The sequence below is a fragment of the Pseudomonas sp. IB20 genome, assembly GCF_009707325.1.
Classification (GTDB): Bacteria; Pseudomonadota; Gammaproteobacteria; order Pseudomonadales; family Pseudomonadaceae; genus Aquipseudomonas.
The window spans coordinates 747,280-803,543 of record NZ_CP046103.1 but is presented as its reverse complement, the minus strand read 5'-3'; the positions used below and the strand labels follow the sequence as shown (position 1 = coordinate 803,543).

55 protein-coding genes, 3 tRNA genes and 5 pseudogenes (1 of these 63 running past the window's edge) are annotated in these 56,264 nt (G+C 59.8%); 37 read left to right on the top strand and 26 right to left on the bottom strand.

The genetic code is table 11. The annotated features are described in order from the left end of the window. The first annotated feature begins 101 nt into the window (after positions 1 to 101). The 3 genes from algW to GJU48_RS03595 all read left to right on the top strand — a co-directional run bounded on the left by algW (position 102) and on the right by GJU48_RS03595 (position 4,193). Positions 102 to 1,256 (top strand): Do family serine endopeptidase AlgW, encoded by a 1,155-nt coding sequence (algW, locus tag GJU48_RS03605; RefSeq protein ID WP_094948918.1) that lies wholly within the window; start codon positions 102 to 104, stop codon positions 1,254 to 1,256. 108 nt (positions 1,257 to 1,364) lie between these two features. Then, complete coding sequence (locus GJU48_RS03600; protein WP_094948917.1) at positions 1,365 to 3,464, top strand: TonB-dependent siderophore receptor; 2,100 nt, start codon at positions 1,365 to 1,367, stop codon at positions 3,462 to 3,464. 12 nt (positions 3,465 to 3,476) lie between these two features. Continuing rightward, positions 3,477 to 4,193, top strand: coding sequence for a DUF4198 domain-containing protein (locus GJU48_RS03595; protein WP_094948916.1), 717 nt, complete (start codon positions 3,477 to 3,479; stop codon positions 4,191 to 4,193). Between the two features lie 308 nt (positions 4,194 to 4,501). Here the strand turns inward: GJU48_RS03595 and hemH are convergent, their stop codons facing one another. Further along, on the bottom strand, positions 4,502 to 5,527 hold the full coding sequence (hemH, locus tag GJU48_RS03590) for a ferrochelatase (protein ID WP_094948915.1): 1,026 nt from the start codon (positions 5,525 to 5,527) through the stop codon (positions 4,502 to 4,504). Between the two features lie 14 nt (positions 5,528 to 5,541). Beyond that, on the bottom strand, positions 5,542 to 6,441 hold the full coding sequence (locus tag GJU48_RS03585) for a TIGR01777 family oxidoreductase (protein ID WP_094948914.1): 900 nt from the start codon (positions 6,439 to 6,441) through the stop codon (positions 5,542 to 5,544). 212 nt (positions 6,442 to 6,653) lie between these two features. On the opposite strand from GJU48_RS03585, the gene GJU48_RS03580 reads away from it, so the two are divergent. From GJU48_RS03580 to GJU48_RS03525, 12 genes are all read left to right on the top strand, one after another. Further along, positions 6,654 to 7,640: an NAD(P)/FAD-dependent oxidoreductase gene (locus tag GJU48_RS03580; RefSeq protein WP_094948913.1), complete on the top strand. Its 987-nt coding sequence runs from the start codon at positions 6,654 to 6,656 to the stop codon at positions 7,638 to 7,640. Further along, positions 7,637 to 7,852 (top strand): TIGR02450 family Trp-rich protein, encoded by a 216-nt coding sequence (locus GJU48_RS03575; RefSeq protein ID WP_094948912.1) that lies wholly within the window; start codon positions 7,637 to 7,639, stop codon positions 7,850 to 7,852. Before GJU48_RS03580 ends, GJU48_RS03575 begins: the two co-directional genes overlap by 4 nt. Before the next feature lie 112 nt (positions 7,853 to 7,964). After that, positions 7,965 to 8,924: a YbgA family protein gene (locus GJU48_RS03570; RefSeq protein WP_094948911.1), complete on the top strand. Its 960-nt coding sequence runs from the start codon at positions 7,965 to 7,967 to the stop codon at positions 8,922 to 8,924. 17 nt (positions 8,925 to 8,941) lie between these two features. Next, a complete protein-coding gene (locus GJU48_RS03565) occupies positions 8,942 to 9,871 on the top strand; it encodes a MerR family transcriptional regulator (RefSeq protein ID WP_094948910.1) in 930 nt (309 codons plus the stop codon). Further along, entirely contained in the window at positions 9,872 to 11,314 is a 1,443-nt protein-coding gene (gene phrB, locus GJU48_RS03560; RefSeq protein ID WP_094948909.1) for a deoxyribodipyrimidine photo-lyase, read from the top strand. Further along, entirely contained in the window at positions 11,307 to 11,729 is a 423-nt protein-coding gene (locus GJU48_RS03555) for a nuclear transport factor 2 family protein (protein WP_094948908.1), read from the top strand. The genes phrB and GJU48_RS03555 overlap by 8 nt, the downstream gene beginning before the upstream one ends. Further along, positions 11,726 to 12,508 carry an SDR family NAD(P)-dependent oxidoreductase gene (locus GJU48_RS03550; RefSeq protein WP_094948907.1) on the top strand — a complete coding sequence of 261 codons (783 nt, stop codon included), beginning with the start codon at positions 11,726 to 11,728 and terminating at the stop codon, positions 12,506 to 12,508. Before GJU48_RS03555 ends, GJU48_RS03550 begins: the two co-directional genes overlap by 4 nt. Continuing rightward, complete coding sequence (locus GJU48_RS03545; RefSeq protein WP_094948906.1) at positions 12,505 to 13,752, top strand: NAD(P)/FAD-dependent oxidoreductase; 1,248 nt, start codon at positions 12,505 to 12,507, stop codon at positions 13,750 to 13,752. The genes GJU48_RS03550 and GJU48_RS03545 overlap by 4 nt, the downstream gene beginning before the upstream one ends. Further along, the gene (locus GJU48_RS03540; RefSeq protein ID WP_094948905.1) at positions 13,749 to 14,558 is read left to right on the top strand and encodes a DUF1365 domain-containing protein; all 810 of its coding nucleotides are present in this window, start codon (positions 13,749 to 13,751) and stop codon (positions 14,556 to 14,558) included. The genes GJU48_RS03545 and GJU48_RS03540 overlap by 4 nt, the downstream gene beginning before the upstream one ends. After that, the gene (locus GJU48_RS03535; protein ID WP_094948904.1) at positions 14,545 to 15,816 is read left to right on the top strand and encodes an SAM-dependent methyltransferase; all 1,272 of its coding nucleotides are present in this window, start codon (positions 14,545 to 14,547) and stop codon (positions 15,814 to 15,816) included. The genes GJU48_RS03540 and GJU48_RS03535 overlap by 14 nt, the downstream gene beginning before the upstream one ends. Then, positions 15,809 to 16,300: a DUF2878 domain-containing protein gene (locus GJU48_RS03530; protein ID WP_094948903.1), complete on the top strand. Its 492-nt coding sequence runs from the start codon at positions 15,809 to 15,811 to the stop codon at positions 16,298 to 16,300. Before GJU48_RS03535 ends, GJU48_RS03530 begins: the two co-directional genes overlap by 8 nt. A 54-nt stretch (positions 16,301 to 16,354) precedes the next feature. Then, positions 16,355 to 16,660: a YkgJ family cysteine cluster protein gene (locus GJU48_RS03525; RefSeq protein WP_016977069.1), complete on the top strand. Its 306-nt coding sequence runs from the start codon at positions 16,355 to 16,357 to the stop codon at positions 16,658 to 16,660. A gap of 142 nt (positions 16,661 to 16,802) precedes the next feature. Here GJU48_RS03525 and GJU48_RS03520 read toward each other — a convergent pair whose 3' ends face one another. The 6 genes from GJU48_RS03520 to hemA all read right to left on the bottom strand — a co-directional run bounded on the left by GJU48_RS03520 (position 16,803) and on the right by hemA (position 22,169). Continuing rightward, positions 16,803 to 17,321 carry an acyloxyacyl hydrolase gene (locus tag GJU48_RS03520; RefSeq protein WP_094948902.1) on the bottom strand — a complete coding sequence of 173 codons (519 nt, stop codon included), beginning with the start codon at positions 17,319 to 17,321 and terminating at the stop codon, positions 16,803 to 16,805. A 112-nt stretch (positions 17,322 to 17,433) separates the two neighbouring features. After that, on the bottom strand, positions 17,434 to 18,228 hold the full coding sequence (gene murI, locus GJU48_RS03515) for a glutamate racemase (protein ID WP_094948901.1): 795 nt from the start codon (positions 18,226 to 18,228) through the stop codon (positions 17,434 to 17,436). Then, on the bottom strand, positions 18,221 to 18,976 hold the full coding sequence (locus GJU48_RS03510) for a molybdopterin-synthase adenylyltransferase MoeB (RefSeq protein WP_094948900.1): 756 nt from the start codon (positions 18,974 to 18,976) through the stop codon (positions 18,221 to 18,223). The genes murI and GJU48_RS03510 overlap by 8 nt, the downstream gene beginning before the upstream one ends. Further along, positions 18,970 to 19,800: a peptide chain release factor N(5)-glutamine methyltransferase gene (gene prmC, locus GJU48_RS03505; protein ID WP_094948899.1), complete on the bottom strand. Its 831-nt coding sequence runs from the start codon at positions 19,798 to 19,800 to the stop codon at positions 18,970 to 18,972. Before prmC ends, GJU48_RS03510 begins: the two co-directional genes overlap by 7 nt. After that, entirely contained in the window at positions 19,801 to 20,883 is a 1,083-nt protein-coding gene (gene prfA, locus GJU48_RS03500; protein ID WP_094948898.1) for a peptide chain release factor 1, read from the bottom strand. After that, complete coding sequence (hemA, locus tag GJU48_RS03495; RefSeq protein ID WP_094948897.1) at positions 20,880 to 22,169, bottom strand: glutamyl-tRNA reductase; 1,290 nt, start codon at positions 22,167 to 22,169, stop codon at positions 20,880 to 20,882. The genes prfA and hemA overlap by 4 nt, the downstream gene beginning before the upstream one ends. A gap of 182 nt (positions 22,170 to 22,351) precedes the next feature. Here hemA and GJU48_RS03490 point away from each other — a divergent pair, with 182 nt between their 5' ends. From GJU48_RS03490 to hrpT, 10 genes are all read left to right on the top strand, one after another. Then, positions 22,352 to 24,076, top strand: a complete 1,725-nt coding sequence (locus GJU48_RS03490; protein ID WP_094948896.1) for a tetratricopeptide repeat protein — start codon at positions 22,352 to 22,354, stop codon at positions 24,074 to 24,076. Positions 24,077 to 24,080: 4 nt separating this feature from the next. Then, positions 24,081 to 24,698 (top strand): lipoprotein insertase outer membrane protein LolB, encoded by a 618-nt coding sequence (gene lolB, locus GJU48_RS03485; RefSeq protein ID WP_094948895.1) that lies wholly within the window; start codon positions 24,081 to 24,083, stop codon positions 24,696 to 24,698. Positions 24,699 to 24,757: 59 nt separating this feature from the next. After that, positions 24,758 to 25,561 (top strand): 4-(cytidine 5'-diphospho)-2-C-methyl-D-erythritol kinase, encoded by an 804-nt coding sequence (gene ispE, locus GJU48_RS03480; protein ID WP_094948979.1) that lies wholly within the window; start codon positions 24,758 to 24,760, stop codon positions 25,559 to 25,561. A 37-nt stretch (positions 25,562 to 25,598) separates the two neighbouring features. Beyond that, a tRNA-Gln gene (locus GJU48_RS03475) sits at positions 25,599 to 25,673 on the top strand. 46 nt (positions 25,674 to 25,719) lie between these two features. Further along, the gene (locus tag GJU48_RS03470; RefSeq protein ID WP_003208392.1) at positions 25,720 to 26,661 is read left to right on the top strand and encodes a ribose-phosphate pyrophosphokinase; all 942 of its coding nucleotides are present in this window, start codon (positions 25,720 to 25,722) and stop codon (positions 26,659 to 26,661) included. 139 nt (positions 26,662 to 26,800) lie between these two features. Next, positions 26,801 to 27,400, top strand: coding sequence for a 50S ribosomal protein L25/general stress protein Ctc (locus GJU48_RS03465; protein ID WP_094948894.1), 600 nt, complete (start codon positions 26,801 to 26,803; stop codon positions 27,398 to 27,400). 168 nt (positions 27,401 to 27,568) lie between these two features. After that, the gene (gene pth, locus GJU48_RS03460; protein WP_010213318.1) at positions 27,569 to 28,153 is read left to right on the top strand and encodes an aminoacyl-tRNA hydrolase; all 585 of its coding nucleotides are present in this window, start codon (positions 27,569 to 27,571) and stop codon (positions 28,151 to 28,153) included. Between the two features lie 21 nt (positions 28,154 to 28,174). After that, the gene (ychF, locus tag GJU48_RS03455) at positions 28,175 to 29,275 is read left to right on the top strand and encodes a redox-regulated ATPase YchF (RefSeq protein WP_094948893.1); all 1,101 of its coding nucleotides are present in this window, start codon (positions 28,175 to 28,177) and stop codon (positions 29,273 to 29,275) included. A gap of 388 nt (positions 29,276 to 29,663) precedes the next feature. Further along, a complete protein-coding gene (gene sctC / locus GJU48_RS03450; RefSeq protein ID WP_094948886.1) occupies positions 29,664 to 31,790 on the top strand; it encodes a type III secretion system outer membrane ring subunit SctC in 2,127 nt (708 codons plus the stop codon). Then, positions 31,787 to 31,990 carry an HrpT family type III secretion system protein gene (gene hrpT / locus GJU48_RS03445; RefSeq protein WP_094948885.1) on the top strand — a complete coding sequence of 68 codons (204 nt, stop codon included), beginning with the start codon at positions 31,787 to 31,789 and terminating at the stop codon, positions 31,988 to 31,990. The genes sctC and hrpT overlap by 4 nt, the downstream gene beginning before the upstream one ends. A 253-nt stretch (positions 31,991 to 32,243) precedes the next feature. On the opposite strand, the gene sctU is transcribed toward hrpT, so the two are convergent. From sctU to GJU48_RS25450, 10 genes and pseudogenes are all read right to left on the bottom strand, one after another. After that, complete coding sequence (sctU, locus tag GJU48_RS03440) at positions 32,244 to 33,341, bottom strand: type III secretion system export apparatus subunit SctU (protein ID WP_094948884.1); 1,098 nt, start codon at positions 33,339 to 33,341, stop codon at positions 32,244 to 32,246. After that, entirely contained in the window at positions 33,338 to 34,126 is a 789-nt protein-coding gene (gene sctT, locus GJU48_RS03435; RefSeq protein ID WP_094948883.1) for a type III secretion system export apparatus subunit SctT, read from the bottom strand. Before sctT ends, sctU begins: the two co-directional genes overlap by 4 nt. Positions 34,127 to 34,136: 10 nt before the next feature. Further along, the gene (gene sctS, locus GJU48_RS03430) at positions 34,137 to 34,400 is read right to left on the bottom strand and encodes a type III secretion system export apparatus subunit SctS (RefSeq protein ID WP_094948882.1); all 264 of its coding nucleotides are present in this window, start codon (positions 34,398 to 34,400) and stop codon (positions 34,137 to 34,139) included. Positions 34,401 to 34,407: 7 nt separating this feature from the next. Further along, positions 34,408 to 35,061, bottom strand: coding sequence for a type III secretion system export apparatus subunit SctR (gene sctR / locus GJU48_RS03425; protein WP_094948881.1), 654 nt, complete (start codon positions 35,059 to 35,061; stop codon positions 34,408 to 34,410). After that, positions 35,058 to 36,071, bottom strand: a complete 1,014-nt coding sequence (locus GJU48_RS03420; protein WP_094948880.1) for a FliM/FliN family flagellar motor switch protein — start codon at positions 36,069 to 36,071, stop codon at positions 35,058 to 35,060. Before GJU48_RS03420 ends, sctR begins: the two co-directional genes overlap by 4 nt. 44 nt (positions 36,072 to 36,115) lie before the next feature. Further along, positions 36,116 to 36,284: pseudogene (locus tag GJU48_RS25045) on the bottom strand (type III secretion system stalk subunit SctO); the annotation flags it as partial. Continuing rightward, entirely contained in the window at positions 36,271 to 37,617 is a 1,347-nt protein-coding gene (locus GJU48_RS03415) for a FliI/YscN family ATPase (protein WP_218193652.1), read from the bottom strand. The gene GJU48_RS03415 and the pseudogene GJU48_RS25045, both read right to left, overlap by 14 nt. Before the next feature lie 8 nt (positions 37,618 to 37,625). Next, a pseudogene (locus GJU48_RS03410) lies at positions 37,626 to 38,229 on the bottom strand (FHA domain-containing protein). A gap of 37 nt (positions 38,230 to 38,266) precedes the next feature. Beyond that, complete coding sequence (gene sctV, locus GJU48_RS03405; protein WP_094948875.1) at positions 38,267 to 40,360, bottom strand: type III secretion system export apparatus subunit SctV; 2,094 nt, start codon at positions 40,358 to 40,360, stop codon at positions 38,267 to 38,269. Then, the gene (locus GJU48_RS25450; protein WP_306109970.1) at positions 40,357 to 40,716 is read right to left on the bottom strand and encodes a TyeA family type III secretion system gatekeeper subunit; all 360 of its coding nucleotides are present in this window, start codon (positions 40,714 to 40,716) and stop codon (positions 40,357 to 40,359) included. The genes sctV and GJU48_RS25450 overlap by 4 nt, the downstream gene beginning before the upstream one ends. A 262-nt stretch (positions 40,717 to 40,978) precedes the next feature. Between GJU48_RS25450 and GJU48_RS03395 the strand changes: the two genes are divergently transcribed. The 8 genes from GJU48_RS03395 (at position 40,979) to pgeF (ending at position 47,208) form a co-directional block, all read left to right on the top strand. Then, the gene (locus GJU48_RS03395; protein ID WP_094948873.1) at positions 40,979 to 41,530 is read left to right on the top strand and encodes an RNA polymerase sigma factor; all 552 of its coding nucleotides are present in this window, start codon (positions 40,979 to 40,981) and stop codon (positions 41,528 to 41,530) included. Between the two features lie 438 nt (positions 41,531 to 41,968). Next, positions 41,969 to 42,045, top strand: a tRNA-Met gene (locus GJU48_RS03390). Positions 42,046 to 42,146: 101 nt separating this feature from the next. Next, positions 42,147 to 42,223 (top strand) — tRNA-Met (locus GJU48_RS03385). A 95-nt stretch (positions 42,224 to 42,318) separates the two neighbouring features. Further along, positions 42,319 to 42,885 carry a GNAT family N-acetyltransferase gene (locus GJU48_RS03380; RefSeq protein ID WP_094948872.1) on the top strand — a complete coding sequence of 189 codons (567 nt, stop codon included), beginning with the start codon at positions 42,319 to 42,321 and terminating at the stop codon, positions 42,883 to 42,885. Continuing rightward, on the top strand, positions 42,882 to 43,715 hold the full coding sequence (locus tag GJU48_RS03375) for an EamA family transporter (RefSeq protein WP_094948871.1): 834 nt from the start codon (positions 42,882 to 42,884) through the stop codon (positions 43,713 to 43,715). Before GJU48_RS03380 ends, GJU48_RS03375 begins: the two co-directional genes overlap by 4 nt. A gap of 101 nt (positions 43,716 to 43,816) precedes the next feature. After that, positions 43,817 to 44,596, top strand: coding sequence for a PhzF family phenazine biosynthesis protein (locus tag GJU48_RS03370; protein ID WP_094948870.1), 780 nt, complete (start codon positions 43,817 to 43,819; stop codon positions 44,594 to 44,596). A gap of 36 nt (positions 44,597 to 44,632) precedes the next feature. After that, positions 44,633 to 46,462, top strand: a complete 1,830-nt coding sequence (gene ggt, locus GJU48_RS03365) for a gamma-glutamyltransferase (RefSeq protein ID WP_094948869.1) — start codon at positions 44,633 to 44,635, stop codon at positions 46,460 to 46,462. A 23-nt stretch (positions 46,463 to 46,485) separates the two neighbouring features. Further along, positions 46,486 to 47,208: a peptidoglycan editing factor PgeF gene (gene pgeF / locus GJU48_RS03360; protein ID WP_094948868.1), complete on the top strand. Its 723-nt coding sequence runs from the start codon at positions 46,486 to 46,488 to the stop codon at positions 47,206 to 47,208. A gap of 54 nt (positions 47,209 to 47,262) precedes the next feature. Here pgeF and ddlA read toward each other — a convergent pair whose 3' ends face one another. From ddlA to GJU48_RS03340, 4 genes are read right to left on the bottom strand one after another with little or no spacing between them, the layout of a single operon-like run. Next, positions 47,263 to 48,357, bottom strand: a complete 1,095-nt coding sequence (ddlA, locus tag GJU48_RS03355) for a D-alanine--D-alanine ligase (RefSeq protein ID WP_094948867.1) — start codon at positions 48,355 to 48,357, stop codon at positions 47,263 to 47,265. 44 nt (positions 48,358 to 48,401) lie between these two features. Continuing rightward, positions 48,402 to 49,037 (bottom strand): LysE family transporter, encoded by a 636-nt coding sequence (locus GJU48_RS03350; protein WP_094948866.1) that lies wholly within the window; start codon positions 49,035 to 49,037, stop codon positions 48,402 to 48,404. A gap of 29 nt (positions 49,038 to 49,066) precedes the next feature. After that, entirely contained in the window at positions 49,067 to 49,285 is a 219-nt protein-coding gene (locus GJU48_RS03345) for a helix-turn-helix domain-containing protein (RefSeq protein ID WP_094948865.1), read from the bottom strand. A 7-nt stretch (positions 49,286 to 49,292) separates the two neighbouring features. Next, positions 49,293 to 49,856 (bottom strand): DUF2975 domain-containing protein, encoded by a 564-nt coding sequence (locus GJU48_RS03340; protein WP_094948864.1) that lies wholly within the window; start codon positions 49,854 to 49,856, stop codon positions 49,293 to 49,295. A 192-nt stretch (positions 49,857 to 50,048) separates the two neighbouring features. Here GJU48_RS03340 and GJU48_RS03335 point away from each other — a divergent pair, with 192 nt between their 5' ends. Next, positions 50,049 to 50,858: an AraC family transcriptional regulator gene (locus GJU48_RS03335; RefSeq protein ID WP_094948863.1), complete on the top strand. Its 810-nt coding sequence runs from the start codon at positions 50,049 to 50,051 to the stop codon at positions 50,856 to 50,858. Positions 50,859 to 50,971: 113 nt separating this feature from the next. On the opposite strand, the gene GJU48_RS03330 is transcribed toward GJU48_RS03335, so the two are convergent. The 4 genes and pseudogenes from GJU48_RS03330 to GJU48_RS03320 form a co-directional block, all read right to left on the bottom strand. After that, positions 50,972 to 51,547, bottom strand: coding sequence for a flavin reductase family protein (locus GJU48_RS03330; protein WP_094948862.1), 576 nt, complete (start codon positions 51,545 to 51,547; stop codon positions 50,972 to 50,974). Positions 51,548 to 51,607: 60 nt separating this feature from the next. Continuing rightward, positions 51,608 to 52,039: pseudogene (locus tag GJU48_RS25590) on the bottom strand (methyl-accepting chemotaxis protein); the annotation flags it as partial. A gap of 108 nt (positions 52,040 to 52,147) precedes the next feature. Next, positions 52,148 to 52,834 (bottom strand): annotated as a pseudogene (locus GJU48_RS25585) (PAS domain-containing protein); the annotation flags it as partial. 194 nt (positions 52,835 to 53,028) lie between these two features. Next, positions 53,029 to 53,361, bottom strand: coding sequence for a DUF2790 domain-containing protein (locus GJU48_RS03320; protein WP_094948860.1), 333 nt, complete (start codon positions 53,359 to 53,361; stop codon positions 53,029 to 53,031). A gap of 226 nt (positions 53,362 to 53,587) precedes the next feature. On the opposite strand from GJU48_RS03320, the gene GJU48_RS03315 reads away from it, so the two are divergent. The 3 genes and pseudogenes from GJU48_RS03315 to GJU48_RS03305 form a co-directional block, all read left to right on the top strand. Beyond that, positions 53,588 to 54,907, top strand: coding sequence for an OprD family porin (locus tag GJU48_RS03315; RefSeq protein ID WP_094948978.1), 1,320 nt, complete (start codon positions 53,588 to 53,590; stop codon positions 54,905 to 54,907). A 360-nt stretch (positions 54,908 to 55,267) separates the two neighbouring features. Further along, the gene (locus tag GJU48_RS03310; protein ID WP_094948859.1) at positions 55,268 to 55,942 is read left to right on the top strand and encodes a heavy metal response regulator transcription factor; all 675 of its coding nucleotides are present in this window, start codon (positions 55,268 to 55,270) and stop codon (positions 55,940 to 55,942) included. Beyond that, positions 55,939 to 56,264, top strand: a pseudogene (locus GJU48_RS03305) (heavy metal sensor histidine kinase) (it continues 1,113 nt past the right edge of the window). Before GJU48_RS03310 ends, GJU48_RS03305 begins: the two are co-directional and overlap by 4 nt.

The window sequence follows — 56,264 nt, the reverse complement described above, 5'->3', positions numbered from 1 at the left end:
AAAGACTCCTAAATATCCCGTTCCGAGGCGCTCGCAGCCTCGTATAATGCGCGACATTATGGGCGCTCTCCCGCCCCCTGCAACCTGTCAGGACTTACTTGATGCTCAAGGCACTGCGTTTTTTTGGATGGCCATTGTTGGCTGGCGTGCTGATCGCGATGATGATTATTCAGCGTTACCCCCAATGGGTGGGCTTACCCAGCCTTGATGTGAACCTGCAACAGGCCCCGCAGACCAACTCGGTGGTGCAAGGCCCGGTGACCTATGCCGACGCCGTGGTCATCGCCGCGCCCGCCGTGGTTAACCTGTACACCACCAAGGTCATCAACAAACCGGCGCATCCGTTATTTGAAGACCCGCAGTTTCGGCGCTATTTCGGCGACAACGGGCCCAAGCAGCGCCGGATGGAATCCAGCCTCGGTTCCGGGGTGATCATGAGCCCGGAAGGCTACATCCTCACCAACAACCATGTGACCACCGGCGCCGACCAGATTGTGGTGGCCCTGCGTGACGGCCGCGAAACCCTGGCCCGCGTGGTCGGCAGCGACCCGGAAACTGACCTTGCGGTGCTGAAGATCGACCTCAAGAACCTGCCCTCGATCACCATTGGCCGCTCCGAAGGGCTGCGCGTCGGTGACGTCGCGCTGGCCATCGGCAATCCGTTCGGCGTCGGCCAGACCGTGACCATGGGCATCATCAGCGCCACCGGGCGTAACCAGTTGGGGCTCAACAGCTACGAAGACTTTATCCAAACTGACGCGGCGATCAACCCGGGCAACTCCGGCGGCGCATTGGTGGATGCCAATGGCAACCTGACCGGCATCAACACGGCGATTTTCTCCAAGTCCGGCGGCTCTCAGGGCATCGGCTTTGCGATCCCGGTGAAGCTGGCGATGGAAGTGATGAAATCGATCATCGAGCACGGCCAGGTGATTCGCGGCTGGCTGGGCATCGAAGTACAGCCGCTGACCAAGGACCTGGCCGCGTCGTCCGGCTTGACCGGGCGCCCAGGCATCGTCGTCGCCGGTATCTTCCGCGACGGCCCGGCGCAGAAAGCCGGCCTGCAATTGGGCGATGTGATCCTGAACATCGACGGCGAACCCGCCGGTGATGGCCGCAAGTCGATGAACCAAGTCGCGCGGATCAAGCCGACCGACAAGGTGTCGATCCTGGTAATGCGCAACGGCAAAGAGATCAAGCTGTCGGCAGAGATCGGTCTGCGCCCACCACCTGCCCCGGTGAAAGAAGAGGAATGACAGCTGCGGGAGCCCGTTCGCGGGCTCCTGTTACCTAATATTTCAAAAGAAATTCATTCTCATCGGTCATGTTATATTGTTTCAATATCGCTATTGGAACGCTCTATCATGCCGTCTCGAAGATTCGCCCCCGTGGCTGGCCTGGCCTTGGGTTTGCTGCTCGACCCCGCCTACGCCGACGACGACACTGTAGAACTGGACACTATCAACGTCACCAGCGACGCCTATGAATCCGCCACCGACCCGGTCACAGGTTATCGCGCCACCCGTTCCGCCAGCGCCACCAAGACGGACACCGCACTGCGCGACATCCCACAATCAATCAGCGTGATTCCCGCCACGGTGCTCAAAGACCTGGGCAGCACCAGCGTGGAACGCGCCCTGGAGTTTGCCGGCGGCGTGTCCAAGCAGAACAACTTCGGCGGCCTGACGCTTTACGAATACAGCGTGCGCGGCTTCACCACATCGGAGTTCTACCAGGACGGTTTCAGCGCCAACCGTGGCTACCCGAGCACGCCGGACGCGGCCAACATCGAGCGCATTGAAGTGCTCAAAGGCCCCGCTGCCAGCCTTTACGGGCGCGGCGACCCCGGCGGCACGGTGAATATCGTCACCAAAAAACCCCAGCCGCAAGCCTTCACCACCGTGCAAACCAGTGCCGGCAGTTGGGACCGCTATCGCACCGCGCTGGATGTGAACACCCCGCTGGACAGCGAAGGCCGCCTACTGTCGCGCGTGAACCTGGCGGTGGAAGACAACCACAGCTTCCGTGATCACGTCGACGCCAAGCGTGTATTCGTCGCGCCGTCGTTCAGCTGGCATTTGGACCCGGACACCAGCCTTCTCGTAGAAAGCGAGTTCGTGCGCCACAGCTCCACCTTCGACCGAGGCATCGTCGCCAACCATGGCATGTCCCGCTCCACCTTCCTCGGCGAGCCCAACGACGGCAATATCCGCAACCACAACAACCGCATCCAGGCCGCGTTGGAGCATCACCTTAATGACGCCTGGAAACTGCGCCTGGCCAGCCACTACAAACAAGGCAGCCTGTGGGGTGACGCCTCGGAAAGTCGTGCGCTGAATGCCGACGGCCATACCGTCAACCGCCGCTACCGCGAACGCTCCACCGGTTGGCACGACAGCATCACCCAGCTGGAACTGCGCGGCCTGTTCGACATTGGCAGCTGGCAGCACGAACTGTTGATCGGCAGCGAATACGAGGACTACCGCAAGAAGGAGCGCGTGTCGGCGATTGCCGGCAGCCTCTACCCCATCGACATCTATAAACCGATCTACGGCCAGACCAAACCCAATGGCGCACGCACCGGCACCAACGCCTTCGAACAGACGAAAAGCCAGGCGCTGAACCTGCAAGACCAGATCGTCTTCACCGACCGCCTGCGCGGCATGCTCGGTGCGCGCTTCGAACACGTCGAGCAAAGCACCGTCGACTTCACCCGCAACCACGCCAAGAGCCGGCAAACCCACGACGCCCTCACCCAACGCGCCGGTTTGCTCTACCAACTCACGCCGCAAGTCGGTGTGTTCGCCAACGCGTCAACCTCGTTCAAACCCAACAACGGCTTGGACGCCGGCGGCAAATCCTTCACGCCGGAAGAAGGCGTGGGGTATGAAGTGGGGATCAAGAGCGAGCTGTTCGACGACCGCCTGAGCACCACCCTCGCCGCCTTCCATATCGAAAAGGAAAATGTCCTGGCCTTGGACCCGGCCACCATCAACAACAGCCGCGCCATAGGCAAGGCGCGCAGCCAGGGCTTTGACCTGCAACTGAGCGGGCAAGTGACTGACGCGGTAAGGGTCATCGGCGCCTTCGCCTACATCGACGCCGAAGTGACCAAGGGCGACAAAGCCATCCCCACCGGCAGCCGGATTCTCGGCGTGGCCAAGCGCAGCGGCAGCCTGCTGGGCGTGTATGAATTCCAGGATGGCGCGCTACGCGGCTCGGACCTCGGCGCGGCGTTCACCTACGTCGGTGATCGCTCCGGCGAAGCCGGCAGCCAGTTCGAACTGCCCGCCTACCACACCGTCGACCTGCTGGCGCATTACAAGGCCAGCGACAACGTCACCGTGGGCCTGAACCTCAACAACCTATTCGACGAAAAGTACTACGAGCGCTCCTACAGCAACTACTGGGTCACGCCCGGCGAGCCGCGCAACTTCACCGTCAGCCTGACCCTCAACCTGTAAAAGGACGCCCCCATGCAAGCCTTCAAATCCTTGGCCGTGATCGGCCTGCTGTTTGCCAGCCAAGTCTCGGCCCACGGCCTGTGGACCGAACAACGGCGCGGCAATATCGAAGTGATCTACGGCCACGGCGCCGAAGACAATGCCTTCAAGGCACAGAAAATCAGCGGTGCCTGGGCGTATGACGCCAGCGGCAAGATGATCCCGGTCACCGTGGAGCGCCTCGCCGACCACGCACGCCTCAAGCCGCTCAAATCGCCCGCCGTTTTAGCCGTGGCGTTGGATAACGGGATGTGGTCGCAGACGCCGGACAAGAAGTGGATCAACCAGGGCCGTAGCCAAGTGCCTGGCGCGATTGAGTCGACCCAAACCTTCAAATACAGCCTGGCGATTTACCAGCCGGGGGCGAAATTGCCGAAGCTGGATCAGATCAAGCTGCTGATCCTGCCGGAAGTTGATCCGCTGACCGTAGGACCGGGCAGGTCACTGCCGGTGCGGGTGCTGCTGGATGGCAAGCCGGCGGCGGGGATCAAGTTGGTGGGCGATTATCGCAATGCGCCGAACACCTTGAGCACCGAGACCGACAAGGATGGCCGAGCCGAGGTGCTGGTGCGTAATGAAGGGTTGAATGTGATTACGGCGCAGGTGGAGCTGCCGCTAAAAGATGCTGATGTGGCAACGCGCGGGTTGTTCACTTCGCTGACGTTCCTCGGTGAACCGCATCACGAATAACACAGTGGGGAGCTGGCTTGCCTGCGATAGCATCACCGCGGACTGTTTGATCGATCGCGGTGCCTGCATCGCGGGCAAGCCCTAATGCCGTTCAGTTAAGCGAACGCAATGCCCAAAGCAGCGAAAATTAAATGTGGGAGCGGGCTTGCCCGCGATGACGTCGGCCCAGCAAACATGGATGTTGACTGACCCACCGCTTTCGCGGGCAAGTCGAATCGTCGCACCGCCGCTCCCACAGGGGATTGCGCTGCTGACACACTGCCTTCGCGAGCAAGCCCGCTCCCACATTTAGTCCTCACTCGGCTGCGCTAGAGTGCCAACGGCGCCCGTTCGCACAAGGTGTTCAGCGCCGCCGCCCACTGCGGGTCATCATTCAAGCACGGCACCAACACCAACTCCTCGCCACCCGCTTCGCGGAACTGCTCCAACCCGCGGTCACCAATCTCTTCCAGCGTCTCAATGCAGTCCGCGACAAACGCCGGGCACATCACCAGCAGCGTTTTCACGCCTTGCTGGGCCAACGCCTCAAGGCGGGCTTCGGTGTAGGGTTCGATCCACTTCGCCCGGCCCAGGCGCGATTGGAACGCCACCGACCACTTGCCCTCCGGCAAGCCCATGCGCGCGGCAAAGTTCCGTGCAACGCTGAAGCATTGGGCGCGATAACAGGTAGCAAGCACCTCAGGCGAGGCGTTCTGGCAGCAGTCGGCATCCTTGAAACAATGCCCGCCGGTAGGGTCGAGCTTTTTCAGATGGCGCTCAGGCAAGCCGTGAAAACTCAGCAGTAAATGATCGTAATCCTGTTCTACGTACGGCCGGGCGCTCGCGACCAGCGCATCGAGGTATTCCGGCTGATCGTAGAAAGGTTGCAGGATCGAGAACTGCACCTTGAGATTTTTCTCACGCACCACGCGCCTGGCTTCTTCAATCACCGTGGTCACGGTGCTGTCGGCAAATTGCGGGTACAACGGCGCCAGGGTGACTTTCTCAATGCCCTGGGCCGCGAGGCGCGTCAACGTCGTTTCAAGCGATGGCTCGCCATAACGCATCGCCAGCTCCACCGGGCCCTGAGTCCATTGCGCGGTCATTTGCTGTTGCAGCCGGCGGCTCAGGACTACAAGCGGCGAGCCCTCGTCCCACCAGATCGACGCGTAGGCATGCGCCGACTGCTCGGGGCGCTTGATCAGGATCAGCGACACCAGCAAACGCCGCACCGGCCACGGCAGGTCGATCACGTAAGGGTCCATCAGGAACTGATTGAGGTAGCTGCGCACATCGGCCACCGAAGTGGACGCCGGTGAACCCAGGTTGACCAGTAACAACGCGTGATCCGTCATGCAACATCCTATGGCTAGAGGCGGCTGGACAAGTCTTCCAGGGCCGCATGCAACTCAGTGAACTGAAAAGTGAAACCGGCAGCCAGCAGCCGTTCGGGAACGGCCCTCTGCCCGCCCAGCAACAACCCGGACAATTCGCCCAGCAAGACCTTCAAGGCCAATGCCGGCATCGGCATGAACGCAGGGCGGTGCAGCACCCGGCCCAAGGTCTTGGCAAACTCGCGGTTACGCACCGGGTGTGGCGCGCAGGCATTATAAGGACCGCTGGCATCCTCCTTGTGCAGAAGAAAATCAATCAGGGCGATTTGATCTTTGATATGCACCCACGGCATCCACTGCCGACCATTGCCGATAGGCCCGCCCAGCGCCAGTTTGAACGGCAGCAGCAGCCGCGACAAAAAGCCGCCCTGCGCCGCCAACACCAGGCCGGTGCGCACCAGCACCACGCGGATGCCCATGGCTTCGGCGCGCAGGGCGGTTTCTTCCCAGGCGATACACAACTGGCTGGGGAAGTCGTCCTGCACCGGGCCGCTGGCCTCGGTCAATTCACGTTCGCCACCGTCGCCGTACCAGCCCACCGCCGAACCTGAAATCAGTACCGCCGGTTTTTGCGCCAGCCCGTCCATCCACGCCAGCAGGGTTTCGGTGAGGCTGATGCGGCTGCTCCACAGTAACGCCTTGCGCTTTTTGGTCCACGGGTGATCGGCGATGGGTGCACCGGCCAGGTTGACCACCGCATCCACGTTGCCGATTACGTCTTGCAAGCGGCCGACACCCAACACCTCAGGGCCGCACCAATTGGCGACGGTGTCCGGTTCGCGGCTCCACACGGTCAGGCGATGCCCTTGGGCAAGCCAACGTTGGCAGAGCTGACGACCGATCAAGCCTGTACCGCCGGTCAGCAAAATGTGCATGGAACACTCCTCATGTAACGTTCGCCGCCGATCACTGGTCTATTTTATAAGCAGGGATCATTTGTAGTACGGCGCGGCTTTTGGTTTAAGCCCACGCTTTAACCATAGGCCACGCCGTAAGAACAGGTACGCCAAAACTTATACCAAAAAACAATATTGTACAGCTATTGGTGTCGGCGTAGTCTGTACCCAACGGTAAAACGAGGCCTCCCATGACTGTTCCCATCGCGATCATCGGCACCGGCATCGCCGGTCTCTCCGCCGCCCGAGCGTTGCAAGACGCGGGGCACGTCGTACAACTCTTCGATAAAAGCCGCGGCAGCGGTGGCCGCATGTCCAGCAAGCGCAGCGACGCTGGCGCACTGGACATGGGCGCGCAGTACTTCACCGCCCGCGACCGGCGCTTCGTCAACGAAGTGCAGCGCTGGCAAAGCCACGGCTGGGCCGAGCAGTGGAAGCCGCAGCTGTACAACTTCAAGTCCGGGCAACTCACGCCCTCCCCCGATGAGCAAATACGTTGGGTCGGCACGCCGCGCATGAGCGCGATCACCCGCGCATTGCTCGACGACTTGCCGGTGGAGTTCGGTTGCCGCATCACCGAAGTGTTCCAAGGCAAACAGCACTGGAACCTGCTCGACGCCGACGGCGGCAATCACGGCCCCTTCAGCCATGTGGTCATCGCCACGCCGGCGCCCCAGGCCACCGCCCTGCTGGCCGCCGCGCCCAAGCTGGCGAGTGCCGCCGCCGGGGTAAAAATGGACCCGACCTGGGCCATCGCCCTGACCTTCGACAAACCCTTGGAGACACCGATGGAAGGCTGCTTCGTGCAAGACAGCCCCCTCGATTGGCTGGCGCGCAACCGCAGCAAACCTGGGCGCGACACCACCCTCGACACTTGGGTACTGCATGCCACCAGCACCTGGAGCAAGGCGCACCTGGACCTGCCCAAGGAAGCCGTGATCGAACACCTGCACGGTGCCTTCGCCGAATTGCTGCACAGCGCCATGCCCGCGCCGTCGTTCAGCCTGGCGCATCGCTGGCTCTACGCCCGACCGTCCAGCGCCCATGAATTCGGGGTGCTGGCCGACGCCGACCTGGGCTTGTATGTATGCGGCGACTGGTGCCTGTCCGGGCGCGTCGAAGGCGCTTGGCTCAGCGGTCAGGAAGCTGCGCGCCGCTTGATCGAGCACCTGCAATGAACCGCATCAATCCCGCTAAATTGCTGCTGTCGAAGTGGACAGCAGCGCGCCCGCGCAATAAGGAAAAACACTTTCTGGTCACCGAACTGTTTCGGGATGAAGAAGGCACCGTGCTCGAAATCGAGCTGCAAGCTGTCATGACCCGCCGTGCGGAACGCCTGACCTGGCAAACCCTGCAGAACGCTGAGGACTGGCGAATCGGCTGGAAATAGCTCAGCCGAAAATACTTATACAAACTATTTGACTTGTACAGCTTCGAATCTATGATGAGATTTCGTTGTACAAGTTTTATAGCGTGTACAGGAATTATGCAGAGGTTCGGCCATGTCCAGCACCGTCAAACCAAAGATTGCCATCAGCGCCTGCTTGCTGGGCGAGAACGTGCGCTTTAACGGCGGACACAAACAATCCCTGCTGTGCAGCCAAACCCTCGCCGACTACTTCGACTTTGTGCCGCTGTGCCCCGAAGTCGCGATCGGCCTGGGCATCCCCCGCGAACCGATTCGCCTGGTAGGCGACCCGGCCCGGCCGCAGGCCGTCGGCACGGTGCGCCGTGAGCTGAATGTCACCCAGCCGCTGGACGATTACGGCCAGCAGATGGCCCAGGAACACACTGACCTGTGTGGTTACATCTTCATGCAGAAATCGCCGTCGTGCGGCCTGGAGCGGGTCAAGGTTTACCGCGACAACGGCACGCCCGTCGACGGCGGCGGGCGTGGCATTTACGCCCAGGCGTTTTGCGCGCGCCACCCCAACCTGCCGGTGGAAGAAGACGGCCGACTGAATGACCCAGTGTTACGGGAAAACTTCCTGACCCGGGTCTTCGTCTACGCCAGCTGGCAGCAACTGCTGGCTGAGGGCCTGACCCGCCACCGCCTGTTGGCCTTTCACTCACGCTACAAATACTTGCTGATGGCCCACAGCCCGGTGCATTACAAAAGCCTCGGCCACCTTCTCGGCAGCATGGGCAAGGCCACTGATCTGGACGCGCTAGCCGCCAACTATTTCAGCGAGCTGATGACCGGCCTGAAAAAGTGCGCCACCCGTGGCACCCATACCAATGTGCTGCAACACATCAGCGGCTACCTCAAGCAGGCCATCAGCGCTGACGACAAGCAGGAAATGCAAACCGTCATCAGCCAATACCGCAGCGGCATCGTGCCGTTGGTGGTGCCGCTGACCCTGCTCAAACACCACTTTCGCCAACACCCTGATCGCTACATTGCGCAGCAGGCCTACCTGCAGCCGCACCCGGAAAACCTCAGCCTGCGTAATGCGATCTGACCCATGAAAAGACCATCATGAAAGCAGCCCCCCAAGACGAACCCGGCGTAGACATCGCCCAAGCCCTCCAAGACGGCTGGCTGCCAATACGCGAAGTGGCGCGCCAGACCGGCGTCAACGCCGTAACGCTGCGCGCCTGGGAACGCCGCTATGGCCTGATCGTGCCGCAGCGCACGCCCAAGGGTCATCGGCTGTTCAGTGCCGAACATGTACAACGCATCCACACCATCCTCACCTGGCTCAACCGCGGTGTACCGGTCAGCCAGGTGAAAAGCCTGATCGACTCAGCCCAAGCCAGCCCCGACACCGTCGAAAACGAATGGCACGCCCTGCGCCAGAACCTGCTGAATGCGATCAGCGAGTTGGCCGAACGCAGGGTCGACGACGCCTTCAACCAAGCCATGGCGTTGTACCCGCCGCGTACCTTATGCGGGCAATTGATGCTGCCGCTGCTCAAGGCGCTGGAGCAACGCTGGCAAGGCCAGTTCGGCGCGCAGATGGAGCGGGTGTTTTTCCTGTCCTGGCTGCGCAGCAAGTTTGGCGCGCGCATCTACCACAACAACCGCCAACTGCAAGGCGCCCCGTTGCTGTTGGTCAACCACTCCGACCTGCCGCTGGAGCCGCACCTGTGGCTCAGCGCCTGGCTGGCCAGCAGCGCCGACTGCCCGGTGGAAGTCTTCGACTGGCCATTGCCGGCGGGCGAACTGGCCCTGGCGGTGGAACACCTGCAACCGCGCGCCGTGCTGCTGTATTCGAGCAAGGCTATCCATGTGCCGGCACTCAGTAAACTTTTGGGCGGTGTCCGCTGCCCAACCTTGATTGCCGGACCAACGGTATGCATCCACCAGGCAGAGTTGGCCGTATTAACCCGTGACACCCCTGAATTGTTCGTGGCCGAAGACCCGTTGTCGGCCCACCAGATACTGATCCAGCGTGGAATTGTTTAAATGCACTTGATCTGGCTGCGCACCGACCTGCGCCTACACGACAACACCGCCCTCGCCGCCGCAAGCCAGCGAGGCCCCGTTGCAGCCGTGTACCTGATCACCCCCGAACAATGGCGGGCCCACGATGACGCGCCGTGCAAAGTCGACTTCTGGCTGCGCAACCTGCGGCACCTGAGCCAGGCGCTCGGCGAGCTGAACATTCCCTTGCTGATCCGCACCACCGCGACCTGGGACCAGGTACCCGGCGTATTGAGTACGCTGTGCCGGGAACTGTCGGTTGAATCGGTGCACGTCAACGAGGAGTACGGCATCCACGAAAGCCGTCGCGACACCGCCGTGGCCCAGGCGCTGGAAGCCGATGGCGTGACGTTCCACCGTTACCTGGACCAACTGTTCTTCCAACCCGGCAGTGTGCTGACCAAGACCGGCACTTATTTCCAGGTGTTCAGCCAGTTCCGCAAGGTTTGCTACAACCGCCTGCACAGCGCCCTCCCACGTCAGGTGGCAACCCCGAACGCCCAGGCGCCCACCGAGCTGAAAAGCGACCCGGTCCCTGAGCAGGTCGAAGGGTTCGCGCCACCCAGCGAAAGCTTGCGCGCCCTCTGGCCGGCCGGTGAAGACGAAGCGCGCCGCCGCCTCGATGCCTTCGCCGATCAACAAATCAGCTACTACAAAGACGAGCGCGACTTCCCGGCCAAACCCGGCACCAGCCAGCTTTCGGCTTACCTCGCCGCCGGTGTAGTTTCGCCGCGCCAGTGCCTGCATGCCGCCTTGCAAGCCAACCAGGGCGAGTTCGAAAGCGGCGACATCGGCGCGATCACCTGGATCAACGAGCTGCTGTGGCGCGAATTCTACAAACACATCCTCGTAGGCTACCCACGGGTGTCCCGCCACCGCGCCTTTCGCCCCGAGACCGAAGCGGTGGCGTGGCGCGATGCGCCCAAAGACCTCGCCGCCTGGCAGGAAGCGCGCACCGGCCTGCCGATCATCGACGCCGCCATGCGCCAGTTGCTCGAAACCGGTTGGATGCACAACCGCCTGCGCATGGTGGTGGCAATGTTTTTGACCAAGAACCTGCTGATCGACTGGCGCGAAGGCGAGCGTTTCTTTATGCGCCACTTGATCGACGGCGACCTGGCGGCCAACAACGGCGGCTGGCAGTGGAGTTCTTCCACCGGCACCGATTCGGCCCCGTACTTCCGGATTTTCAGCCCATTGAGCCAATCGGAGAAATTCGACAGCGAAGGCGTGTTCATCAAGCACTGGCTGCCAGAGCTGGCCGCGCTGAATAAAAAGGAAGTGCACAACCCCGAGGCAGTCGGCGGCCTGTTTGGCGTGGCGGACTATCCGCGTGCGATTGTCGACCTGAAAAAATCCCGCGAACGCGCGTTGGCAGCCTTCCGCAGCCTGCCTTCACGTCAGGAGGTTGCCGAGCATGAGTGACTTCCTGCCCAGGTTCGCCCAGGCCTTTGCGACCCTGGACAAGCACAACCTGCACCGGCTCGACAGCCTGTACAGCAAGGACATCACCTTCACCGACCCGCTGCATGAAGTGCACGGGTTGCCCGCGCTGCGCCGCTACTTCGCCGAGATGTACGGCAATGTCAGCCAGCTACGCTTCGACTTCCACGGTTTCGACCAAGTGGCCGAAGGTGAAGGCTATTTGCGCTGGAAAATGAGCTTCTGCCACCCACGGCTCAACAGCGGCAAGCTGATCCGCGTGGAAGGCTGCTCGCACCTGCTGTGGCGCGACAAGGTCTACCGCCATCGCGATTATTTCGATGCCGGCGCTCTGCTCTACGAACACCTGCCAGTACTCGGCCGCGTAGTCAGTTGGCTGAAAAGGAGAATGGGATGAGCCTTACACCACCCCGCCGTTATTGGCTGACCGGCGCCAGCAGTGGCATCGGTGCTTCGCTGGCCGTGGAGTTGCTCAACAGCGGCGCCCATGTGGCACTCAGCTCGCGAACCAAAGGCCCACTGGAAGCACTCGCCCACCGTTACCCGGGGCAAGTATTGGTGGTAGCCGGCGACCTGACCAACAGCCAGACCGTGCGTGAGATCGGCGAGCATATCGGTGTGGTCTGGGGCTCACTCGACACGGTGATCCTGAATGCCGGCACCTGTGAATACGTGGACGCTCGGCAGTTTGACGCCTCTATCGTCGAGCACGTGGTACGCACCAACCTGCTGGCGAGCAGCTATTGCATCGAAGCGGCGCTGCCGTTGTTGCGCAAAGGGCTCACCCCACACTTGGTCGGTGTGGCCAGCGCCGTAACCTACCTGCCGATGCCACGCGCTGAAGCTTATGGCGCCTCCAAGGCCGGGCTGCGCTACCTGTTTGAATCCCTGCGCATCAGCCTGTCGCCCGAGAACATCGACGTCACGGTGATCAGCCCGGGCTTTGTCGACACGCCGCTGACCGAACGCAATGACTTCCCGATGCCCTTGAGCTGGTCGGCCGACAAGGCCGCGCGGCATATCTTCGCCAAGCTGGACAAGCGCCCGCTGGAGATTGCCTTCCCCGCTATGTTTATCGCCACCTTGTGGCCGTTGTCGAAGCTGCCCAACCGCGCGCAACTGTTCATCGGCAAGCGCATGTTGCGCAGCCCGCCGCCGCAGAAGGACAACCTGTGAAAATCGCCATTATCGGCAGCGGCATCGCCGGGCTGACCAGCGCCTACCTGCTCAGCCGCCGCCACGACATCACCGTGTTCGAAGCCGGCGTGCGCATCGGCGGGCATACCCACACGGTCAACGTGACGGTCGAGAGTAAAAGCTATGCGGTGGACACCGGTTTTATCGTGTTCAACGACTGGACCTACCCCAACTTCATTCGCCTGCTGGGGCAAATTGGCGTGAAGTTCAAACCCACCGAGATGAGCTTTTCGGTGTGCGACCAGAACGAAGGCTTCGAGTACAACGGCAATAACCTCAACAGCCTGTTTGCCCAGCGCAGCAATATCCTGTCGCCGGGGTTCTGGGGCATGTTGCGCGACATTCTGCGCTTCAACCGCCAGGCGCCGCTGGACCTGCAAGAACAGCGCATCAGCGCCGACATGACCCTGGGCGATTACCTCGAAGCCGGGGGTTACGGCCCGCGGTTTATCCGGCATTACATCGTGCCGATGGGCGCGGCGATCTGGTCGATGTCCCTGGCGGACATGCTCGGTTTTCCATTGCAATTTTTTGTAAGGTTCTTCAAGAACCACGGTTTGCTCTCTGTGAACAACCGGCCGCAGTGGTGCGTGATCGAAGGCGGGTCGAGCAGCTACATCGAGCCGCTGACGCGCAGCTTTCGCGAACAGGTGCGCCTCAATTGCCCTGTGCATAACGTCGAGCGCACCGACGACGGCGTAGTTATCCACAGCGCCGCCGGCAGCGAGACATTTGATCGGGTGGTGTTTGCCTGTCACAGCGATCAGGCCCTGGCCTTACTGGCCGACCCAAGCCAGGCCGAACAGGAGATCCTCGGCGCCCTGCCTTACGCCGACAACGACGTGGTGCTGCACACCGACACGCGCCTGCTGCCCGACCGCAAACTCGCCTGGGCCAGCTGGAACTACCGGCTGACCGGCACCGCGCAGACCCAGGCCGCCGTCACTTACGACATGAACATCCTGCAAGGTATCGACAGCGCCACGACCTTTTGCGTGAGCCTTAACCAGACGTCGATGATCAACCCGATGAAGGTCCTCGCGCGCTACACCTACGCACATCCGCAATACAGCCTCGCGGCGGTAGCTGCCCAAGCGCGCTGGGAAGAATTGGCCGGCGCACGCAACACCTTTTATTGCGGCGCCTACTGGGCCAACGGTTTCCATGAAGATGGCGTGGTCAGCGCATTGCGCGTGGCCCAGGCCTTTGGAGAAACCTTGTGAACAGCGCCCTGTACAGCGGCTGGATCGCCCATCGCCGGTTTGCGCCCAAGGCCCACGCCTTTCGCTACCGCATCGGCCTGCTGTACCTGGATTTGAGCGAACAAGACGAAGTGCTCGGGCTCTCGCCCCTGGCCGGCGCAGGCCGCCTGGCACCCTTCGGCTTTCGCCAGCAGGATTACCTGCGTGAATTCACGCGCCACGGCATGAGCTTGAGCGATGCCGTGCGCCAGGAAGTTGGCAAGGCGCTGGGGCGTGAGCCCCAGGGCGTTATCTGCCTACTGACCCAGGCCCGCAGTTGGGGCCTGGCTTTTAACCCGGTGAGTTTCTTCTACTGCTTCGAGGCCGATGGGCAACTGGCCGCGATCCTGTGTGAAGTGACCAACACCCCGTGGCGTGAGCGCTATCACTACGTGCTGCCGGCCCAGGCCCTTGGCGCCGACGAGCATCAGCACTTCGCCGTGGCCAAGGCCTTCCATGTGTCGCCGTTTTTGCCGCGCGACCTGGAATACCGCATGAGCTTCAGCCCGCCCGCCGCCAAGCTCGGCGTGCACATGGCCGACTGGCAGGGCGAGGTGAAAGTCTTTGACGCCACCTTGAGCCTGCACAGAGAAGCGCTCAGCCGCGCCAGCCTGCATCGCTACTTGTGGCGCTTCCCGTGGATGACCGCCAAGACTTGCCTGGCGATCTACTGGCAGGCCATGCGCTTGTTGCTCAAACGCACTCCGATTTTTTCCCATCAGGCCGCCGATGGCGCCTCTCGCACCGCAGTCGGGTATACCAAGGATCGCCGCCATGAAATCCCCTAGCTTATCGGTCAAAACCAGCCGCCTGAATGTCAATGGCATGACCAGCGCATTGCTGCGCAAGGCCGTGCTGCGCCAACTCAGCCAACTGCGCCACGGCCAACTGGTGGTGATCGAGGATGGCGAACGCCAAGTGTTCGGCGCACGCGAAGCGCACCTGCTGGGGGAGATCCAGATCCTCGATTCGGCGGTGTGGGGCCTGGTGGCGGCCAACGGTTCGATCGGCGCCGGCGAGGCGTTTATCCACGGTTATTGGACCAGCCCGGACCTGACCGCGGTAGTGCGGGTGATGGTCAGCAACCTGGAGGTGCTCGATGCCATGGAAGGTGGCCTGGCGCGCCTGGCACGCCCGTTCACCCAAGGCCTGCATTGGCTCAACCGCAATACGCGCAAAGGCTCGCAGAAAAACATCGCCGCCCACTACGACCTGGGCAACGACCTGTTCGAAGAATTCCTCGACCCGACCATGATGTATTCGGCGGCGCAGTTCCTGACGCCCGACGACACCCTGGAACAGGCACAGTTGAACAAACTGGAGCGCATCTGCCAGAAACTCGCGCTCAAGCCTACCGACCACCTGCTGGAAATCGGCACCGGCTGGGGCAGCATGGCGCTGTATGCGGCGCAGCATTACGGCTGCAAGGTCACCACCACCACCTTGTCCAAAGAGCAGTTTGCCTATACCGAAAAACGCATCGAGGCGCTGGGGCTCAAGGACCAAGTGACGTTGTTGCTGCAAGATTACCGCGACCTGAGCGGCCAATACGACAAGCTGGTGTCCATCGAGATGATCGAAGCGGTGGGCCATCGCTTTCTGCCGACCTACTTCAAGCAGTGCGCGCACTTGCTCAAGAGCGACGGCCTGATGCTGCTGCAAGCCATCACGATTCGTGACCAGCGTTTTGAGCAGGCGAAGAACAGCGTCGACTTTATCCAGCGCTACATCTTCCCCGGTGGCGCTCTGCCCTGTATGCAGAACATGCTGCACATCGTCAGCCGCGACACCGACATGAACCTGCTGCACATGGAGGACTTCGGCCTGCATTACGCGAAAACCCTGCGCCTGTGGCACGAGAACTTCCGCCGCGCCCATGGCCGTCTTGCAGAGTTGGGCTACGATGAGTACTTCCTGCGCTTGTGGGAATTCTACTTGTGCTACTGCGAAGGTGGCTTCATGGAACGTACGATTGGTACCGCGCAGCTACTACTGGCCAAGCCGGCGGCAATCAACCCGCCGTTGCTCGGGCGTTTCAATGCTTAAACCGCTGGCCAATGCCGTACTGTTCCAGTGCGGCTGGTTTGCCTGCGTGCTCGGTGGCGACAGCCGCTGGCTGCTGGTGGCCGCCGCCGTACTGGCCATCCACCTGCTGTGGATAAGTTCATGGTCTGCCGAAGGGCAAGTGATCCTCGCCGTGACCTTGCTGGGCACAGTGGTCGACACTTCGTTGCGCACCTTCGGCGTGTTTCATTTCAGCGTTCCGGGGCCGCTGATTCCGTTCTGGCTGATGCTGCTGTGGGCGTTGCTCGCCACCACGCTGCGCCATTGCCTGGCCTGGAGCGCACAGCCCTGGTGGCGCGCCAGCGTATTAGGTGCAGTCGGCGGGCCAGTGTCTTATTACGCCGGCAGCCAATTGGCCGGCGTGAGTTTCGGTTATGGCACAGTGCCGACGATGATCGGCTTGGCGCTGCTGTGGGCGCTGCTGTTCCCCATGCTGCATTGGATCGCCCGGCAACTGGGGCACTGACGTCTGTCAGAGTGTTCACACCTACCCGACGTGCTTGCCTTACACTGCGCGCCTATGACCAACATCCCCCACACTCAAATCACCGAACCCGCCGTGACCTGTTCAACGTGCGCGGCCTGCTGCTGCCAACTGGAAGTCATGCTGATCACCGACACCGGCGTGCCGGAACGCTATATCGATACGGACGACTGGGGCGGCGAAGTGATGCTGCGCCTGGACGACGGTTGGTGCGCGGCGCTGGATCGGGACACGATGATGTGCACGATTTACGAGCGACGACCGCTGATCTGCCGGGAGTTCGAGATGGGCGCGCCAGAGTGCTTGACCGAGCGTGAAGGGATTGCGACGGCGTATCGCTGAACCTGAGGGTGGCGCTAATCAACTGTGGGAGCTGGCTTGCCTGCGATGCATATACCTCGGTCTGTCGGTTACACCGAGTTTCCCGAAGTGATGCTATCGCAGGCAAGCCAGCTCCCACATTAGTCAGCAGGTGCCTGATGGCTTACAACGGGTAGGTGTAGTGCAACGAGTAACTCTCTACCCCGTCGTTATTGCTGCTGATGCCCGCATTGGAATAGTGCGTGGCACGAATGCCCACTTCATGCCCACCGGTAAAGCGCAAACCAAAGCCCAGGCGGTCTTCGAACTGGAAGGCCTGGCCGATATTGTTGTCTTCAACCCGCGTGCGTGAGAACACCGCCACGCCGATCCCCGCTTCGATGTAAGGCTTTACCGACTCACCGGCAAACTCATACACAAACACCGGCGAGAACGACAGGCTGCTGACACTGGCGCGCTTGTCGCCATCCCAATAGGTGTAGGCCCCGCTCCAGTAGCCGGTCAGTCGACCTACGTCGCTCTGCCACCAGCTTTTATCCCAATCCGACGTCAGCCCCAACCGATAGGTCATGGTCGAATCGCCGGTGCTCCCCACACCCAGTTCCAGGCCGGCGGCCTGGGCCGAAACAGAGTGTCCTACCACCACGGCCGCAAACGCAGCCAAACAGAACAAGCGCTTCATAAGAAACAGTCCTTTGAGAACGAGGTTGTATGTTTTTGCACAGACTAACTCGCTATAGAAGCCGACGTAGAGTCAGAAGTTCAGCGTCTTATTGCGTTATTTCACAAAATTTTCACACGTCGAAGCTTCGCACAACTCCAGGATGTTTCCATAGTGTCGGTAGGATACTTCTCAGGTGGTCGACGTGACCGCTGGTCCAGAACTGGGCAGGTTCAGGATTGCCGGTGGCCAACAGGTCGCGCTCGCCCAATAGACGTTTGAGCTGACGCGCCACGGCGGCGCCGGTGTCGATCAGGATGATGCTCGGGGGGAGCATGTGCGCCAGGAGCGGCTTGAGGAAGGGATAGTGGGTGCAGCCGAGAATAATCGTGTCGCAACCGGCGCTGAGCAGCGGTTCGACATAGCCGTGCAACATCTGGCGCAGTTCGGGGCTATTGAGATCGCCGCTTTCAATCAACTCCACCAGGCCCGGGCAGGGCTGGGTGATCACGCGCACATCGGTGGCAAAGCGGTCGAGCAAGGCGGCGAACTTGGCGCTTTGCAGGGTGCCGGTGGTGGCGAGTACACCGACCACGCCGCTGCGGGTGGCGGCGGCGGCGGGTTTGACGGCGGGTTCCATGCCTACGAGCGGCCAGTCGGGATAGTCCTGGCGCAAGTCGGCAACAGCCGCGACGGTCGCCGTATTGCAGGCAATCACAAAGGCCTTGGCGCCTTGCTCGCGGAAAAACTCGGCGACGCGCCGGGAGCGGTCAAGAATGAACGCCGGGGTTTTCTCGCCGTAAGGGATATGCCCGCCATCGGCCACGTACAGCAGCGACTCATGGGGCAATAACTGCTGAATTTCGTCCAGCACGGTCAAGCCGCCGATACCGGAGTCGAACACACCGATGGGCGCGCTCTTAACCATGCTGCGTCCCGCAGACACTGCAGCCAGGATCACGCTTGACCCGCAATTCACGAAAACGCGTGGTCAACGCATCGATCAGCAACAAGCGGCCGACCAATGGCTCACCGAAACCGGCCAGCAGTTTCAGGGCTTCCAGCGCTTGCAGGCTGCCGACCAGGCCCACCAATGGGCCAACGACGCCGGCTTCGCTGCAGGTCAGTTCGGTGTCGCTGCCGTGACCGTATAAACAGTGGTAGCACGGGCTGTCGACGCGGCGCGGGTCGAACACCGACAACTGGCCCTCAAGGCGGATCGCCGCGCCGCTGATCAATGGCTTGGCGGCGGCGACACAGGCGGCATTGACGGCTTCACGGGTGGCGAAGTTGTCGCTGCAGTCGAGCACCACGTCGACCGCTGCCACTGCCACCGCGAGTGAGTCCGCATCCAGGGCCGTGCGATGGGCGAGTAAGGTGACTTCGGGGTTGATCGCGGTCAGACGGCGCATGGCCGAGTCGACCTTGGTCTGCCCGACGCTGTCGGTGTCGTGGATGATCTGGCGTTGCAGGTTGGTGAGGTCGACGGTATCGAAATCGGCCAGGTGCAACTCGCCGACGCCGGCGGCGGCCAGATACAGCGCGACTGGCGCGCCCAGCCCACCGAGGCCGACGATCAACGCACGGCCGTTTTTCAGGCGCAATTGGCCGTCGATGTCGACATGTTGCAACAGAATCTGTCGGCTATAGCGCAACAGTTCCTGATCGCTCAGCACGGGCGACGTCCCAGTGTGATGCGCTCGTGGCCACCGAGGTCGATGCGGCTGTGTACGTCTTCAAAGCCTGCGCCAAGCAACAGGTCACGCACGGCCGCAGCCTGATCGTAGCCGTGCTCGAGCAACAGCCAGCCAGCCGAATTCAAGTGGGCTGGCGAGTCGGCAATGATCAGCCGCAAGTCGTCCAGGCCATCATGCCCCGCCACCAGCGCACTGGCCGGTTCAAAACGCACGTCACCGGCCACCAGATGGGGATCGTTATCGGCGATGTAAGGCGGGTTGCTGATGATCAGGTCGAACGTTTGGCCTTGCAGGGCGCTGAACCAGTGGCTGTTCAACACCGTGGCGTTTTTCAGGTGCAGGCGCTGGCGATTACGTTCGGCCAGGGCCACGGCTTCCAGCACGCGGTCGACCGCCGTGACCTGCCAGGCCGGGCGTTCGCTGGCCAGGGCCAGGGCGATAGCGCCGCTGCCGGTGCCCAGGTCGAGGACCTTGGCCGGCGTGGCAGGCAACAATTCCAAAGCGGCTTCCACCAGCAGCTCGGTTTCCGGACGCGGGATCAGCGTGTGAGGCGCGACCTCCAGGTCCAGTTTCCAGAAGCCTTGCTGACCGAGGATATACGCCACTGGCTCACCGCCACGGCGGCGTTGCAGGTAGTCGGCAAAGGTCAGCGCAGCTTCGCTGCTGACGATTTTTTCCGGCCAGGTGTGCAGGTAGCTGCGCGATTTGCCCAAGGCAGCGGCCAGCAACAGTTCCACATCCAGGCGCGCAGTAGGCGAGTCAGGCAGGTCGGCGGCGCGCAGCAGGCTGGCAATGATGGTCATTTATTCACCTATCGCCGCCAATTGGTCGGCCTGATATTCGGCGAGCAACGGCTCGATTACCGCGTCGACGCCACCGGCGAGAATCTCGTCGAGGGAATAAAGCGTGAGGTTGACCCGATGGTCGGTGACCCGGCCCTGGGCAAAATTGTAGGTGCGGATGCGCTCGGAGCGGTCGCCCGACCCCACCAGCAATTTGCGCTCGCTGGCAATCGCGTTGGCGGCGGCGCTGGTCTGCTGGTCGTTGAGTTTGGCCGACAGCCAGGACATGGCCCGCGCACGGTTCTTGTGCTGGGAACGTTCTTCCTGGCACTCCACCACGATGCCCGACGGCAAGTGCGTAATACGGATCGCCGAGTCAGTCTTGTTGACGTGCTGACCACCGGCGCCCGATGAGCGGTAGGTGTCGACACGCAAGTCCGCCGGGTTGATCTCGATAGCTTCCTGCTCGTCTGGCTCGGGCAATACGGCCACGGTGCATGCCGAGGTGTGGATACGGCCCTGAGATTCAGTCGCCGGCACCCGCTGCACGCGATGCACGCCGGATTCGAACTTGAGCTTGCCGTAGACGTTGTCGCCTTCAACCCGGGCGATGACTTCTTTATAGCCGCCGTGTTCACCGATGTTCTCGGACAAAATCTCGACACGCCAACCGCGACGCTCGGCAAAACGCGAATACATGCGGAACAGGTCGCCGGAGAAGATCGCCGCCTCGTCGCCACCGGTGCCGGCGCGGATTTCGAGAAACACGTTACGCCCATCGTTAGGGTCTTTGGGCAGCAACATGCGTTGCAGGTCGCCTTCCAGCTCAGCCAGTTTTTCCTTGGCTTCGCGGACTTCTTCCACGGCCATTTCGCGCATGTCCGGGTCGCTGTCCTTGAGCAGCGCCTGGGCGCCTTCGAGGTCGGCCTGCACCTTGGTCAGGTGCTTGTAGGTGGCCACAATCGGCTCAACTTCGGCGTATTCCTTGGAATAGGCGCGGAATTTGGTTTGATCGGAGATGACCTCGCCATCGCCGAGCAAGGCGGTCAGTTCTTCGAAACGGTCCTGGAGCACGTCCAGTTTATTGAGCAGTGACGCTTTCATTGCGGTTTTTTATCCGAAGAGCTATCTGACGCGCCCTCACCGAGGGCAAAGAGTTCCTGGGCCATGGCCAGCGCATCGAGGCGGCCTTCGGCGGTAAGCTTTTTCAACTGAACGCTGGGGGCGTGGAGCAACTTGTTGGTCAAGCCACGGGCCAGTTGCATCAGCACTTCTTCGGCGCTGCTGCCGTTGGCCAGCAAACGCTGGGCCTTGATCAACTCTTCGTCACGCAGGCGTTCGCCCTGCTGACGATACGCCTTGAGCACGTCGACCGCCGCCAATTCACGCAGGCGCACCATAAAGTCTTCGGCGCCGACGCTGACCATTTCCTCAGCGGCCTGGGCTGCGCCCTGGCGACTCTTAAGGTTTTCGGCGACCACTTCGTGCAAATCATCGACGCTATAGAGGTAAACGTCGTCCAAATCGCCGACTTCCGGCTCGATATCCCGAGGAACGGCGATATCTACCATGAAAATCGGTTTGTGCTTACGCAGCTTCAGCGCGCTCTCGACCGCGCCCTTGCCGAGGATCGGCAACTGGCTGGCGGTGGAGCTGATGACGATATCACTGCGCACCAGTTCGGCCGGAATATCCGACAGCAACACGGCGTGAGCGCCGAACTGCTCGGCCAGGATGCTCGCGCGCTCCAGGGTACGGTTGGCGACCACAATACGTTTCACGCCCAACTCATGCAGATGACGGGCGACCAAGGTGATGGTTTCACCGGCACCGATCAGCAGCGCCTGGCTGCGCTGCAAGTCGCTGAAAATCTGTTTGGCCAGGCTGACGGCGGCAAACGCGACGGACACCGGGTTTTCACCGATGGCCGTGTCGGTACGCACCTGCTTGGCGGAATTGAACGTGGCCTGGAACAGCCGGCCCAGCAGCGGCCCTACGGTTCCGGCCTCACGCGCGACGGCGTAGGCAGATTTCATCTGGCCGAGGATCTGCGGCTCGCCCAACACCAGCGAGTCGAGCCCTGCGGCGACGCGCATCATGTGACGAACTGCCGCATCCTCTTCGTGCACATACGCACTGGCGCGCAGGTCATCGAGGTCCAAATGGTGGTAATCGGCCAGCCAGCGCAGTACCACATCCGCGCAAAGATGTTCCTGCTCTATATAAAGCTCACTGCGATTGCAGGTCGAAAGGATCGCAGCTTCGCGGCTGTCGGTGAGCCGGCAGAGCTGCTGCAAGGCCTCAACCAACTGCTCTGGCGTAAACGCCACGCGCTCGCGCACGTCTACGGATGCAGTCTTGTGGTTAATACCGAGTGCAAGGAAGGCCATTCAATATCGCTGATGATGTCGGGAAGCCGACAATTGTCCTACTTCGAAAGACCCAGAACAACCACCGTCGTCTATTGTCCTAGTAGCTTATGCCTATAAAGGCGCCAACTGAGACTCGGTTATGCTTGGCCGAAGGCTTGTGTCATGATGATCCGACCGCAGGTTAGTCGTCCTCTTCCTATATGAATAGATCTTCCGCGTTGCTCCTTGCTTTTGTCTTCCTCAGCGGCTGCCAGGCCTTGGCACCCGTGTCGCCGGACGGTACGCCGCCGGTCGAAGACAGCACCCCCGCCCCTGAAAAGCCCAAGGTTTATTCCTCGTTCAATGAAGAAACGATCTACAGCCTGCTGACCGCGGAACTCGCTGGCCAGCGCAATCGTTTCGATATTGCTCTGGATAACTACGTGACCCAGGCCATCAATACCCAGGACCCGGGCATTTCGGAACGCGCGTTTCGCATCGCCGAATACCTGGGCGCCGACCAGGCAGCGCTGGACACCTCGCTGATCTGGGCGAAAAACGCGCCGGACGACTTGGAAGCGCAGCGGGCCGCAGCCATTCAGCTGGCGCGCGCGGGGCGCTATGATGACTCCATGGTTTATATGGAGAGAGTCCTGCAGGGCAAGGGCGACACGCATTTCGACTTCCTCGCGCTGTCGGCCGCCGACACCGATCAGGACACGCGCAATGGCCTGATGAAGAGTTTCGACCGCCTGCTGCAAAAGCACCCAAAGAACAGCCAGTTGATTTTCGGCAAAGCGTTGCTGCTGCAACAGGATGACGAAGCTGACGCCGCATTGAAGCTGTTGGAGCAGAACCCACCGGACGACGGCGAGATCGCGCCGATTTTGCTGCGCGCACGCTTGCTGCAGACCCTTAATCGCGGCAAGGAAGCGATTCCGTTGCTGGAAAAAAGCATCAAGAAGTATCCGGACGATAAGCGCCTGCGCCTGACGTATGCGCGCACGCTGGTTGAGCAGGACCGCATGGAAGACGCCAAAGTGCAGTTCGCCAACCTGGTCCAGCAATACCCGGAAGACGATGAATTGCGCTATTCCCTGGCACTGGTGTGCCTGGAGGCCAAGGCCTGGGACGAGGCCAAGGGTTATCTGGAAGAGCTGATTCAGCGCGAAAGCCATGTGGATTCGGCCCACCTGAACCTCGGTCGTATCGCTGAAGAGCACAACGACCCGCAGGCCGCCCTGCTTGAATACGCCCAGGTCGGCCCCGGCAATGACTACCTGCCTGCCCAATTGCGCCAAGCTGACATCCTGATGAGCAATGGCCGCACCGACGAGGCGGAAAAACGCCTGGCGGCTGCGCGCGCTGCCGAACCGGACTACGCGATTCAGCTGTACCTGATCCAGGCTGAGACCTTGTCAGCCAACAAACAGGGCGAACGCGCCTGGAAACTGCTGCAACAGGCCTTGCTGCAGTACCCCGATGATTTGAACCTGCTGTACACCCGCGCCATGCAGGCGGAAAAACGCAATGACCTGGCGCAGATGGAAAAAGACCTGCGCCTGATCATCAAGCGCGACCCGGACAATGCCATGGCGCTGAACGCCTTGGGCTACACCCTGTCTGACCGTACAACGCGTTACGCCGAAGCCAAGGTGCTGATCGAACAAGCCCACAAGCTCAACCCGGAAGACCCGGCGGTGCTCGACAGCCTGGGCTGGGTGAATTACCGCCTGGGCAACCTGGACGAAGCCGAACGCTTGCTGCGCCAGGCACTGGAACGCTTTCCCGACCAGGAAGTGGCCGCCCACCTGGGTGAAGTGCTCTGGGCCAACGGCAAACAGCGCGAAGCGCGACAAATCTGGGAAAAATTCCTCAAGGAACAACCCGAAAGCCCCATCCTGCGCGGCACCATCAAGCGCCTGACCGGATCCGAGACCCTTTAAGCTTATGTTCTTGCGCCACGTTATTGTTTTCAGCCTCATCGCCTTGCTCGCCGGTTGCGCGGGCATAGGCAGCCGCGAATCCGTTGAAGGCCAGGGCACCCCGGCGCAATGGAAACAGCACAAGGACCAGCTCAGCAGCATCGACGGCTGGCAGATCGAAGGCAAGGTCGGGGTTCGCGCGCCGAAAGATTCCGGCAGCGGCACCTTGTTCTGGCTGCAACGCCAGGACTATTACGACATTCGCTTGTCTGGCCCATTGGGCCGAGGCGCCGCGCGCCTGACCGGCCGACCGGGCCAAGTGAGCCTGGAAGCGGCCAACCAGGGACGCTATGAAGCGGCGTCGCCGGAAGAACTGCTGGAACAGCAGATGGGCTGGAAGCTGCCGGTTTCGCACTTGGTGTGGTGGGTTCGCGGTTTGCCTGCGCCAGGCAGCAAAAGCCGCCTGAGCCTCAATGGCGACAGCCGTTTGGCCACCCTTGAACAGGATGGCTGGCAGGTCGAGTACCTCAGCTACGTACAACAAAGCGGTTATTGGCTGCCCGAACGCATCAAGCTGCACGGCACCGACCTTGATGTCACGCTGGTGATCAAGGACTGGCAACCGCGCAAGCTGGGGCAATAACCGTGTCTTTTTCAGAAACTCGCACGCTGTCTCTGCCCTCCCCCGCCAAACTCAATCTGATGCTGCACATCCTGGGTCGCCGTGAAGACGGCTATCACGAGTTGCAGACACTGTTTCAATTTCTCGACTACGGCGATGAACTGACCTTCGCCGTACGCGATGATGGCGTGATCCAGTTGCACACCGAATTCGAAGGCGTGCCCCACGACAGCAATCTGATTGTGAGGGCCGCAAAAAAACTTCAGGCGCAATCCGGTTGCCCGCTCGGCATCGACATCTGGATCGATAAAATCCTGCCCATGGGTGGCGGCATCGGTGGCGGCAGCTCAAATGCCGCGACCACGCTGCTCGGCCTGAACCATTTGTGGCAGCTGGGTTGGGACCACGATCGCCTGGCCACACTGGGCCTGACACTGGGCGCCGACGTCCCGGTTTTCGTGCGTGGGCATGCAGCTTTTGCCGAGGGCGTGGGCGAGAAACTCACCCCGGAATACCCCGAAGAGCCGTGGTATGTCGTGCTTGTTCCGCAAGTATCTGTAAGTACAGCAGAAATTTTTTCAGATCCACTGTTGACACGTAACTCTCCTCCCATTAAAGTGCGCCCCGTTCCCAAGGGAAACAGTCGAAATGACTGCTTACCGGTTGTAGCAAGGCGTTATCCAGAGGTACGTAACGCTTTGAATTTGTTAGGTAAATTTACCGAAGCAAAATTAACCGGAACTGGAAGTTGTGTGTTTGGGGGCTTCCCAAGCAAAGCTGAAGCTGATAAAGTCTCGGCCCTTCTTACAGAGACCCTTACAGGGTTTGTAGCAAAGGGAAGCAACGTTTCGATGTTGCATCGCAAGCTGCAGAGTCTGCTCTAAAAGGAACCGAGTACTGGGTACTCGTTGCAACAAATACAGGGGCGTCGCCAAGCGGTAAGGCAGCAGGTTTTGATCCTGCCATGCGTTGGTTCGAATCCAGCCGCCCCTGCCATTTTCTAATACTCATCCAGGTTACCCTCAGCCTCTAGGTACTGCGCGTGTCCAAGATGATGGTCTTTACGGGGAACGCCAACCCCGATCTGGCTCGACGTGTCGTACGTCAGCTGCATATCCCTCTCGGTGACATCTCTGTCGGTAAATTCTCCGACGGCGAAATTACAGCCGAGATCAATGAAAATGTCCGCGGTAAAGACGTTTTCATTATTCAGCCGACTTGCGCTCCGACCAACGATAACCTGATGGAACTCGTCGTGATGGCTGATGCCTTCCGCCGCTCCTCAGCGACTCGAATCACAGCTGTAATCCCCTACTTTGGTTATGCCCGTCAGGATCGCCGTCCGCGTTCTGCACGTGTAGCTATCAGCGCGAAAGTCGTGGCTGACATGCTCACCGTGGTAGGCATTGACCGTGTTCTCACGGTTGACCTGCACGCTGACCAAATCCAAGGGTTCTTCGATATTCCGGTAGATAACATCTACGGCTCCCCAGTATTGGTGGATGACATTGAAGACCAGCGCTTTGAAAACCTGATGATCGTGTCCCCGGACATTGGTGGCGTCGTGCGTGCACGGGCTGTTGCCAAATCCCTGGGCGTGGACCTCGGGATCATCGACAAACGCCGTGAAAAAGCTAATCACTCTGAAGTGATGCATATCATCGGTGATGTCGAAGGGCGTACCTGTATTCTGGTTGATGACATGGTCGACACCGCCGGCACCCTGTGCCACGCGGCTAAAGCCTTGAAAGAGCACGGTGCAGCAAAAGTCTTCGCCTACTGCACACACCCTGTGCTGTCGGGCCGAGCGATCGAGAACATCGAGAACTCCATGCTGGACGAACTGGTGGTGACTAACACCATCCCGTTGTCCGCAGCAGCTCAAGCCTGTTCGCGTATCCGTCAACTGGATATCGCACCGGTAGTTGCCGAAGCGGTTCGCCGCATCAGCAACGAAGAATCGATCAGCGCGATGTTCCGTTAAGGGTCAAACCTTACGAAACATCCCACTGACGAAAAGCGCCCCGCCCCAACCTACTGTTGGGGCGGGGCTTTTTTGCCCATATCGCCTTTAGCGCTGGTCGCAAACGCTGGGGCGAATGTGGTTATTTTGGAGATACAACATGAACGAATTTACTTTGAATGCTGAACTGCGTTCCGACCTGGGGAAAGGTGCGAGCCGCCGCCTGCGTCGTCTCGCAAGCCTGGTTCCAGCTGTAGTTTACGGTGGCGAAAAAGCCCCTGAATCCATCAGCATGCTGGCTAAAGAAGTTGCCAAACTGCTCGAAAACGACGCGGCTTACAGCCACATCATCGAGCTGAACGTTGGTGGCTCCAAGCAGAACGTCATCATCAAGGCACTGCAACGTCACCCAGCTAAAGGCCACGTGCTGCACGCTGACTTCGTTCGCGTAGTAGCCGGTCAGAAACTGACCGCTATCGTGCCTGTGCACTTCGTTGGCGAAGCTGCTCCGGTCAAGAAAGGCGGCGAAATCTCGCACGTTGTTGCCGAGATCGAAGTGACCTGCCTGCCGAAAGACCTGCCTGAGTTCATCGAAGTCGACCTGTCGGCTGCTGAAATCGGCGACATCATCCACCTGTCCGACCTCAAAGCCCCTAAAGGCGTTGAGTTTGTCGCACTGGCTCACGGTGATGACAAAGCTGTTGCAAACGTTCACGCTCCACGCGTTGCACCAGAAGCTGAAGAAGGCGCTGCAGAGTAATTCACTCTGTACTGCCGGAGCTTGAGGAAACATCGCGGACCGAAACGTAGCGAGAAAGCGGGCGATAACGCGGCGTTTACTCTTGAGTAAATGATCTTTTGTTGTCCACTTTCGCCGCACGTTGGTCGCGGCGATGTTATCCACAACTCCAAAGGAAGGGCCCCTGTCGTGACTGCCATTAAACTGATCGTTGGCCTGGGAAATCCAGGCGCCGAATACGAACAGACCCGGCATAACGCGGGGGCCCTTTTTGTTGAGCGTATCGCCCACGCCCAAGGTGTAAACCTGGTGGCCGATCGCAAGTATTTTGGCCTGACCGGGCGCTTTTCGCATCAGGGTCAGGATGTTCGTCTGCTGATTCCCACCACCTACATGAACCGCAGCGGCCAGGCTGTCGCGGCGCTTGCGGGCTTCTTCCGGATCAAACCCGAAGAAATCCTGGTGGCCCATGACGAACTGGACCTGCCACCCGGCGTTGCCAAGCTCAAGCTCGGCGGCGGGCATGGCGGGCACAATGGCCTGCGCGACATCATCGCGCAGTTGGGTAATCAGAATAATTTTTACCGCCTGCGGCTCGGCATTGGCCACCCAGGCGTTGCCAGTATGGTTTCAAATTTCGTCCTGGGTCGTGCGCCACGCGCCGAACAGGAAAAACTCGATGCCAGCATCGACTTTGCCCTCGGCGTGCTGCCGGATATCTTCGCCGGTGAATGGAACCGTGCGATGAAAAACCTGCACAGCCAGAAGGCCTGACTCTTACCGAGGGGAAACACCATGGGATTCAATTGCGGCATCGTCGGCCTGCCCAACGTCGGCAAATCCACCCTGTTCAACGCCTTGACCAAGTCCGGTATTGCGGCGGAGAACTTCCCCTTCTGCACCATCGAACCCAACAGCGGCATCGTGGCCATGCCGGACCCGCGCCTGCAGGAACTGGCGGCCATCGTCAATCCCAAGCGCATCCTGCCGACCACCATGGAATTCGTCGACATCGCAGGCCTGGTAGCCGGCGCGTCGAAAGGTGAAGGCCTGGGCAACAAGTTCCTGGCCAACATCCGTGAAACCGATGCCATCGCTCACGTGGTCCGCTGCTTTGAAGACGAGAACGTGATTCACGTCTCCAACAGCGTCGACCCGAAACGCGACATCGAGATCATCGACCTGGAACTGATCTTCGCCGACCTCGACAGCTGCGAAAAGCAGTTGCAGAAAGTCGCGCGTAACGCCAAAGGCGGTGACAAAGATGCAGTGGTTCAGAAAGGCCTGCTGGAGCAGTTGATCGCTCACTTCACCTTAGGCAAGCCCGCGCGCAGCCTGATGAAGAGCATGAACGCTGACGAAAAAGCGGTGATCAAGGGCTTCCACCTGCTGACCACCAAGCCGGTGATGTACATCGCCAACGTCGCTGAAGACGGCTTCGAGAACAACCCATTGCTCGACGTGGTCAGGGCCATCGCCGAGGAAGAAGGCGCGATCGTGGTGCCGGTGTGCAACAAGATCGAAGCGGAAATTGCCGAGCTCGATGACGGCGAAGAGAAAGACATGTTCCTCGAGGCCCTGGGCCTGGAAGAGCCTGGCTTGAACCGCGTGATCCGCGCCGGCTACGAAATGCTGCACCTGCAGACCTACTTCACCGCCGGTGTCGAAGAAGTCCGCGCCTGGACCGTCAAAGTCGGCGCCACCGCGCCACAGGCTGCCGGCGTGATCCACACCGACTTCGAAAAAGGCTTTATCCGCGCCGAAGTCATCGCCTACAACGACTTCATCCAGTACAAGGGTGAAGCCGGTACCAAGGAAGCCGGTAAGTGGCGCTTGGAAGGCAAGGAATACATCGTTAAAGATGGCGACGTGATGCACTTCCGTTTTAACGTGTAAGTAACGCCCGCGGTTTCACCGCAAACAAAAAGCCGATGCATTGCATCGGCTTTTTTGTGGGCGACTGCTTAAGAAAAAACAGTACTTTTTATATCCAAACATCTCATTCTTTAAGACTTTTCTTATTAACCCTACAAGCATATCCGCATTAAAACCTGGGAAAGATAAACCCTAAAACCATCTAACTTTTCCTACACCATCCGCGCAAGTTCCTACTTAAAAATTAGCATATAAAATCTATAATCTCGAACACCCGCTGAAATCCCCTGAGGCACCTCTCAACCAACGTAACACCTGGCGCAGCGTAACTGCACGCCTGATAAAGGCTGGGCGCAAACTCCGGCCCACTTCCCTACGTAAGCTACCGCACTGAAACAGAGAACCAGTCATGTATAGCAAGATCAACAAGCACACCAGCTTGCGTTTAAACTCGCCCGCTGCTCTGGCAAAACGCGCTCACTGGCGTTGTGTGCTCGCGCTGCCCTTGTTGTTGGCGCCGCTGCACAGCACCCTCGCCGCTATCCCCTCCGAATGGAAAAACACGGCCTATGCCTATGAAGCCGAGCATAAGCCCCTACGCGATGTACTGGAGGACTTCGCTCAGACGTTTGGCACCCAACTGCAAGTGGACGGCCTCCTGGACGGGATCGTCAATGGCAAGATACGCGCCAATACTCCCCAGTCAATGCTCGACAGGCTGGCGGTAGAACACCGTTTCCAGTGGTACTTGTACAACAACACCCTCTATATCAGCACCCTCGACCTGCAAGAGTCCGCGCGCCTGGAAGTTTCTGCCGAGACCGTCGCCGACCTTAAGCGAGCGCTGCTCGATATCGGCTTGCTCGATAGCCGTTTCGGCTGGGGTGAACTGCCTGATGATGGAGTTGTGCTGGTCTCTGGCCCCAAGCGCTACATCGAACAGATCAAGCAATTCAGCAGCCAGCGTAAAACACCCGACGAAAAGCAGAGCGTGCTCAGCTACCCGCTGAAATTCGCCAACGCAGGGGATCGCCAGATCGATTATCGCGGCGACAAAATCACCATCCCAGGCGTTACCAGCATGCTGCGTGGGTTATTGGAGCCTCGGTCCGCCTCCTCCCTTTCGACCACGCCACCAAGCCGCTCACAGCCCTCTCCCATCACACCCAACTTTCCCCGGTTGAACAACCCACTATTGGGGCAAATGCTTGGACAGACAGCGAACCAGGGGCAGTTGGAAACCGGCGCGACACTCACCCCGCGAGCGCCGGTGTCTGCCGGCAGAATCCGCGTCGAAGCCGATGTGCGCAACAACGCCGTATTGATCTATGACATTCCGGAACGGCAGGCGATGTACCGCGAGCTGATTGCCCAGCTCGACGTGGCGCGAAAAATGGTGGAGATCGACGCAATCATCCTCGATATAGAGCGCACCCAATTGCGCGAATTCGGGGTCAACTGGGGCAACAGTCACTTCAGTAGCGACACGAGAATATCGCCTGGGAGTTCATCGCAGCTGTCGATCACAAACCGTGATCTTTTCTTTGCCAAGATACGCGCACTGGAGCAACGTGGCCTGGCAACCATGGTGTCCAACCCGTCGGTCCTCACCCTGGAAAACCAGCCGTCAGTGATTGATTTCAACCGCACCCAATACCTGACGGCAGGCACAGAGGTTGCGAGCATCCTGCCCATCACTGTCGGTACCAGCCTACAGGTGGTACCGAGGGTGATTACCACCCGAGGCACCCATCAGGTTCACCTTTTGGTCGATATCGAAGACGGAAACTTCGACGAGTCAAACCCGGATCGCAAAGGCCCGGATGTACGCCGGGGCAATGTCAGTACCCAGGCGGTCATGGCGGAACAGCGCTCGCTGGTGATCGGTGGGTTCCATGTCACCGAAAGCACCGACAAGCGCAACAAGATTCCCCTGTTGGGGGATATACCGCTGTTGGGCAAGGCGTTGTTCTCCTCCACCGAACGCAAGAACAACCGGCGCGAACGCCTGTTTATCCTGACGCCACGCGTGATCGGTGACCAAGCTGACCCTTCACGTTATTTGCCGCAGGACGACCAGGCAGAGCTGCAAGCCGCACTCAAGCCACTGGCCAGGCGTTATGCCGCACACGAGCCGGTCATCAAACGCAGTGACATCACCAGCACCCTGGCGCATCTCGTCAGCGGGGAGGTTCCCCTGGCATTCAAGGCGGCCCCCATGCCGCTGGGCCTGGGCACCTTGTGCAACACCCGCGATCTACTGGCAATGAACACCGAACGCAGCCAGTGGTATGCCGGCCCGCAGTTCAATGTGGCGGTGATAGTGCTGCGTAACCAGTTCAAGCGCACGGTGCGGATCGACGAAAAGGAGTGCAGCAATTCGCAAACCTTGGCCGTCACCGTGTGGCCGCGTGCCTGGCTCAAACCGGGTGAAGAAGCCGAGGTGTTTATCGCCATGCGCCCGGTGGTGAAGGATGAACACATCGGCGTGCCCCGTCCCTCCTTGATCACTCCCGCTCAAAAGGCCAAGCCATGAAACGCCGTTTGTTGTGCCTCACCCTGATCAGCACCGTGCTGCTCATCGCCGGCTGCAGCCCCACCTGCAGAGGCGACTCCTGCTCACGCCCGCAAGCGACCAAGGATAAAATGGTGATCTGGTGGCCACCGCAGATGCGCGTCGAGCCAGGGCCCTCCGGTGAACGGGCGGACTACCAAACGATCTCGCTGGAACGCTGAACCTTCGGTTACTTCTCAACGATCAACACCAGGTGTTCCTGGGCTAACGGGTGAGCAGCATTGCTGCTCACCCGTTCTTGCTTGCGATATACACCTGGCAGCCCTCCGGTGAACGGGCGGACTACCAAACGATCTCGCTGGAACGCTGAACCTTCGGTTACTTCTCAACGATCAACACCAGGTGTTCCTGGGCTAACGGGTGAGCAGCATTGCTGCTCACCCGTTCTTGCTTGCGATATACACCTGGCACCGATCAGCGCTGCTCAAGCTCCGGCAACTCCAGGGTTTCGCGCTTGGCTTCATCATCAAGCTCACGCAATGTGCGATAGATCAGCGCCACCGCCTGCAAGGTTTCGCGAGGGATGCTTGTTCCCAGTTTGTTCGTGTAGAGCGTGCGGGCCAGCCATACACACTGAATCACCGGAACCTCGGCAGCCTTCGCCTGCCGAATCAATTCACGTGCTCCGTCGTCCGTGCCTTTGTTGACCAACATCGGCAACGGCGTCTTACCGGGGCGGTAATACAGGGCGACAGCAAAGTGTGTCGGGTTGACCACCAGCATGTCGGCTTCCTCCAGCTTGGGCAATTTGACCTTCGGTTCCTCCTGGGCCAATTGCTGCGCCAACGCGCGGCGCTGCCCCTTCACATGGGGGTCACCCTCCATATCCTTGTACTCTTTAACCACCTCGACTTGGGTCATGCGCATGCGCTTGGCGAAGAAGTGCTTTTGCATCGTCAGGTCAATGAGCGCCAACACCAGCAATAGCCCCAGGCAGGTATGCAGCAAGTGGCGGAACAGAATGATCAGCGCAAGGATGTAGGTTTGCAGGTCGCTGTTGGCCAAGTTAATCAATGTGCCCAATGAAGGCTTGATGACCACGTACAAAATCACCCCTAACAGCACCGCCTTGGTAATGCTCATCAACAGATTCATGACCGATTGGGCGGAGAACATCTGCTTGAGCTGCTTGAGAGGGTTGAGACGATTGAAATCCAGCTTCAAGGTCTCTGGCGCAAACAGGAACCCGAACTGCATCCAGCTGCTGATCAGCTTCGCGGCAATGGCCATCCCAACCATCAACAGGGCGAACGAGAAAAACATCAACAGCCCTTCAAACAGCACCTCCTCCAGCGCTCGAGTGAAGGGCTGAGCCATGCTCGACATCGGCAACACCATCAGTTGCTGAAAGCGTTGCAAGCTCGTTTCGGCGGTGAACAAAGCAACCTCGCTGATCGCTGTCAGCGCCAGCAACTTGCTGACATCCTGGCTTTGGGAAACCTGGCCTTTTTTGCGTTGATCGCGCAGTTTCTTGGCAGACGCCGGGTGCTTCTTTTCACCGGAGTCACTCATGGCGTCGAGACCTGGAACATCACTCCGAGTGAGTGCTTGAGGTCACCCAGTAGGTTCAAGCGCCCGACGATCAGGTCCTGCAGCAACGCAAAGTACAACAACAGAATACCGATACCCGCCAGGCTTTTGAGCGGTGGTGCCAACGTGCTCACCTGTAATTGCTGACTGTAGACCCCCAGTAGTGCGATACCGAACTCCAGAAATAACAACACGGCAATAAAGGGCGCAACGTAAAGCATCATGTGGGTAAAGGTATCGCCGAGTATGCCAAGGAACGTACTGAAACCATTGACTGCCGGCAGCGGCACCCAGGCCGTGGCCGGCCAGATCAAATAACTGTCCCAGATCACTTGGGTAAGCACGCTCAAACCCAGGACAGCGATCAACAAGTAAATCACCAACTGCTTGAACAGATGCCCGATGGGCGTTGCGTCCGGCCCCAGTGAAGGGTTGAGCTGACCACCCGCCAGGGCGCCACGCTGGTTATCCAACAGCGCGCCGACTGACTCGAACATCCAAAAAGGCATAGCCAACAGGACACCCAGCAAAATGCCCAAGGCGGCCTCCTTGAATATCAGGCCGATGATCATCAGCGCGGAGTAGTCCTGGTCCACCAGTACAGCATGGATACCTGGCGCCGGAATGAATGCCATGACCATCACGATGACGTGCCGAGGCATGCCGCGTATATGTTGGAAGCAGAACGCCGGCACCAGAATGGCACAGGGGTAGATCCTCGCCATGGCCACCAGCAGGCTTGGCAGATAGTCAAGATAAGGCAGCACGTGCAGGCCCTCAGTTCAGCGCCGAGCGGGCGATCATGTCGAACATCAGGTTGATCAGTTGAATCAGCTCCACGCCGATCCAGCGTCCCGTCAATATCAGTGTGATACCCACCGCGACCAGCTTGATGCCAAAGGGCAACGTCTGGTCCTGTATCTGCATCAGGGCTTGAATCAGGGACGTCAGCACGCCGACGACCACCGCTACGATCAGCGGCGGTGCCGACAACACCACCACCAGCAGCATGCCCTGCTTGAAAAGCACGATCGGTTCCATGGGCTACTCAAAGGTATGAAAGGAAAAGACTGTCGAGCAACCGCGACCATCCGGAGACCATCACGAACAGCAGCAATTTGAGCGGCAGGGCAATGGTCGCGGGCGAGACCATTTGCATCCCCAACGCCAAGAGCAGGTTGGACACAATCAAATCGATGACGATGAACGGGATGTAGATCAGGAAGCCGATCTCGAACCCCGCCTGCAACTGCGACAGCACGAAGGAGGGGATTAACAGGATCAGGTCGTCGCGCTGGGTGCTTTGCGCCATTTCCGGTGGCCACAAGCGCACGCTGTTTTCATGCATGTGGGTCAACACATCCGGATCAGTGTTGCGTTTCATAAACGCACGCAGCGGCTCTATGGCCACAAGGCCAGTCGCTTGAACCGTCTGAACATTGCTCATGTCCAGGGGCGCACCCTTGAGGTTCTCGGCGATCTGGTAACCCACGGGGGCCATGATAAACAGGGTAGCGGCCAGCGCTATTCCGTTGATCGCCATGCTCGGAGGCACCTGCTGAACGCCGATGGCGTTGCGGGTGATCATCAGCACAATGACGATCTTCAAGAACGCCGTGCAAATGATCAACAGCATCGGCAGCAACGACAGCGCCGCGAAAAACAGCGCAATTACAATCGGGTCAACGCCCTGGAGTATCATCGGGAGAACACCACGCGAGACAATTTCAAGCCAAGACGTCCATCGACTTCCACCAACTGCCCCTGGCCAATAGGCCGTTCACCGTAATACAGGCCGGCCACGCCCGGGGCATACCCGCTGATGCCCAACACCGCACCGGGAGCAAGATTGCGCAGTTCGCCCAGGGTCAGGTTCAGGACACCACAGCGCACTGTCAGCGCCATACTCAAGTCATCAAAGAGCTCCCGGCCGAAAACATCCTCCACCGGTTGATCAAATTCAGGCCCCGGGACTTCTTCTATTAAAAACTCTTCGTCCATGGACGCTTCCTCTATCGCAATAAGGTTCAGGCATAACGGACCGGACTCATCGTCAATACGCCCTTGCAGCCGTTGACTGCCGATACTCAAATGACCACGGCCCTGTACATCAAAAAAGGCGCGTTCAAGCATCAGCACGTCACCCGCACGTACGCCACGCAATTGCGCAATGGGCAAACTCAAGCGGCCCAACGTCACGGCTATTGCCAGCGGAAACGATGCAGGTAATGGGCTGGCCGTCGACCGCCAAGCGCCAGCCGCACACATCGCCAGCAAGCTTTGCGGGGCCAGCCACAGGTAACCTGCGACCTTGGACGGCCCCAACATCACGGTAAAACGGCAACCAAAGCCCAACTTTTCAGGCGCCGGCAGCACGCGCAGATAACCGAACAACGCCCGCACCTGCGGGCTGAGGTGATGCTGGAACAACTCCCAGAACCAGGACTTCGGGTCGTTGCCAACCTCTGCCAGGGTTACCGGGCATTCGCCCATCAGGCTGAACATCGCATTGGGCTCCGAGAACGCCAGCACACCGAGGGCACTCTCGACACACAAAGGGCTTACCCCTTCAGGCGCGCGACCGGGTTCGAGCACAAATGCCCCCTCTTGATCGCCCACGTGGAACGGCATGCGTAACCCGCGCCCCAGTCGATGCAACGCCGCAACCCTTGCGCCCTCAACCAATGGCGGTGTCAAAGCGGACATGATCATGCGGGGCCCGCGCTTTTGATGTGGATATCGACAGGCTGCCCCAACGCCTTCTTGAGCTTCCTGCACACGCGTTTGCTCAAGGGCCTGCTGCGCCTGCTCAACTTGCAACTGCAACGCCCGTTGCTGCCTTTTAGCCTCACCCAATGCGCGCTCGGCCCTGTCCGCCCGGTGTTTGCGCAGACGCCTCAGGGTTTCCAACTCAGAAAGGAACATAGGCGGTCAGCTCCGTCAGTTGATCCAGGGTCGTCTCCATCGGTGAAGGCTCACGCAAGTCCTGGCGCAAAAAGCCATCCACTGCAGAACGGCTGTCCACCGCCAAGTCAGTCAGCGCATCGCTGCCGGCCTGGTACTCGCCCAGCTTCAGCATCAGCTCGATCTGCTGGTACGCCGACAGTAGGCGGCGCAGCCCCGTGCCCGCCTGGATATGCTCAGGCGTGGCGACGTTGCTCAAAATCCGCGAAAGGCTGGCCAGCACATCAACCGCTGGATAGTGACCGCGCTCTGCCAGCTTGCGGGACAACACAATATGGCCGTCGAGCAACGAGCGAACCTCGTCAGCCACGGGGTCACTCATCGAGTCCTGTTCGATGAGTACCGTGTAGATCGCGGTGATAACGCCGTCGCGGGTCAACCCGGCACGTTCCACCAACCGCGGCAACAAGCTGTATACCGATGGCGGCAAGCCGCCGCGGCCCAGGGGTTCACCGGCCGCCAGGCCGATTTCTCTTTGAGCGCGGGCAAAACGCGTCAAGGAGTCGATCAGCAGCAGCACCCGTTTACCCTTACGCCGATAGCCCTCAGCCAGCGCCGTGGCGGTGAACGCTGCACGGGCGCGCTCCATGCTTGAACGGTCGGACGTCGCACACACCAGCACAGCCTTGGCCCGCAATTGATCGTCCAGTTCATGGTCGAGAAACTCCCGTAGTTCCCGACCACGCTCGCCGATCAAACCAAACACAATCACATCGCACTCCACGTTACGGGCAATCTCCGCCAGCAACGTGGTCTTGCCACAACCTGCACCGGCAAACAGGCCCACACGCTGGCCCTCGCCAAGCGTCAGCAAACCATCGATCGAGCGCACGCCGGTCGCCAGGGCCCGATTGATCCTCGGCCGCTCGGTCGGCAACGGCGCCTCACACAACACCATGCTCGCATCCGGGCCGTCGGTGTCGACGAAGGCGCTTGGGCCAACGCCGGTAATCGGCCGCCCGAAACCATCCAGCACCTGGCCCAACAGCTCATCACTGACCCGTACCCGATGCGACACCCCCAGGCGCTGCACACTGGCACCCACGCGTATCCCTTCAAGGTTGCCCAAGGCACTGAGTACGGCATCCTGCTGATCGAAACCGATGATCTCAGCCAGCATGTATTCGTCGGCAGACTTTTCAACCTGGCACAAGTCACCGATACGCGCGCTGGGCAATCGGCACTGCAACAGCATGCCGTTGACGCGTTGGACGCGCCCGCGCATGGTCACCGGCATCAGGTTGGCCAGCGCCTGCGTCTGGCGCTCCTGCCAGGCATCAAGACGCGCCTGCATTTGCTCGTTCACCAACGCACCTCGTAACGCTGCGCGCCATCGAAAACCACCTTGCTATTGTCGATCTGCACCAGGCGCAAGCCGTCCACTTCATCACCGACGAACACCCGGCTACCCTCGTCCAGCACGACATGGCCATTGGGCCCACCGACGATTTGAACAATCTCGAACGGCAGGGCTCCGTCGCGTACACGTACGCGGCTGATCACTGGCACCGCGCTGTCAAACAGCTCACCAAAACGGCTGAGCATGCGCGACACCAGTTCCACATCGTCCTGGGAAACGTCGCCGTGGTGTTGGAGCGGGTACTTCAGGCCACGGTTGATCGGCCAAGGTGACGCACAGTCGGATAGCTCCGACTGAGAACGGTACGTTCAGTGCCAGGCTCGCGATCTGTGCCAGCACTTGTCCTTCATCGCCGTGCAGCAGCCCGGCCTCGGCCTGCACCGACCAGTTTGAGTCGATCAGTCGTAACCGCGCGTGATGCTCGGCAATGCCCGGATCATTCAGCATCAGGTCAGCGTCAGGGTGAGCACCGATGCTCCACTGCTCACCAAACAGCGGCAATGCAGCGCCCTGGTTCAGACCATTGAGCACCCGTAACTCAAACATTATCGAGCCCTCCCGTGCGTTGAACCTGGCTGACGATTCATGCCGCGGCACCCCGCATCAGCTCATCTTGACCAAGATCGAAGCGCCCTAATACTTTCACCTTGGACGTGCTTCCCAACTCAGCAAAGGACAGCACCGGCACATGGTTGAACTCTTCCAGCAGCAAGGTGCGCAAGGGGCTGCGAAGGTCCTGCGCCACCAACATCACGCTCTTGCTCTTGGCGCGCAAGGTAAAGGCCTGGTTGAGGAGGTTGATCAATGCGGCGCTGCTTTCGTTATCCAGTGCAAAGAACACACCGGTCTGGGTCTGACGCAACGCTTCGCGCAAGATGTTCTCGGTATGAGGCGACAGCAACCAGGCATGCAGGCCATCTTCCTCGCTGTACTGGTGGAAGATCTGCGCCTTGAGGGCAATGCGTGCATAGTCGGCGAGGGCATCGGGTTCACGCTCATGCTGGCCGTACTCGATCAGCGACTCCACAATCAGCCGCACGGCACGCAGCGGAACACCTTCACTGGCCAAGAGTTGCAACACCGCTGAAAACCGCGAGAGCGGCATGATGCGTTGCAGCTCCTGCACCAGTTCCGACTGGTTGTGCTCAAGCCAACCGAGGATCGCCTTGCTTTCCTGAATGCCTAGGAACTGCGGTCCGCTGAGCATCATCGCCTGTCTCATACGGTCGATGATCAGGCTCGTGGCGGTAAAGCGCTCCAGTTGCGGGTCATCAAGCAGAGGGTCATCAGGTGCCAGCCAGAGCCAGTCCTGTTCATCACGTTCGGCCAGCCCTCGTATTGCGTGCTCAGGCTCAACCGTCAGCGCCTTACGCTCGACGGCCAGGTAGGTGACAACCGATGCCTTGACCATCGGTACTTCATGCACGCAGAAACGCATTTCATCGGCGGCCAGTGAATCATCGAGTTCGACTTCGAACGGTGGCAATGTCAGGCCGATATTGGCGACGAGCGAATTTCGTGCCTGGCGGATTCCGTGAATAAGATCCGTAACCTCGGGAGTCCCGCGCAAGGCGGGGGGAAACTGCAACAGGTAAGGCCGCGATGGATCGAACCCGCGCAAGTCCTCTTCCCCGTTCTCTTCGGGCCGGACGGCTTCGGCAGCCTCATCAGCGGGCTTTTCCGCTCGCTGACGTTGGCGCATCAAGTAATAACCCAGGGAGCCGGTTACCGCCGAGAGCAGAATAAAAACCATCGTGGGCATGCCGGGCACTATTGCAAACGCGAGCATCCCTACCGATGCAATCATCCAGCTCTTGGGCTCACTGGTCATTTGCCGGGCGATTTCCGCGCCCATGTTAGTGATACCCCTGCGCCCATCTGGCGCCACGCGGGTGATGATCATGCCGGCAGTCAGGGAGATCAGCAGTGCAGGAATCTGCGCAATCAAGCCATCACCGATGGTCAGTACCGAATACAGTCGTATCGACTCGGCAGCGCTCAAGTCGTGTTGAAACATACCAGTGGTGAAACCACCCAACAGGTTGACCACGACGATAATCAAACCGGCGACGGCGTCGCCCTTGACGAACTTCATGGCCCCGTCCATGGCGCCGAACAACTGGCTCTCGCGGGACAGTTGCTCACGTTTGTCCCGCGCTTGCATACCATCGATCAGGCCGGCACGCAGGTCACTGTCGATGGACATCTGTTTGCCCGGCATCGCATCCAGGCTGAACCGCGCCGCTACCTCGGCGACCCGCTCCGAGCCCTTGGTGATCACCAGGAAGTTGACCAAGGTCAGGATCATAAAGATCACCATCCCCACCGCCAGGTTGCCGCCCACCACGAAATTACCGAACGCCTCTACGATGTCACCAGCGTCCTGTTCCAACAGGATCAGCCGTGTAGTGGCGATCGACAGCGCCAGACGAAACATGGTGGTCAGCAGCAGAATCGAAGGAAACGATGAAAACGCCAAAGGCCCTGGCAAATAAAGCGCCAGCACGATCAACAGGCACGATATGCAAATGTTGACCGCAATCAGGATGTCCACCAGCCAGGTCGGCAGCGGGACGATAAAGATAAACACAATGCCCAGGACCACCACCGCGCCCAGCACTTCGGCACGCTGTGCCACTTTGAGCAAGACGTTGTTGATGGCCGACAGTGCAGTCACGCCAGCGTCCCCAGGTCACCGGCAAACTTCAGGGGGCCGCGCTCGACGCGGTCCAGTTCGCCCATCACCGCCAAAAAGCTGTCCAGGGCCCCCTGGCGTACGCGACTGTCGGGCCACAAGGCCAACGGCAACTCCCGAATCATCGGGTAAAGCGCGTTGAGGAGTACCACTTGCCGAATGGTCAGGCGAACGTGTATAGGCATCAACCGCGAGGCCCGATTGCTGGCAATCACTTCCTGGTCGAAGAACGGAGCAAGCTCATCGACTTTCGCTGAGGTGGGCGGCGAGACAGGCGCAGCGGCGGGTTGATCCAGGCGCTGGGTAGAGGGCGCATCTTGAAGGGATTCGACTTTCATAAGCATGCCAAGAAGGGAAGAGTGTGTCCCTATGTGGCGAGGCCTGCCGATACGGTTCCATCAAAACTCGACTTTCGACACTTTTGAAAAGACCGGCACAAATCATCAGCGCATTTTGCAAATTACTGCGCAAAAACGCTTCATTTCAATATATTTATTTATATAAATCAGAAAGTTGAGAGTTTTTTTCCTTTGGCACAGCCAGTGCAAAAGGGGTTCGCATCGTAAACATTTCGATAGCGTCTACCCTGAGGAAAAAATCATGAATATCCCTATTGAAGCTTTAGCCCACCTCGTTGGCAGCTCGCCTCAATTCATGCTTCACCTGACAGACGATCAACAAAAAAAACTTCGGCGCTTCATCCACAAACGCGTGCTCAACCACGAAGATGCAGACGACATCCTACAACTGACCTACCTGGAAGCTTGGCGCAACAGGGAGCGTTTCAGTGGACAGGCAACCCTCAGCACCTGGATGTGCGGCATTGCGCAGAACCTGGTCCGCAACCATTTTCGGCGCTTGTATGCCAAACCGGTGCATTGCGAATTCGATGAATCGCTGTGGCATGGCCAGGAGGAAAACAACAACCTGGATTGGGAGTTCGAGATCAACCGCCGGCTAGAAAAAACCCTGACGGCCATCGACCACCTGCCGGCAGAAATGCGCAAGACGCTGTACGCCTCGCTGGAAACCGACGGCAGCTACCAGGACACAGCCGACGTATTGGACATCCCTATCGGCACCGTTCGCTCACGCCTGTCACGGGCGCGTGAACACCTCAAGCGCGTCACGCACAACCCGCCGCAACCGTAAGGCGCTCTAAAGGGTAATCGTTGGGCGGCAGGGATATCTGCCCAACCGAATTACACCTGCGCACGCGCGGCAACTAGATCGCCAACTGCCCGACTGCCTCGTCGTCAACGAAAACCTCAGCGTTGAAGATACCCAGCTCTACCTCTCCCCCTGATCCGCAGCACCTCAGCCAACGCCTCGACTGCTGCGATCACCCGCAACCACGCCCGACTTGCCTGCGATGACGGCGGCACATTCAACCTCGTCATCGGCTGACCCACCGCAATCGCAGTCAAGCCCGCTCCCACAGGCGTTTTTTGTGTAGCCCAGAGACGTGAAAATCCCCGAGCCACTCGTCGCCAGACCCGGCATTTTCGGTTAAACAGTTGAAAGCGTAGATAAAAATTCAAAATAAATGCTTGACGCATTCCCGTTCTACGCGAATAATGCGCGCCACTTGGCTACATAGCTCAGTTGGTTAGAGCATAGCATTCATAATGCTAGGGTCCGGGGTTCAAGTCCCTGTGTAGCCACCAAGTACTAAAAACGGCTTACCGAAAGGTAGGCCGTTTTTTTATGCCTGAAGAAAAGCCCTGAGGCATACTCGCCCCCATCCACCGAATAATGCGCGCCACTTGGCTACATAGCTCAGTTGGTTAGAGCATAGCATTCATAATGCTAGGGTCCGGGGTTCAAGTCCCTGTGTAGCCACCAAGTACTAAAAACGGCTTACCGAAAGGTAGGCCGTTTTTTTATGCCTGAAGAAAAGCCCTGAGGCATACTCGCCCCCATCCACAAGGAGGCGATACGTGAACCCCCACTTCCCCACCCACGGCATCACCACCGAACGGCTGTCGCTGCAAGCCGCTCGCCCGTCTCACGCTGGCGCTCTGCAAACGTATCTGCTGCGAAACCGCGTTTACCTTCAACCCTGGGAACCCACGCACGGCGATGACTTCTTCGAACTCGACGCCATCACCCAACGCCTCAAAACCATGGCCGAGAAAACCGCCAGCGGCGAAGCGCTGCATCTGCTGATACTGCACGACGGCACAGTCATCGGCGTCTGCAACTTCACCAACGTCGTGCGCGGTGCATTTGAAGCCTGTCACTTGGGCTACGCGCTCGACGAATCTGCCCAGGGCCAGGGGCTGATGCACGAAGCGCTGAAAGCCGCGATTGCCCATGTGTTCGATGACATGAAACTGCATCGAATCATGGCCAACTACCGGCCTGAAAATGAACGCAGTGCGCGTCTGCTCAAACGGCTAGGGTTTGAGCGTGAGGGTGAGGCGCGGGCCTATCTCAAGATCAATGGCGTGTGGGCGGACCATGTGCTGACGGCGCTGATCAACGGCGCAAGCCACGCCTCATGAGCCTCCACGTATTCGCCATTATCATGCTGGGCGCCGCGCTCCACGCCACCTGGAATGCCGTGGTCAAAGGTGGCGTCGACAAGCTGTTGACCACCTGCCTGATTGCGTCCCTCGCCTCGTTGATCGCGTTGGCGGCCATCCCGTTTCTGGCGCTGCCGGCGCCAGAAAGCTGGCCGTTCATCGGCGCGTCGGTGATTCTCCAAGTGCTGTATTTCGTGCTGGTCGCCTCGACATACCGCATTGCCGACATGAGCCAGACCTACCCGATCATGCGCGGCACCGCGCCGTTGGTGGTGGCGACGGTGAGTGTGTTTGTGTTGGCGGAGCCATTGTCGGCATTTGCCTGGCTCGGCATTGCGGTGATCTCTCTGGGCATCTTGAGCATGGCTGTAGCGCCGTTATCAGGACAGCGAAAAGGCTTGATTCTGGCGCTGATCAACGCGGGGGTGATCGCCAGCTACACCCTTATCGACGGCTTGGGCGTGCGCAAGTCCGGCGCGCCGGTGGCCTATACACTGTGGATCTTCCTGCTGACCGGCATTCCGCTTGCCGCATGGGCTTTAGCGGCCCGGCGCGGCGTGTTCCGTGACTACGTAAGCCGTAACTGGCGCCTGGGCATCGTCGGCGGTGTGGGCACGATAGCGTCTTATGGTCTGGCGCTTTGGGCCATGACCGCTGCCCCCATCGCCACCGTTTCAGCGCTGCGGGAAACGTCGATCCTGTTCGGCGTGGGGATTTCGGCATGGGTGCTGAAAGAGCATCTGACCCGCGCTCGCATTGTTGCCGCATGTGTCATTGCCGCCGGGGCGATGCTGTTGCGCCTGGGCTGAGCAGGCCAGGGGGCGTGCGCTCAAAAAAACTGCGTATCTGTATTTTGACGCCCTCCTGACCCACTGTTAGTGTCCAGCCTCCACAAGACGGAGTGCCCCCGATGAAATTGGACATCTACCAAGTCGACGCTTTCAGCCAACATCCTTTCGGTGGCAACCCGGCAGCCGTCTGCCCGCTGACCGAGTGGCTGCCCGACGCACAACTGCAAGACATCGCCGCGGAAAACAACCTCTCCGAAACCGCCTATTTCGTGCCCCGTGGCGATTTCTATGAGTTGCGCTGGTTCACCCCGCAAGTCGAAGTGGACCTGTGCGGCCATGCCACGTTGGCAGCGGCGTGGGTGCTGATTCATCAACTGGCGGACGCACCTGAAGTGTTGCGCTTTGCCACCCGCAGCGGCGAGCTTCGCGTGACGCGCAATGGTGACGAACTGGCGATGGATTTCCCGGCTAAACAGCCTCAGCGCTGCGAGCCGCCCAGTGGACTGTTGAGCGCATTAGGGATTGAGCACGCCGAGGTGTTTGCCACCGATGACTACATCGTGCTGGTCGACGATGAGGCTCAAATCGCCGCCCTGACGCCAGACTTCGCGCGCCTCAAGGGCCTGCCCAAACGCGGGATCGCGGTGACGGCCAAAAGCACGCAGTTTGATTTTGTTTCGCGCTGGTTCGGCCCGAACGTGGGCGTCGATGAAGACCCGGTCACCGGCTCCGCACACACCTCGCTGGCACCTTTCTGGGCTGAGCGTTTGGGCAAGTCGCAATTGACTGCTGAACAGGGCGGCAAGCGCCGTGGGCAACTGCGTTGCGAGCTCAAGGGCGACCGCGTGATCATCTCGGGCCATGCGGTGCTCTACCTGCAAGGCGTGATTTACCTGTAAAAAGTACCACCCCAAGGACAACAGATCATTCTCAAAATGAACGGAGTTCAGCGCGTGTTTTTGATTTCCCGCCGTCAACTGTCAGTGATAGCCGCAGCCCTCGCCCTGGCCGGCTGTCACACCCCCGTCAATGAACAGCCGCCGGCGCCGGAGTTGGGCTCGGGTTACCGCACCGACCTCACCCCCCGCCACGCCGAGCGCCATATGGCCGCCGCCGCCAACCCACTGGCCGCCGAAGCCGGGCGCGAGATGTTGCGCCAAGGCGGTTCGGCAATTGATGCAGCGATTGCCATGCAGGCCGTACTGACGCTGGTGGAGCCGCAGTCTTCCGGCATTGGCGGCGGCGCGTTCATCATGCTGTGGGATGGCAAAAAAGTGCACGCCTATGACGGCCGCGAAACCGCCCCAGCCGGCGCAACTGAGCGCTTGTTCCTAAAAGCGGACGGCACGCCGATGGCGTTTCCCGAGGCGCAGATTGGCGGGCGGTCGGTCGGCACACCGGGGGTATTGCGTGCGCTGGAAATGGCGCACAAGAAGACCGGGCACCTGCAATGGGCCAAGCTGTTTGAACCGGCGATTCGTTTGTCGGAGCAAGGCTTCGCGATTTCGCCGCGCCTGCACGCGTTGATCGCGGCTGACCGTTACATCGCGCAATCACCCGAGATGGCGGCGTATTTTCTGAATGCCGACGGCACGCCTAAAGCCACCGGCACCCTGTTGAAAAACCCGGCGCTGGCCGCTGTGTTCAAGCGCATCGCCAAGGAAGGACCGGACGCGCTGTATCACGGGCCGATTGCTGATGAGATCGCGCGTAAGGTCCAAGGCAACCGCAATGCGGGCAGCCTGTCACAGGCCGACCTCAAGGCCTACACCGCCAAGGAACGCACGCCGCTGTGCACCGACTACAAGCAGTATCAGGTGTGCGGCATGCCACCGCCGTCGTCGGGTGGGATTGCAATCGCACAGATCCTCGGCACATTGCAGGCAGTGGAAGCCCGCGACCCACGCCAGGCCATAGCGCCGATGAAACCGATTAAAAGCGCATCGCCCGCAGGGCTTGAACCCACACCCGAAGCCGTGCACCTGCTTGCCGAGGCGGGTCGCCTGGCGTTCGCCGACCGTGGGCTGTACGTGGCCGATGCCGACTTCGTGCCGGTGCCGACCGCTGGCCTCGTCGCTCCAGACTACCTGGCCAAGCGCGCTGCGCTGATCGGCGAACGCAGCATGGGCATCGCCAAACCAGGCCAGCCTGTGGGCATTCAGGTGGCCTACGCGCCGGACCGCTCGCCGTTGCGCATCTCCACCTCGCAAGTGGTGGCGGTGGATGACCTGGGCGGCGCCGTGTCGATGACCACCACGGTGGAAGCGGCATTCGGTTCGCATGTGATGGTCCAGGGCTTTTTGCTCAACAACCAGATGACCGACTTCTCGTTCATCCCTGAAGAAAACGGCCAGCCGGTGGCCAACCGCGTCGAGCCCGGCAAACGCCCACGCTCGGCCATGGCACCGACCTTGGTGTTCGACCGCAAGAGCGGCGAGTTGCTGGCCACCGTGGGCTCACCGGGCGGCTCGCAGATCATTGAGTACGTGAGCAAATCCCTGGTGGCGATGCTCGATTGGAAGCTCGACCCGCAAGCGGCCATCAGCCTGCCCAACTTTGGTAGCCGCAACGGTGCGACCGAGCTGGAAGCAGGGTTGTTCAGCCCTGAGTTGAAACAGGCACTGAGGGACAAGGGCCATGCGTTGAGTGAGATCGATATGACCAGCGGCATCCAGGCCATTGTTCGCACACGCGATGCTCAGGGTAAGGTGTCGCTGAGCGGCGGCGCGGATCCTCGGCGTGAAGGCGAAGCGGTCGGCGACTGACTTTATTGAGCGCAGAGAGCCCCTTGCAACAGGCAAACAATCTCGGCGCCCTCCCCGGCGTCGACCACGGGTTTTGTTCGATCGATGATCCATTGCGACCGGATGAGGTGTTCATCTGCAAGCAGGTGCACAGTGCGACGGTGATCGAATGGCAGCCTGATCAGGTGGCCAATACCGTTGAGGCCGATGGCGTGCTCACTCGCGCGCACCCGCCAATCGCAGTGATTACCGCTGATTGCTTGCCCATTCTTATTGCCGCGAAAAGTGGTGAAATGGTTGCCGCCGTGCATGGCGGCTGGAAGGGGTTGCAAAGCGGAATTATCGCCAACGCCGTGCAGCAATTTACCGCCGAGGGCATTGCCGTTGACCAGTTGCAGGTCGCTATCGGGCCGTCGATCAAACCGTGCTGTTACGAGGTGAGCGAAGGGTTTATCACCCAGTTTCAGACGGACCAAGGCCACTTGTGGCGTGACGGACAAGCGCCGTGGCGCTTCGAGCAGCCGGCACCACGGCTGGCGCCGCAGATTGCACCGCCGCATGCGCGGCAGACGGGAAGTGCGTGGTTTGATTTGAGTGGATACGGGGTGATGCTGCTGCAAGCGGCGGGAGTTAAGCGTGAGCAGATCGAAGTCAGTGAGGTGTGCACTTACTGCACATCACCGACCTTCGCCAGCTACCGCAGGAGGACGCATCACCCGGAGGAGGCGAAGACGTTGATCTATTCGTGGATTGCTCGCAAAACCTAAAGAGCCTCTGTCCCCTATGGCTGGCAGGCTACCGCACGGAGCGCGCCACAACAATCAGCGGCTTATCTTCAACCCCTTCCGCCCCGCATGCCGCTCCAGCGCCAGCTCAATCAACCGGCTTACCAGCTCGCTGTAACTCATCCCCGCCGCCTGCCACAGCTTGGGGTACATGCTGATGCGAGTGAAGCCAGGCAGTGAGTTAATTTCGTTAATCAGCACTTCGCCGTCGTCGGTGAGAAACACGTCGACCCGCGCCAGCCCGGCGCAACCCAACACCTCAAACGCTTCGATGGCGAGTTGGCGAATACGCTCGCTGGCCTCAACGCTGATATCGGCCGGCACCACCACTTGGGCGGCCTGGTCGTCGATGTATTTACTGTCGTAGGAATAGAAGCCGTTGCTCACCACGATTTCGCCGCAGCCGCTGGCGATGGGGTTGTCGTTGCCGAGCACGGCACATTCAATTTCGCGGCCTTGAACGGCGGATTCCACCAGCACTTTTTCATCAAAGCCCAGGGCCAGCTCGACGGCGGCGTGGTACTCGGCGGCGTCGGCGACTTTGCTCACGCCCACCGAGGAACCCTGATTGGCGGGTTTGACGAACATCGGCAAACCGAGTTTGTTCGCCGCAGCCTCAAAGGAGGTGCGCGCCGCGTTGCCACGGGTCAGCGTGATGAACGGGGTGACGGCAATGCCGGCATCGCGCAGCAGGCGTTTGCTGATGTCCTTGTCCATGCACACGGCCGAACCCAGTACGTCGGAGCCGACGAAAGGCAGGTCGGCCATGCGCAGCAGGCCTTGCAGGCAGCCGTCTTCACCGAGGGTGCCGTGGACAATAGGGAAAATCACATCGATGTGTTGCAGCAGGCCCTGCCCCGAGGTTTCCACCACTTGCTGGCTGGCCTTGCCCGGCACCACCGCCAGTTCGCGGTTGGACTGGTTGAGGGCGATCAGCGCCGGGTTTTCCTGGTTGATCAGGAAGTTCGAGGTGTCGTTGAGGTGCCAGTGGCCGGCCTTGTCGATGCCGATTAGCACGGGCTCGAAGCGCGAACGGTCCAGCGCATCGACAATATTGCGCGCCGATTGCAGCGAGACTTCGTGCTCGGCCGAACGGCCACCAAAAATAATACCTACCCGCACCTTGCTCATGACTCGGCCTCACTATTGAAAGTAAGGCTTCTTACCATGAGCGGTCAGCGATTCGCTACCAGATGTGCGCCAAACAACAGGTAGCAGCCACCGGCAAACCGGTCGAGCCACTTGCGTGAACGGCTGTAAAGATTGGCCATGCGCTCGCTGGAAAACACCAGGGCTACGCTGGTGTACCAGCTGAACGACAAGGTGGCCATGGTGATGACCGCCAGCGCCAACAACGTTGGCGACGGTGACGGCGGCATGGTCGAGGCGAAGGCCGTGGCAACGAACAGTGCGGCCTTGGGGTTGGACAAGTTGCCCAGCAAACCGAAGCGCCAGGCAGAGAACAGCGAGCGCTGGGGCTCGTCAGGCAATGCGGCTTGATTGATAGGAGCCGAACGCTTGAACAGTTTCAGCCCCAGGTAGATCAGGTAGCAGCCGCCGATGATCTTGAAGGCCAGATAGAGCATGGGCGCAGCGGTGAACAGCGACTTGATGCCCAAGCCGCCTGCCAGCCCCCATATCACCGTGCCCGTGGCCACCCCGGCGGACGCCACCACGCCATGACGACGCGAGCAACTCGCCGCCAGTTGGGCAGTGTTGAAGAAGTTCGGCCCCGGCGTCACCACCGCGACAGCCCAAAGCAGCCCCAGCGACAGCAACGGTGCTGCGTACGGCAAGTCGGAGAACAGCATGGGGCGTCCCTCTTCGTCAGTGGTTAAACCTATTCGGCCGCCGGCTCAGGCGTGTGCACCAACAAGTCGCCAGGCTGGCACTCCAGGTAGGCACATATAGCATCCAACGTGCCCAGCCGTATGCCCTTGACCTTGCCTTGTTTGAGCAACGACAGGTTCTGTTCGGTAATCCCTATGGCGGCCGCCAGGTCTTTGGATTTGACCTTGCGCCGGGCAAGCATAACGTCCAGTTCAATCACAATGGGCATTTCGATCTCAAACAAAAGTACGGTTTTCAGAATCCACTTCACTGGCCTGCCACAGGATACGCGCGATTACCGCGATACAGGCAGCGAGAAACAACGCGACGAAGCTTGGCGCGGTGACACTCAGCGTAATCAATCGCTGGCCGACCGGCTCATTCATCGTGACCCAGACACTGAGCAACGGCTCGCATAAAAAGTCCAGCAGCACCCATATCGCCACTGCTCGCCCAACTTTGCCCAGGTGCTGCGCCGCGGCACTGGAGAAGTACTCACCCCGAGCGTAATTGCGAAACAGTTGGCGCAGATGGTTCAAGCCTGACGCCAACGCCATCAATGGGATGGTGGAAAGCACAATGCCACCCGCCGTCTGCCACCACGGGAACAGCGCAACTTTAGCGGCGTGCGCCTCGATCAGACGGTCAGTCAAGGCAAAGCCAAACCCCAGGCCATCGGCGGAGGAACCCAGCACCGGAAACAGCCACACGGCAGTGTTAAGCACCAGCATAACGACAAGCAGCAAGAGGGTAAGCAGCGACATGCGCTGACTGAGCTGGGCCAGACGTTGGGTATTCATAAACAACCTCGGTGAGTGAGTGAGCGCACAAAATAATAGATTAATTATCGTAAAACAATCATTTTTTAACGCAAAGCAATGCGACCGTTAAAAAAGGCTCATCCAGATCACGCACAATCGTACAAGACCTCGACAGACAACCCGCGCCAGACTGGGTTAACGTGTTTCCACCTCTACTTGTGACCAGTCACCATGGGCCAACCCACTTCTACCCTCGATTGGCTGCACCGCGCCCCGCACGCCAGCGGCCTGGACCGTATCGAAGCGTACTTTGCAGGCTTTGCGTTCGACCCGCATCGCCACGACACCTACGCCATCGGGCGCACGCTGTTCGGCGTGCAGAGTTATCACTACCGCGGCAGCATGACCCACAGCTTGCCCGGTACGACCATGGTGATTCACCCCGATGAATGCCATGACGGCCGCGCCAGCAGTGTAGAAGGCTTCAAGTACCGCATGATTTATGTGGAGCCGGCGCTAATCCAACAGATTCTTGGCGGCAGGCCGTTACCGTTTATCCACAACGGATTATCAACCGACCCGCGACTGTTCCGCGCCAGCGAAGTATTGCTGCAAAGCCTGGATTGCCCGATTGACCCGATGCAGGAACAGGACGCTCTGTACGACCTGGCCCAGGCGCTGAGCGCTGCATCGGGGGTGATCATCAGCCGTAAATCTTTCGATTACGTCGCCGCCGAGCGCGCCCGGGAATTTATCCACAGCGCCTTGGGCCGCAGCATCACCCTGGATGAAATGGCCGACCATTGCGGCCGTGATCGCTGGGCGTTGTCGCGGGATTTTCGCTTGTTGTTCGGCACCAGCCCCTATCGCTACCTGACCATGCGGCGGCTGGACCTGGTGCGCAGCTTGCTCGTCCAAGGCCAATCGTTGGTGGATGCGGCATTGACCGCCGGCTTCACCGACCAGAGCCACATGACACGGCAATTTCGCAGCACCTACGGCATGCCGCCGTCGCGTTGGGTGAAGATGCTCGGGCGCTGAGCCTTTGGCTTGAAATGCAGTCAATGTGGGAGCTGGCTTGCCTGCGATAGCGGCCGCACCACGGGCCCAACGCCCCGCCGATCCGCTGCCTGGCAGACGTACGCGGGTAAGGCTTACAGCTGACGCCCAACAATGGGCTCGCCGATGCTGAGGAAATTGCCGCCGGCGATATGGTGCAAGGTGCGTAACTCATCATGCCCTTCAAAGTGCCAGTGCCCTTCGCTGAACACGCGCTCGTCGGCATAGGCGGCCACGACTTCGCCGAGGAATAAATCGTAGGCCTGTTGGTTGTGGGGCTCGGGCAGCAGGCGGCACTCCAGCCAGGCGACACAACCTTCCAGCAGCGGCGCTTCGGTGTGTTCACCGTTGAACGTCTGCAGGCCGTAGGCGGCGAATTTGTCGGTGTCTGAGCCCGTGGTGTTGCCGACGGTCTGCACCAGATCGGCCTGGGCCACACAAGGCACTTGGAGCACGAAGGTGCCGGCGCCTTCCAGCAGTTGGCGGGTCCAGGTGGCCTTGTCCAGCACCACGGCGACTTTCGGCGGTTCAAAATCCAGCGGCATCGCCCAGGCAGCGGCCATGATATTGCGCTTGCCGTCGTGGGCCGCGCTCACCAACACGGTCGGCCCGTGATTGAGCAAGCGGTAAGCCTTGGACAACGGAACGGGGAGAAGGTGGGTAGGGCTCATGGAGGGGCGGCTCTTCAAGCAAGAAAAAACCTACGATACCTCAAGCGCAAGTCCCACGGGTTAGGTCGACAGCTGATTTGCGAATTGTCCTACCGCACTGACCACCTTTTTTGCACCGTCCTGGATCTCCACAATCACCGTGCCCGCCTCGGCCGCCAGCGCTAAACCTTGCTCGGCCTGCTCGCGGCCTTCAGTCATCAAGGACACCGCATCGCGGGCCATGTCCTGGTTCTGACGCACCACACCGACGATTTCCTCGGTGGCCTTGCTGGTACGCGAGGCCAATTGACGAACTTCATCAGCCACCACCGCAAAGCCACGGCCCTGCTCACCGGCACGTGCTGCTTCGATGGCCGCATTGAGTGCCAGCAGGTTGGTTTGCTCGGCGATGCCGCTGATGGTCTTGACGATGGTGCCGATCACTTGGGACTGCGCGTTCAGCGCCTCGATGCCATCACCGGCCTGTTGCATGTGCTTGGCCAGATCACGCATCACATCCACCGCCTGGGTCACGACGGTGCTGCCGCGCTGGGCACTGTCGTCGGTTTGCAGCGAGGTGCTGTAGGCGATGTTGGCGGCCTCGGCCACCGCTTGCTCTTGATTGACTTGATCGGTGATCACCGTGGCGAACTTGACCACTTTGTACAACCGTTCATTGGCATCCAGCACCGGGTTGTAGGTCGCCTCCAGCCACACCACACGGCCATGGCTGTCGACCCGTTTGAAGCGCGCGGCAACAAACTCACCGGCATTCAAACGTTTCCAGAAGTGCTGATACTCCGGGCTGTTGTATTCCTGTGGCTCGCAGAACATACGGTGATGTTTGCCCTGGATTTGCGCCAGGCTGTAACCCATGCCGCTGAGGAATCGGTCATTGGCGGTCAGCACATGCCCGCCGAGGTCGAACTCGATGACCGCGGTGGAACGCACCAGCGCGGTGATCAGGTTTTCGTGCTCGCGCGACGCCTCGATGGTGCGAGTGAGGTCGCTGGAATAAATCGAAAAATGTTTGATGCACCCGTCCGAGTTGCGCACCGGCTGCAGGATCGAACGCAGCCACGCTTCCTTGCCGTTGCCACGCATCAGGCGCACGGTGCCGGCGAAGTGTTCGCCCCGCACCAGGGCATTCTTGAAGCGCCGCTGGAATTCGTCCTGACGCAGATATGCGGGCACCAGCTCATCAATGTGGCGCCCCAGTATGTTTGTAGCCTGGTACGACAGTTCTTGCAGGAAGTTGGCGTTCGCCCACTCCACCCGGCCTTCGGCGTCCAGCGTCAGGCACAGCATTTCGCTTTCCAGGCTCTCCTTGACCTGCTGCAAGCTGGACAACTCTTCACGAAGAGCCGACAGCTCCTGCTTCAAACGGGTGTTGAACATGGGGCACCGATGGTCATATTGGGAGAGGATTCTCACCTGCATCGGCGCTGCCGGCGTTTTCTGAAGCGCTTTTTTGCGCCGCCCCCAACTGTTTTTTGGCCCGATCAACCACCGTTGTTTCGGCAGATGCCCATCACTTGATACTCAAGGGTATTGAGCTTGCCGCTGGAGTCTTCATAGGTCATGCGCGACGGCACCGGGTTGCACGAGCGGATCGGCGGTGTGACGTTGACCACGTTGGCAATGTCCAGCTTCATGCCATAGCGGTAGGCCTGTACCTCGGGCATCGGTTTGCCCTTTTTCTCGGCGTAGGCCGCCATGGCTTTTTCATTGCGCTCCATCATCAGGGCAAAGGTGCGATCACCCCCGCCTTCGGCCAACGCGCCAAATGACAAGACTGCCGTTAATACACCCAAGCCAATTTTATAAGCGTTCATAACAGGTTCCTCGATTGAAAAGTTCAGTAACGAGACTAATCAACCAACCCTGTCGCCATGTTCACTGAAACATTACTTATCTGTTAGGTGGTCGCGAGCTGCCAGAATTGTAATGTTCACGCAACGAGTTCGTTATCTGCGGTTTGCAACTATCAGCCTGGGCCAAATCAATAAGAACGCCCGATCCTATAAAAAGCTGAAAACTGCCGACACCCAGGAGCGAAACATGAGTATTGCTTACTACACCCTACCCTTTTCACTGATTGCCGCACTGCCTCTGGCCGCCGTGGCCGTGGAAGACAAACCCGAAGGTTTTATCGAAGGCAGCAGCGTGAGCGTGCTGGCGCGCAATTTTTACTTCAACCGTGATGACCGCAAGGGCCAGTCCAGCCCCACCGGCAATGGCTATTCCGAAGCCTGGGCGCAGGGCTTGATCGGCAAATTCGAATCGGGTTTTACCCAAGGTACCGTGGGGTTCGGCCTGGATGCGTTTGCCATGTATGGCCTGAAACTTGACTCGGGCACCGGCCGCAGCGGCGGTAAGGGCTCGTTCGGCGTGTTGCCGGTGGACAGCGACAACCGCCCCGAAAGCAGCTACAGCAAATTCGGCGGCGCGGCGAAATTACGCGTGCTGGACACCGTCATCAAGGCCGGCGACGTATTCCCCGCCACCCCCGTGGTGGCAGCCGGCGACTCGCGCTTGTTGCCGGAAAGCTTTCGCGGCGTCACCGCGCAAAATACCAGCCTTGAGGGCCTGAGCCTGCAAGGCGGACGCCTGAGCGGCATGAGCCAACCCAGTGAAAGTGGCATGAACAAAGGCTTTGCGACCTTCTATGCGGGCAAGGTCGACTCGCCGTGGATCGGCTATCTAGGCGGTGAATATGCCGTCAATAAACACCTGACAGTCAGCCTGTACAGCAGCCGTTTGAAGGACGCGTGGGACCAATACTACTTCGGCAGCGCCGCCAATTACCCGTTGACCGACGACGTCTCATTGTTCGGCGACTTCAACTATTACAAGGCCGTGGACGAAGGCAAAAAACGGCTGGGTGAATTCGACAACAATATCTGGAGCGCCAGGCTTGGGGTAAAGGTCGGCGCCCACAGCGTGGCCGTGTCGCACCAGCGCAACAACGGCGATGACGACTTCGATTACTTGCGCCAATCGGACTCGATCTTCCTCAACAACTCGATCCAGTACAGCGACTTCAACTCGCCCAAGGAGCGCTCGTGGATGGCCCGTTACGACCTGGACATGCAGGCGTTCGGCATTCCCGGCCTGTCATTCATGACCCGCTACGCCAAAGGCTCCGGCGCCGATTACAGCAACGCCAACTCGGTGTATATGCGCCGCGATTCGGCGGGCAACCCGCTGACGGACCAACGCCGCTGGGAACGCAACGTCGAGGCCAAGTACGTGGTGCAAAGTGGCAGCCTGAAGGATTTGTCGTTGCGCTTGCGCCAAGCCACCGTGCGCTCCAGTACTTTCGAGTCGGACTTGGAGGAAGTGCGCTTGATTGCCGAATACCCACTGGTGGCACTCTGAATAATCACCACGGTGAGTGCTTACATTCGTTCGCCCTTAACTAACATTTGCTCACAAATGCACAAGTAACAAGACTGTAATATTAGCCTCAGCTTCCCGTTAAGTTGAACGCCTATACTCGCGTCAACTTATGTGCACCGAGCAACATTCGTCTCTGAAGCTTTTTTGGAGCTCCTTTGGAAAGAGATGAATTTTTAACGCCCCTCGGGGCGTTTTTTTTTGCGCACCGGCACTGCGTTGCGACCGATGGTCGCAGTTGACCCTGAAGCTACTTCACCGTTCAGACTTTCCCTACTCCCAAAGCACCCGATTCCATAAGGAAATGGAGCCCTTCTTTCACCTAAAAAAGGTAAATACCCCATGCGTATCCTTGTCGTTGAGGACGAGCAAAAAACCGCCGACTACCTGCAGCAAGGCCTGAACGAAAGTGGCTATGTGGTCGACTGCGCGTCCAATGGCATCGATGGCTTGCACCTGGCAGGGCAGCACGCCTATGAGCTGGTCATTCTCGACGTCAACCTGCCGGGCAAGGATGGCTGGGAAGTGCTGGAGCAATTGCGCCGCAACGGCAGCCAACGCGTGATGATGCTGACTGCCCGTGGCCGGCTCGCCGACAAGATCAAGGGCCTGGACATGGGCGCCGATGATTACCTGGTCAAACCCTTCGAGTTTCCCGAATTGCTCGCGCGGGTGCGCACCCTGTTGCGGCGCAGCGAGCATATCCCACAGCCGGACGTGTTCCGTGTGCTGGACCTGGAACTGGACCCGCGTCGCCATCGCGCGTACCGCGGCAGTCGGCGTATCGACCTGACCACCAAGGAGTTCGCGCTGCTGCAGGTGCTGATGCGCCAGACCGGCGAAGTGCTGACCCGCACGCAGATTATTTCGCTGGTGTGGGACATGAACTTCGACTGCGACACCAACGTGGTGGAGGTTTCCATCAGCCGCCTGCGCGCCAAGGTGGATGACCAGAGTGAGGTCAAGCTGATCCACACCATTCGCGGTGTGGGTTATGTGCTGGAGGCACGGCAATGAAAGTCAGCAGTTTGTCGATGCGCCTGGGGCTGACGGTCAGCCTGATGGGCGCAGGCCTGGTGCTGTTGCTGGCAACCCTGGCGTACCTGGCCCTGACCCACGAGCTGGAAAAACTGGCGCGCAAAGGCCTGGAAAGCAAGATGGAACAGATCCAGCACAGCCTGTCACAGGGCCTCAACGCCAGCGGCATCCGCGCCCGCCCGCACTCGCTGATGGACCTGGTGATCGGCCATGACAATTTCTACCTGACCATTGTCGGCACGGCCCCCGATAACAGCGTGTTACTGAGCGCCGGCGCCAAGCCTCAGGAACCGTTGCTGAC

Excerpts from the sequence above, each read along its gene's own strand:
- algW (WP_094948918.1), top strand. The coding sequence starts at position 102 with ATGCTCAAGGCACTGCGTTTTTTTGGATGGCCATTGTTGGCTGGCGTG.
- GJU48_RS03600 (WP_094948917.1), top strand. The coding sequence starts at position 1,365 with ATGCCGTCTCGAAGATTCGCCCCCGTGGCTGGCCTGGCCTTGGGTTTG.
- GJU48_RS03595 (WP_094948916.1), top strand. The coding sequence starts at position 3,477 with ATGCAAGCCTTCAAATCCTTGGCCGTGATCGGCCTGCTGTTTGCCAGC.
- hemH (WP_094948915.1), bottom strand. The coding sequence starts at position 5,527 with ATGACGGATCACGCGTTGTTACTGGTCAACCTGGGTTCACCGGCGTCC.
- GJU48_RS03585 (WP_094948914.1), bottom strand. The coding sequence starts at position 6,441 with ATGCACATTTTGCTGACCGGCGGTACAGGCTTGATCGGTCGTCAGCTC.
- GJU48_RS03580 (WP_094948913.1), top strand. The coding sequence starts at position 6,654 with ATGACTGTTCCCATCGCGATCATCGGCACCGGCATCGCCGGTCTCTCC.
- GJU48_RS03575 (WP_094948912.1), top strand. The coding sequence starts at position 7,637 with ATGAACCGCATCAATCCCGCTAAATTGCTGCTGTCGAAGTGGACAGCA.
- GJU48_RS03570 (WP_094948911.1), top strand. The coding sequence starts at position 7,965 with ATGTCCAGCACCGTCAAACCAAAGATTGCCATCAGCGCCTGCTTGCTG.
- GJU48_RS03565 (WP_094948910.1), top strand. The coding sequence starts at position 8,942 with ATGAAAGCAGCCCCCCAAGACGAACCCGGCGTAGACATCGCCCAAGCC.
- phrB (WP_094948909.1), top strand. The coding sequence starts at position 9,872 with ATGCACTTGATCTGGCTGCGCACCGACCTGCGCCTACACGACAACACC.
- GJU48_RS03555 (WP_094948908.1), top strand. The coding sequence starts at position 11,307 with ATGAGTGACTTCCTGCCCAGGTTCGCCCAGGCCTTTGCGACCCTGGAC.
- GJU48_RS03550 (WP_094948907.1), top strand. The coding sequence starts at position 11,726 with ATGAGCCTTACACCACCCCGCCGTTATTGGCTGACCGGCGCCAGCAGT.
- GJU48_RS03535 (WP_094948904.1), top strand. The coding sequence starts at position 14,545 with ATGAAATCCCCTAGCTTATCGGTCAAAACCAGCCGCCTGAATGTCAAT.
- GJU48_RS03530 (WP_094948903.1), top strand. The coding sequence starts at position 15,809 with ATGCTTAAACCGCTGGCCAATGCCGTACTGTTCCAGTGCGGCTGGTTT.
- GJU48_RS03525 (WP_016977069.1), top strand. The coding sequence starts at position 16,355 with ATGACCAACATCCCCCACACTCAAATCACCGAACCCGCCGTGACCTGT.
- GJU48_RS03520 (WP_094948902.1), bottom strand. The coding sequence starts at position 17,321 with ATGAAGCGCTTGTTCTGTTTGGCTGCGTTTGCGGCCGTGGTGGTAGGA.
- murI (WP_094948901.1), bottom strand. The coding sequence starts at position 18,228 with ATGGTTAAGAGCGCGCCCATCGGTGTGTTCGACTCCGGTATCGGCGGC.
- prmC (WP_094948899.1), bottom strand. The coding sequence starts at position 19,800 with ATGACCATCATTGCCAGCCTGCTGCGCGCCGCCGACCTGCCTGACTCG.
- prfA (WP_094948898.1), bottom strand. The coding sequence starts at position 20,883 with ATGAAAGCGTCACTGCTCAATAAACTGGACGTGCTCCAGGACCGTTTC.
- hemA (WP_094948897.1), bottom strand. The coding sequence starts at position 22,169 with ATGGCCTTCCTTGCACTCGGTATTAACCACAAGACTGCATCCGTAGAC.
- GJU48_RS03490 (WP_094948896.1), top strand. The coding sequence starts at position 22,352 with ATGAATAGATCTTCCGCGTTGCTCCTTGCTTTTGTCTTCCTCAGCGGC.
- lolB (WP_094948895.1), top strand. The coding sequence starts at position 24,081 with ATGTTCTTGCGCCACGTTATTGTTTTCAGCCTCATCGCCTTGCTCGCC.
- ispE (WP_094948979.1), top strand. The coding sequence starts at position 24,758 with ATGCTGCACATCCTGGGTCGCCGTGAAGACGGCTATCACGAGTTGCAG.
- GJU48_RS03465 (WP_094948894.1), top strand. The coding sequence starts at position 26,801 with ATGAACGAATTTACTTTGAATGCTGAACTGCGTTCCGACCTGGGGAAA.
- ychF (WP_094948893.1), top strand. The coding sequence starts at position 28,175 with ATGGGATTCAATTGCGGCATCGTCGGCCTGCCCAACGTCGGCAAATCC.
- sctC (WP_094948886.1), top strand. The coding sequence starts at position 29,664 with ATGTATAGCAAGATCAACAAGCACACCAGCTTGCGTTTAAACTCGCCC.
- hrpT (WP_094948885.1), top strand. The coding sequence starts at position 31,787 with ATGAAACGCCGTTTGTTGTGCCTCACCCTGATCAGCACCGTGCTGCTC.
- sctU (WP_094948884.1), bottom strand. The coding sequence starts at position 33,341 with ATGAGTGACTCCGGTGAAAAGAAGCACCCGGCGTCTGCCAAGAAACTG.
- sctS (WP_094948882.1), bottom strand. The coding sequence starts at position 34,400 with ATGGAACCGATCGTGCTTTTCAAGCAGGGCATGCTGCTGGTGGTGGTG.
- sctR (WP_094948881.1), bottom strand. The coding sequence starts at position 35,061 with ATGATACTCCAGGGCGTTGACCCGATTGTAATTGCGCTGTTTTTCGCG.
- GJU48_RS03420 (WP_094948880.1), bottom strand. The coding sequence starts at position 36,071 with ATGATCATGTCCGCTTTGACACCGCCATTGGTTGAGGGCGCAAGGGTT.
- GJU48_RS03415 (WP_218193652.1), bottom strand. The coding sequence starts at position 37,617 with ATGCAGGCGCGTCTTGATGCCTGGCAGGAGCGCCAGACGCAGGCGCTG.
- GJU48_RS25450 (WP_306109970.1), bottom strand. The coding sequence starts at position 40,716 with ATGAAAGTCGAATCCCTTCAAGATGCGCCCTCTACCCAGCGCCTGGAT.
- GJU48_RS03395 (WP_094948873.1), top strand. The coding sequence starts at position 40,979 with ATGAATATCCCTATTGAAGCTTTAGCCCACCTCGTTGGCAGCTCGCCT.
- GJU48_RS03375 (WP_094948871.1), top strand. The coding sequence starts at position 42,882 with ATGAGCCTCCACGTATTCGCCATTATCATGCTGGGCGCCGCGCTCCAC.
- GJU48_RS03370 (WP_094948870.1), top strand. The coding sequence starts at position 43,817 with ATGAAATTGGACATCTACCAAGTCGACGCTTTCAGCCAACATCCTTTC.
- ggt (WP_094948869.1), top strand. The coding sequence starts at position 44,633 with ATGAACGGAGTTCAGCGCGTGTTTTTGATTTCCCGCCGTCAACTGTCA.
- ddlA (WP_094948867.1), bottom strand. The coding sequence starts at position 48,357 with ATGAGCAAGGTGCGGGTAGGTATTATTTTTGGTGGCCGTTCGGCCGAG.
- GJU48_RS03350 (WP_094948866.1), bottom strand. The coding sequence starts at position 49,037 with ATGCTGTTCTCCGACTTGCCGTACGCAGCACCGTTGCTGTCGCTGGGG.
- GJU48_RS03345 (WP_094948865.1), bottom strand. The coding sequence starts at position 49,285 with ATGCCCATTGTGATTGAACTGGACGTTATGCTTGCCCGGCGCAAGGTC.
- GJU48_RS03340 (WP_094948864.1), bottom strand. The coding sequence starts at position 49,856 with ATGAATACCCAACGTCTGGCCCAGCTCAGTCAGCGCATGTCGCTGCTT.
- GJU48_RS03335 (WP_094948863.1), top strand. The coding sequence starts at position 50,049 with ATGGGCCAACCCACTTCTACCCTCGATTGGCTGCACCGCGCCCCGCAC.
- GJU48_RS03330 (WP_094948862.1), bottom strand. The coding sequence starts at position 51,547 with ATGAGCCCTACCCACCTTCTCCCCGTTCCGTTGTCCAAGGCTTACCGC.
- GJU48_RS03320 (WP_094948860.1), bottom strand. The coding sequence starts at position 53,361 with ATGAACGCTTATAAAATTGGCTTGGGTGTATTAACGGCAGTCTTGTCA.
- GJU48_RS03315 (WP_094948978.1), top strand. The coding sequence starts at position 53,588 with ATGAGTATTGCTTACTACACCCTACCCTTTTCACTGATTGCCGCACTG.
- GJU48_RS03310 (WP_094948859.1), top strand. The coding sequence starts at position 55,268 with ATGCGTATCCTTGTCGTTGAGGACGAGCAAAAAACCGCCGACTACCTG.